The organism is Nonomuraea roseola (genome assembly GCF_039535395.1).
In the GTDB taxonomy this organism is placed as follows: Bacteria; Actinomycetota; Actinomycetes; order Streptosporangiales; family Streptosporangiaceae; genus Nonomuraea; species Nonomuraea roseola.
The window spans coordinates 3,855,310-3,909,967 of the sequence record NZ_BAAAXC010000015.1 but is presented as its reverse complement, the minus strand read 5'-3'; the positions used below and the strand labels follow the sequence as shown (position 1 = coordinate 3,909,967).

The 54,658-nt window shown below is 70.5% G+C and carries 57 protein-coding genes and 1 pseudogene (1 of these 58 cut by a window edge); 26 read left to right on the top strand and 32 right to left on the bottom strand.

What is annotated here, in order from left to right; translation table 11 throughout:
* Nucleotides 1-130: the 3' end of a TetR/AcrR family transcriptional regulator gene (locus ABFX55_RS42035; RefSeq protein ID WP_346129068.1), read on the top strand. It extends 458 nt beyond the left edge of the window; the window shows 130 of its 588 coding nt (coding positions 459-588); the start codon falls outside the window, past its left edge; it ends in the stop codon at nt 128-130.
* Nucleotides 131-270: 140 nt separating this feature from the next.
* Here the strand turns inward: ABFX55_RS42035 and ABFX55_RS42030 are convergent, their stop codons facing one another.
* The gene (locus tag ABFX55_RS42030; protein ID WP_346129066.1) at nt 271-819 is read right to left on the bottom strand and encodes a TetR/AcrR family transcriptional regulator; all 549 of its coding nucleotides are present in this window, start codon (nt 817-819) and stop codon (nt 271-273) included.
* Nucleotides 820-1,188: 369 nt separating this feature from the next.
* On the opposite strand from ABFX55_RS42030, the gene ABFX55_RS42025 reads away from it, so the two are divergent.
* Nucleotides 1,189-1,638 (top strand): DUF6463 family protein, encoded by a 450-nt coding sequence (locus tag ABFX55_RS42025; RefSeq protein ID WP_346129065.1) that lies wholly within the window; start codon nt 1,189-1,191, stop codon nt 1,636-1,638.
* A gap of 52 nt (nt 1,639-1,690) precedes the next feature.
* On the opposite strand, the gene ABFX55_RS42020 is transcribed toward ABFX55_RS42025, so the two are convergent.
* Nucleotides 1,691-2,245: a DUF4245 domain-containing protein gene (locus ABFX55_RS42020; protein WP_346129063.1), complete on the bottom strand. Its 555-nt coding sequence runs from the start codon at nt 2,243-2,245 to the stop codon at nt 1,691-1,693.
* 11 nt (nt 2,246-2,256) lie between these two features.
* Entirely contained in the window at nt 2,257-2,865 is a 609-nt protein-coding gene (locus tag ABFX55_RS42015) for a TetR/AcrR family transcriptional regulator (protein WP_346129062.1), read from the bottom strand.
* 82 nt (nt 2,866-2,947) lie between these two features.
* Here ABFX55_RS42015 and glpX point away from each other — a divergent pair, with 82 nt between their 5' ends.
* The gene (glpX, locus tag ABFX55_RS42010) at nt 2,948-3,979 is read left to right on the top strand and encodes a class II fructose-bisphosphatase (RefSeq protein WP_183655405.1); all 1,032 of its coding nucleotides are present in this window, start codon (nt 2,948-2,950) and stop codon (nt 3,977-3,979) included.
* A gap of 65 nt (nt 3,980-4,044) precedes the next feature.
* Here the strand turns inward: glpX and ABFX55_RS42005 are convergent, their stop codons facing one another.
* Complete coding sequence (locus tag ABFX55_RS42005) at nt 4,045-4,680, bottom strand: DUF1707 SHOCT-like domain-containing protein (protein WP_346129060.1); 636 nt, start codon at nt 4,678-4,680, stop codon at nt 4,045-4,047.
* Nucleotides 4,681-4,735: 55 nt separating this feature from the next.
* Here ABFX55_RS42005 and ABFX55_RS42000 point away from each other — a divergent pair, with 55 nt between their 5' ends.
* Entirely contained in the window at nt 4,736-5,641 is a 906-nt protein-coding gene (locus ABFX55_RS42000) for an ABC transporter ATP-binding protein (RefSeq protein WP_346129058.1), read from the top strand.
* Complete coding sequence (locus ABFX55_RS41995; protein ID WP_346129056.1) at nt 5,641-6,399, top strand: ABC transporter permease; 759 nt, start codon at nt 5,641-5,643, stop codon at nt 6,397-6,399. The genes ABFX55_RS42000 and ABFX55_RS41995 overlap by 1 nt, the downstream gene beginning before the upstream one ends.
* 155 nt (nt 6,400-6,554) lie before the next feature.
* On the opposite strand, the gene ABFX55_RS41990 is transcribed toward ABFX55_RS41995, so the two are convergent.
* Nucleotides 6,555-7,382 carry an aldo/keto reductase gene (locus ABFX55_RS41990; RefSeq protein WP_346129054.1) on the bottom strand — a complete coding sequence of 276 codons (828 nt, stop codon included), beginning with the start codon at nt 7,380-7,382 and terminating at the stop codon, nt 6,555-6,557.
* Nucleotides 7,383-7,502: 120 nt separating this feature from the next.
* On the opposite strand from ABFX55_RS41990, the gene ABFX55_RS41985 reads away from it, so the two are divergent.
* Nucleotides 7,503-8,177 (top strand): DUF998 domain-containing protein, encoded by a 675-nt coding sequence (locus ABFX55_RS41985; protein WP_346129053.1) that lies wholly within the window; start codon nt 7,503-7,505, stop codon nt 8,175-8,177.
* Nucleotides 8,178-8,181: 4 nt separating this feature from the next.
* Here the strand turns inward: ABFX55_RS41985 and ABFX55_RS41980 are convergent, their stop codons facing one another.
* A complete protein-coding gene (locus ABFX55_RS41980) occupies nt 8,182-8,775 on the bottom strand; it encodes a TetR/AcrR family transcriptional regulator (RefSeq protein ID WP_346129051.1) in 594 nt (197 codons plus the stop codon).
* 92 nt (nt 8,776-8,867) lie between these two features.
* On the opposite strand from ABFX55_RS41980, the gene ABFX55_RS41975 reads away from it, so the two are divergent.
* Nucleotides 8,868-10,028, top strand: a complete 1,161-nt coding sequence (locus ABFX55_RS41975; RefSeq protein ID WP_346129049.1) for an MFS transporter — start codon at nt 8,868-8,870, stop codon at nt 10,026-10,028.
* A gap of 9 nt (nt 10,029-10,037) precedes the next feature.
* Here the strand turns inward: ABFX55_RS41975 and ABFX55_RS41970 are convergent, their stop codons facing one another.
* The 8 genes from ABFX55_RS41970 to pdxR all read right to left on the bottom strand — a co-directional run bounded on the left by ABFX55_RS41970 (nt 10,038) and on the right by pdxR (nt 17,938).
* Nucleotides 10,038-10,271, bottom strand: a complete 234-nt coding sequence (locus tag ABFX55_RS41970; protein ID WP_346129047.1) for a hypothetical protein — start codon at nt 10,269-10,271, stop codon at nt 10,038-10,040.
* A 93-nt stretch (nt 10,272-10,364) separates the two neighbouring features.
* A complete protein-coding gene (gene iolD, locus ABFX55_RS41965; RefSeq protein ID WP_346129046.1) occupies nt 10,365-12,182 on the bottom strand; it encodes a 3D-(3,5/4)-trihydroxycyclohexane-1,2-dione acylhydrolase (decyclizing) in 1,818 nt (605 codons plus the stop codon).
* The gene (iolB, locus tag ABFX55_RS41960) at nt 12,182-12,997 is read right to left on the bottom strand and encodes a 5-deoxy-glucuronate isomerase (protein ID WP_346129044.1); all 816 of its coding nucleotides are present in this window, start codon (nt 12,995-12,997) and stop codon (nt 12,182-12,184) included. The genes iolD and iolB overlap by 1 nt, the downstream gene beginning before the upstream one ends.
* Nucleotides 12,994-13,857 carry a Cgl0159 family (beta/alpha)8-fold protein gene (locus ABFX55_RS41955; RefSeq protein ID WP_346129043.1) on the bottom strand — a complete coding sequence of 288 codons (864 nt, stop codon included), beginning with the start codon at nt 13,855-13,857 and terminating at the stop codon, nt 12,994-12,996. Before ABFX55_RS41955 ends, iolB begins: the two co-directional genes overlap by 4 nt.
* Nucleotides 13,850-14,776, bottom strand: a complete 927-nt coding sequence (iolC, locus tag ABFX55_RS41950; protein WP_346129042.1) for a 5-dehydro-2-deoxygluconokinase — start codon at nt 14,774-14,776, stop codon at nt 13,850-13,852. Before iolC ends, ABFX55_RS41955 begins: the two co-directional genes overlap by 8 nt.
* Nucleotides 14,773-15,624, bottom strand: coding sequence for a TIM barrel protein (locus ABFX55_RS41945; RefSeq protein ID WP_346129041.1), 852 nt, complete (start codon nt 15,622-15,624; stop codon nt 14,773-14,775). The genes iolC and ABFX55_RS41945 overlap by 4 nt, the downstream gene beginning before the upstream one ends.
* Nucleotides 15,621-16,559 (bottom strand): Gfo/Idh/MocA family protein, encoded by a 939-nt coding sequence (locus tag ABFX55_RS41940; RefSeq protein WP_346129039.1) that lies wholly within the window; start codon nt 16,557-16,559, stop codon nt 15,621-15,623. The genes ABFX55_RS41945 and ABFX55_RS41940 overlap by 4 nt, the downstream gene beginning before the upstream one ends.
* A gap of 38 nt (nt 16,560-16,597) precedes the next feature.
* Nucleotides 16,598-17,938, bottom strand: coding sequence for a MocR-like pyridoxine biosynthesis transcription factor PdxR (gene pdxR, locus ABFX55_RS41935; protein WP_346129038.1), 1,341 nt, complete (start codon nt 17,936-17,938; stop codon nt 16,598-16,600).
* Nucleotides 17,939-18,005: 67 nt separating this feature from the next.
* Between pdxR and ABFX55_RS41930 the strand changes: the two genes are divergently transcribed.
* Nucleotides 18,006-18,887, top strand: coding sequence for a DMT family transporter (locus tag ABFX55_RS41930; RefSeq protein ID WP_346129036.1), 882 nt, complete (start codon nt 18,006-18,008; stop codon nt 18,885-18,887).
* Nucleotides 18,888-18,950: 63 nt separating this feature from the next.
* Nucleotides 18,951-20,603 (top strand): fumarate hydratase, encoded by a 1,653-nt coding sequence (locus ABFX55_RS41925; protein ID WP_346129034.1) that lies wholly within the window; start codon nt 18,951-18,953, stop codon nt 20,601-20,603.
* Between the two features lie 586 nt (nt 20,604-21,189).
* Here the strand turns inward: ABFX55_RS41925 and ABFX55_RS41920 are convergent.
* Complete coding sequence (locus tag ABFX55_RS41920; RefSeq protein WP_183655360.1) at nt 21,190-21,378, bottom strand: DUF5999 family protein; 189 nt, start codon at nt 21,376-21,378, stop codon at nt 21,190-21,192.
* A gap of 614 nt (nt 21,379-21,992) precedes the next feature.
* Here ABFX55_RS41920 and ABFX55_RS41915 point away from each other — a divergent pair.
* From ABFX55_RS41915 to ABFX55_RS41880, 8 genes are all read left to right on the top strand, one after another.
* On the top strand, nt 21,993-23,084 hold the full coding sequence (locus tag ABFX55_RS41915; protein ID WP_183655357.1) for a serine/threonine-protein kinase: 1,092 nt from the start codon (nt 21,993-21,995) through the stop codon (nt 23,082-23,084).
* A 35-nt stretch (nt 23,085-23,119) separates the two neighbouring features.
* A complete protein-coding gene (locus ABFX55_RS41910) occupies nt 23,120-24,922 on the top strand; it encodes a serine/threonine-protein kinase (RefSeq protein WP_346129032.1) in 1,803 nt (600 codons plus the stop codon).
* Nucleotides 24,919-26,310 (top strand): class II fumarate hydratase, encoded by a 1,392-nt coding sequence (locus tag ABFX55_RS41905; protein WP_346129031.1) that lies wholly within the window; start codon nt 24,919-24,921, stop codon nt 26,308-26,310. Before ABFX55_RS41910 ends, ABFX55_RS41905 begins: the two co-directional genes overlap by 4 nt.
* Before the next feature lie 495 nt (nt 26,311-26,805).
* A complete protein-coding gene (locus tag ABFX55_RS41900) occupies nt 26,806-27,192 on the top strand; it encodes a hypothetical protein (RefSeq protein ID WP_183655349.1) in 387 nt (128 codons plus the stop codon).
* Between the two features lie 75 nt (nt 27,193-27,267).
* Complete coding sequence (locus ABFX55_RS41895; RefSeq protein ID WP_183655346.1) at nt 27,268-28,020, top strand: 3-hydroxybutyrate dehydrogenase; 753 nt, start codon at nt 27,268-27,270, stop codon at nt 28,018-28,020.
* Complete coding sequence (locus ABFX55_RS41890; protein WP_346129028.1) at nt 28,005-29,846, top strand: helix-turn-helix domain-containing protein; 1,842 nt, start codon at nt 28,005-28,007, stop codon at nt 29,844-29,846. The genes ABFX55_RS41895 and ABFX55_RS41890 overlap by 16 nt, the downstream gene beginning before the upstream one ends.
* Nucleotides 29,847-29,899: 53 nt before the next feature.
* Entirely contained in the window at nt 29,900-31,171 is a 1,272-nt protein-coding gene (locus ABFX55_RS41885; RefSeq protein WP_346129027.1) for an MFS transporter, read from the top strand.
* Entirely contained in the window at nt 31,168-32,166 is a 999-nt protein-coding gene (locus ABFX55_RS41880) for an alpha/beta fold hydrolase (RefSeq protein ID WP_346129025.1), read from the top strand. Before ABFX55_RS41885 ends, ABFX55_RS41880 begins: the two co-directional genes overlap by 4 nt.
* On the opposite strand, the gene ABFX55_RS41875 is transcribed toward ABFX55_RS41880, so the two are convergent.
* The gene (locus tag ABFX55_RS41875) at nt 32,151-34,139 is read right to left on the bottom strand and encodes a glycosyltransferase family 2 protein (RefSeq protein WP_346129023.1); all 1,989 of its coding nucleotides are present in this window, start codon (nt 34,137-34,139) and stop codon (nt 32,151-32,153) included. The two genes, ABFX55_RS41880 and ABFX55_RS41875, sit on opposite strands and share 16 nt — an antisense overlap.
* A gap of 61 nt (nt 34,140-34,200) precedes the next feature.
* Nucleotides 34,201-34,842 (bottom strand): aggregation-promoting factor C-terminal-like domain-containing protein, encoded by a 642-nt coding sequence (locus ABFX55_RS41870; RefSeq protein ID WP_346129021.1) that lies wholly within the window; start codon nt 34,840-34,842, stop codon nt 34,201-34,203.
* Between the two features lie 333 nt (nt 34,843-35,175).
* Here ABFX55_RS41870 and ABFX55_RS41865 point away from each other — a divergent pair, with 333 nt between their 5' ends.
* Genes ABFX55_RS41865 through ABFX55_RS41855 form a run of 3 tightly spaced genes read left to right on the top strand, consistent with a single transcriptional unit; the run spans nt 35,176 to nt 37,798 of the window.
* The gene (locus tag ABFX55_RS41865; protein WP_346129020.1) at nt 35,176-35,850 is read left to right on the top strand and encodes a response regulator; all 675 of its coding nucleotides are present in this window, start codon (nt 35,176-35,178) and stop codon (nt 35,848-35,850) included.
* Entirely contained in the window at nt 35,847-37,268 is a 1,422-nt protein-coding gene (locus ABFX55_RS41860; RefSeq protein ID WP_346129019.1) for an ATP-binding protein, read from the top strand. The genes ABFX55_RS41865 and ABFX55_RS41860 overlap by 4 nt, the downstream gene beginning before the upstream one ends.
* Nucleotides 37,265-37,798, top strand: a complete 534-nt coding sequence (locus ABFX55_RS41855; protein WP_346129017.1) for a hypothetical protein — start codon at nt 37,265-37,267, stop codon at nt 37,796-37,798. The genes ABFX55_RS41860 and ABFX55_RS41855 overlap by 4 nt, the downstream gene beginning before the upstream one ends.
* 6 nt (nt 37,799-37,804) lie before the next feature.
* Here the strand turns inward: ABFX55_RS41855 and phoH2 are convergent.
* The 4 genes and pseudogenes from phoH2 to ABFX55_RS41835 form a co-directional block, all read right to left on the bottom strand.
* A pseudogene (gene phoH2 / locus ABFX55_RS41850) lies at nt 37,805-39,119 on the bottom strand (RNA 5'-3' helicase PhoH2).
* Nucleotides 39,120-39,353: 234 nt separating this feature from the next.
* Complete coding sequence (locus ABFX55_RS41845; RefSeq protein ID WP_183655321.1) at nt 39,354-40,121, bottom strand: isoprenyl transferase; 768 nt, start codon at nt 40,119-40,121, stop codon at nt 39,354-39,356.
* 169 nt (nt 40,122-40,290) lie between these two features.
* Nucleotides 40,291-40,740, bottom strand: coding sequence for a hypothetical protein (locus ABFX55_RS41840; RefSeq protein ID WP_346129016.1), 450 nt, complete (start codon nt 40,738-40,740; stop codon nt 40,291-40,293).
* 18 nt (nt 40,741-40,758) lie between these two features.
* Nucleotides 40,759-41,592 carry an amidohydrolase family protein gene (locus ABFX55_RS41835; protein WP_346129014.1) on the bottom strand — a complete coding sequence of 278 codons (834 nt, stop codon included), beginning with the start codon at nt 41,590-41,592 and terminating at the stop codon, nt 40,759-40,761.
* Between the two features lie 144 nt (nt 41,593-41,736).
* Between ABFX55_RS41835 and ABFX55_RS41830 the strand changes: the two genes are divergently transcribed.
* Together ABFX55_RS41830 and ABFX55_RS41825 are read left to right on the top strand one after the other, a co-directional pair.
* A complete protein-coding gene (locus ABFX55_RS41830) occupies nt 41,737-42,837 on the top strand; it encodes a scabin-related ADP-ribosyltransferase (RefSeq protein WP_346129012.1) in 1,101 nt (366 codons plus the stop codon).
* Complete coding sequence (locus ABFX55_RS41825; protein WP_346129010.1) at nt 42,834-43,397, top strand: type VII secretion system-associated protein; 564 nt, start codon at nt 42,834-42,836, stop codon at nt 43,395-43,397. The genes ABFX55_RS41830 and ABFX55_RS41825 overlap by 4 nt, the downstream gene beginning before the upstream one ends.
* Nucleotides 43,398-43,491: 94 nt before the next feature.
* On the opposite strand, the gene ABFX55_RS41820 is transcribed toward ABFX55_RS41825, so the two are convergent.
* The 10 genes from ABFX55_RS41820 to ABFX55_RS41775 form a co-directional block, all read right to left on the bottom strand.
* A complete protein-coding gene (locus ABFX55_RS41820) occupies nt 43,492-43,833 on the bottom strand; it encodes a hypothetical protein (RefSeq protein WP_346129008.1) in 342 nt (113 codons plus the stop codon).
* The gene (locus tag ABFX55_RS41815; RefSeq protein WP_346131405.1) at nt 43,830-44,234 is read right to left on the bottom strand and encodes a YbaB/EbfC family nucleoid-associated protein; all 405 of its coding nucleotides are present in this window, start codon (nt 44,232-44,234) and stop codon (nt 43,830-43,832) included. The genes ABFX55_RS41820 and ABFX55_RS41815 overlap by 4 nt, the downstream gene beginning before the upstream one ends.
* A 54-nt stretch (nt 44,235-44,288) precedes the next feature.
* On the bottom strand, nt 44,289-44,831 hold the full coding sequence (locus ABFX55_RS50165; RefSeq protein ID WP_487047407.1) for an SCO6045 C-terminal-like domain-containing protein: 543 nt from the start codon (nt 44,829-44,831) through the stop codon (nt 44,289-44,291).
* A complete protein-coding gene (locus ABFX55_RS41805; protein ID WP_346129005.1) occupies nt 44,828-45,661 on the bottom strand; it encodes an MbnB/TglH/ChrH family RiPP precursor modification enzyme in 834 nt (277 codons plus the stop codon). Before ABFX55_RS41805 ends, ABFX55_RS50165 begins: the two co-directional genes overlap by 4 nt.
* A gap of 4 nt (nt 45,662-45,665) precedes the next feature.
* Nucleotides 45,666-46,643, bottom strand: a complete 978-nt coding sequence (locus tag ABFX55_RS41800) for a TIGR04222 domain-containing membrane protein (RefSeq protein ID WP_346129004.1) — start codon at nt 46,641-46,643, stop codon at nt 45,666-45,668.
* A gap of 174 nt (nt 46,644-46,817) precedes the next feature.
* A complete protein-coding gene (locus tag ABFX55_RS41795; protein WP_346129002.1) occupies nt 46,818-48,608 on the bottom strand; it encodes a phosphoenolpyruvate carboxykinase (GTP) in 1,791 nt (596 codons plus the stop codon).
* Nucleotides 48,609-48,798: 190 nt separating this feature from the next.
* Nucleotides 48,799-49,365, bottom strand: coding sequence for a hypothetical protein (locus tag ABFX55_RS41790; protein ID WP_346129001.1), 567 nt, complete (start codon nt 49,363-49,365; stop codon nt 48,799-48,801).
* A gap of 62 nt (nt 49,366-49,427) precedes the next feature.
* Nucleotides 49,428-50,684 (bottom strand): C40 family peptidase, encoded by a 1,257-nt coding sequence (locus tag ABFX55_RS41785; protein ID WP_346128999.1) that lies wholly within the window; start codon nt 50,682-50,684, stop codon nt 49,428-49,430.
* An 11-nt stretch (nt 50,685-50,695) separates the two neighbouring features.
* Nucleotides 50,696-51,196 carry a transcription elongation factor GreA gene (greA, locus tag ABFX55_RS41780; protein WP_183655289.1) on the bottom strand — a complete coding sequence of 167 codons (501 nt, stop codon included), beginning with the start codon at nt 51,194-51,196 and terminating at the stop codon, nt 50,696-50,698.
* 100 nt (nt 51,197-51,296) lie between these two features.
* Nucleotides 51,297-51,713 carry a DUF4307 domain-containing protein gene (locus ABFX55_RS41775; protein WP_346128997.1) on the bottom strand — a complete coding sequence of 139 codons (417 nt, stop codon included), beginning with the start codon at nt 51,711-51,713 and terminating at the stop codon, nt 51,297-51,299.
* A 135-nt stretch (nt 51,714-51,848) separates the two neighbouring features.
* On the opposite strand from ABFX55_RS41775, the gene mca reads away from it, so the two are divergent.
* The 3 genes from mca to ABFX55_RS41760 are packed head-to-tail and all read left to right on the top strand — an operon-like array spanning nt 51,849 to nt 53,173.
* Complete coding sequence (mca, locus tag ABFX55_RS41770) at nt 51,849-52,733, top strand: mycothiol conjugate amidase Mca (RefSeq protein WP_346128995.1); 885 nt, start codon at nt 51,849-51,851, stop codon at nt 52,731-52,733.
* A gap of 33 nt (nt 52,734-52,766) precedes the next feature.
* Nucleotides 52,767-52,898 carry a hypothetical protein gene (locus ABFX55_RS41765; protein ID WP_281388192.1) on the top strand — a complete coding sequence of 44 codons (132 nt, stop codon included), beginning with the start codon at nt 52,767-52,769 and terminating at the stop codon, nt 52,896-52,898.
* Nucleotides 52,895-53,173 carry a GNAT family N-acetyltransferase gene (locus ABFX55_RS41760; RefSeq protein WP_346128993.1) on the top strand — a complete coding sequence of 93 codons (279 nt, stop codon included), beginning with the start codon at nt 52,895-52,897 and terminating at the stop codon, nt 53,171-53,173. The genes ABFX55_RS41765 and ABFX55_RS41760 overlap by 4 nt, the downstream gene beginning before the upstream one ends.
* A gap of 93 nt (nt 53,174-53,266) precedes the next feature.
* Here the strand turns inward: ABFX55_RS41760 and ABFX55_RS41755 are convergent, their stop codons facing one another.
* On the bottom strand, nt 53,267-54,412 hold the full coding sequence (locus ABFX55_RS41755) for a hypothetical protein (RefSeq protein ID WP_346128991.1): 1,146 nt from the start codon (nt 54,410-54,412) through the stop codon (nt 53,267-53,269).
* Nucleotides 54,413-54,506: 94 nt separating this feature from the next.
* Here ABFX55_RS41755 and ABFX55_RS41750 point away from each other — a divergent pair.
* Nucleotides 54,507-54,658: DUF255 domain-containing protein (locus ABFX55_RS41750; RefSeq protein WP_346131403.1), on the top strand; the 152-nt coding region annotated here is incomplete at its 3' end.

The following is a 54,658-nucleotide window of genomic DNA, read 5'->3' as shown; positions in this document are numbered from 1 at the left end:
CGCCCGCTTCCTCGCCGACGCCCTGCTCGCGCCGCTGAGCGCCTGCCTGATCGGGCACCAGCAGGCCGAGCGCGGCATGAGCGCCGATCAGATCAAATCGGGCCTGGACGACCTGCTGCGCCTGCTGTGATCCTCACGTGGCCGGCCGCGCGCGGCTTCGAGCCCGGGAACGACGCTCGCCGGGGGCGCACGACGGAGCCGCCGAGCCGGTCCGGGCGGGCGACCACGAGGGTCCGCCTGGCTTTTAGCGATAGGGCGCGAATCGGGCGTTCAGCGCGGCGGGCGCAAGAGGTGCTCTCCGGCCAGGTGGACGGCCTCGCGCCTGGTGTACCCAGGGTGGTCCACGACGATGAAGTGGCGGCCGATCGCCAGCGCGAACGCCAGAGTGCTACGCGCCTCGATCTCGTCGGGGTCGGTGATGAAGGTGCCGAACATCCTGCGCAGGAACTCCATGCGCTCGTTGTCGATACGCCGCAGGCGCTCCGCCACGGACTGGTCGTGGCGGGCCCAGGCCCGGACCGCGAGATCGATCCGGTGGAAGTCCTCTGAGAAGCTCAGCTGACCGACGCGCCTGATCCTCTCGACGGCGTCGCCGCCCTCAGCGTCGACCTGGGCGATGATCTCCCTGGTGCAGCGGCGTTCCCACTCGTCGAGCATCTCGGCGAGCAACGCGGGACGGCCGTTGAAGTATCCGTAGAACCCGCCCTTCGTCACGCCGAGCTTGGCGGCGAGCGTCTCGATGCGGACGGCGTCGGGTCCTCCCTGGGCGAGGGCTTCGAGGCCCTCCTCGATCCAGCGAGCTCGTGTCGTGCGGGCCACAGCAGGAATCGGGCCACCTCCATTGCTGGGCGATTCATTTGTACGTTACCGTACACATGAAATGTACGACACCGTATAAATCGGAGAGGCCGAACCGTGCCGGGACTCGCAGAGCCACCCACACCGAGCGGCCGTGGCGCATCCACGAACCCACGAGTGACTTCGCGGTCGGGGATGCGTGGCCGTTCCGCACTCCGGGAGCCGCGCCTGACGACGTCCCGACGACACTCGCAGCGACGCCGATCGCCGGAGCACCGCGAAGCGGCCTTTCCGATACCTCATCGTCCACCCGGCCCCGACCCGGCGCTGGGAACGAGCCTGACGCCACCGCAACCATGCGGAGGCGGAGTACGAAGAAGGGAAGTCACGATGAAGTCCAGAAAGCGGCTGCTCCGCGGGGCGAGCGGGATCATGCTCGTGCTGGGAGTGGGGCACCTGTCCTTGCTGGCGCTCACCGCCTGGGAGAGCGTCACCGGCTGGGTGGATCGGGGGGTGTGGGCAGCAGTCCCGCTCATGCTCGCGGACGGGGACGAGACGGTGGAGTCCTTCCGAAACAGCGTCACCTTCTGGGCCGGTCCTGGGAGCTTCGCCGTGCCCCTGATTCTCCTGGGTTGCCTGACATGGCACCTCGCGGGACGCGGGGTGACCGTGCCCGCCGGGATCGGCTGGGGCCTCGCGGCGTGGTGTCTGCTGGGCGGCGTCCTCCTCGTGCCGAGCCCGTACTTCGCCGGGGTCATCTCCGGGGCGCTCATCATCGTGGCGGCGCGGAAGGACGATCGGTCAGGAGCGGCCCGAGAGCGGGAGATGGACGTGGCGTGATGCGCGCCGCCGCCCTGCTCGACCAGCAGGAGGACGCGCCGGCGGCCGGATCTCAGCTCGTGGGCTTGGGCTGCGGCTTCAGGGCGGTGGCCAGCGCGGTGAGCTCGGGCCAGTCGGCCGTGCCCGTGACCATCAGCGTGGCGTCGGGAAGGAAGCGGACCAGCGTGCGCTGGTTCTTGTCCTCGCGGAAGCGCTTCTCCCAGCTCTCTCCCGCGATCTGCACGGTTCCGATGGCCTTGTCGGTGTTGGCGATGCGGCTGGCGAAGGCGGGGGCGGGCTTCTCCGACCCCTGGACGATCATCGCGTGGTGGCGCTCGCCCTCGGCGTCGGGAGCCGTGGCGTAGCCGACCGACAGGACCGACGAGCCGTCGGCGCCCTTGGCGATCCTGTTGCTGTTGGGGATCCAGTCGGCGGGATCCTTGGCGGGCGCCCGCACCTCGTGCGGCACCGACCTGTTGTAGTTGGCCACGGTGATCGTGTAGTCGAGGCGCGGGACGTGCTGCCCCTCCCTGCCCGTGGGCGCGGACACCACAATGATCACGGCGAGGCCCATGCAGACCAGCAGGGCGAACGCGTAGCCGTAGAAACCTTGAGTGAACCGTCGCACGAACGCCGAGGTTACCCGGTGGGGGCGCCGCCCGCCGAAGTGACCGGCTGAATCCGGCCGATGATGGCCAGCACGTCGTCGGCGAGACGGCGCGCGGCGCTCTCGTCCTCCGACAGCACGACCTCGGAGACGGCGGCGGCCAGCGCGCCCGTGATGACCACGACCAGGGCGTCGTCGCCCTCGAACAGGGTCGCGTTGAGCTTGGCCCAGGTGCGCAGCCTGTCGCGCATGATGACCTCGAACCCGGGAGGGCCGTCGCCGCGCAGGAACAGCGCGGCCAGTTCGCGCTCCTCCAGCGACCCCTCGAGGTAGGCGCGGGCCGCGGCGACGAACACGCGCATCGGGTCGTTCTCGCCCGAGGCGCGCAGCTCGCGCGCCGCCTGCTTGGTTCGCTGCGACTGCCGGGTCTGGAACTCCTCGAACAGCGCCAGGTAGAGGTCGGCCTTGCCGGAGAAGTGGTGGTAGAGGCTGCCGACGCTGGCCCTCGCCTTCGCGACGACGTCGGTGACGCCCGACTCGGCGAAGCCCTTCTCCACGAACACCTCGCGAGCCGCGTCGAGCAGGGCCGCGCGGGTGGCGGCGCCCCGCCCTGTCGCCAGGCGTTCCACATCGCTGCTCATGGCAGGCACATTATCCTCCGCTGACCGGGCATGGAGGGGCAACTACGATCGAGTCAGTTGTCCCACGAGGAGGCCCATCACCATGTCCGAGACGTCCGTTCCTCCTGCCCTCGCCACCGGCGAGCACGCACCCGATCGTAACTTGGCGTTGGAGCTGGTCAGGGTCACAGAGGCGGCCGCGATGGCGGCGGCCCGCTGGGTCGGCCGTGGCGACAAGAACGGCGCCGACGGAGCCGCCGTCAACGCGATGCGCCAGCTCATCAGCACGGTGTCGATGAACGGCGTGGTGGTGATCGGCGAGGGCGAGAAGGACCACGCGCCGATGCTCTTCAACGGCGAGCGCGTCGGCGACGGCAGCGGCGCCGACTGCGACGTGGCCGTCGACCCGATCGACGGCACCAGGCTGACCGCGCTCGGCATGCCCGACGCCATCTCGGTGATCGCGGTGAGCTCCAGGGGGTCGATGTACGACCCCTCGGCGGTCTTCTACATGGAGAAGCTGGTCACGGGCCCCGAGGCCGCGGGCGTCGTGGACATCAACGCGCCCGTCGCCACGAACATCCAGGCGGTGGCGCGGGCGAAGGGCGCCTCTCCCTCCGACGTCACCGTGGTCATCCTCGACAGGCCCAGGCACGACCAGATCGTCAAGGAGGTCAGGGAGACGGGGGCGCGGATCAAGTTCATCCCCGACGGCGACGTGGCCGGAGCGATCATGGCCGCCCGCGCGGGCACCGGCGTCGACCTCATGCTCGGCATCGGCGGCACCCCCGAGGGCGTCATCGCGGCCTGCGCGATCAAGTGCCTCGGCGGCATCATCCAGGGCAAGCTCTGGCCGCAGGACGACGCCGAGCGGCGCAGGGCGCTCGACGCCGGCCACGACCTCGACAGGGTGCTGACCACCAACGACCTGGTGACCTCCGACGACGTGTTCTTCGCCGCCACGGGCATCACGCAGGGCGAGCTGATGAGCGGCGTGCGCTTCCGCGGCGGGGTGGCGGTGACGCACTCGCTGGTGATGCGCGGCCGTTCGGGAACGATCCGCAAGGTGGAGAGCGAGCACCAGCTGGGCAAGCTGCGCGCGTACAGCGCGATCAACTTCGACACCGCGGGCTGAGCCGCCCCCGACCGCCTGGCTGGGGTCTCTCCTGAACCCCAGCCATCGGCCCCTCCGGGCTGGGTTCAGCGGCGGCGCTTGCGCTTCGGGGGCTCCTTGACCTTGACCTCGCCGAGGAAGTTGGAGGTCCGCACCTCGATCACCGGGCAGTCGGGATCGTCCTGAGGCCTGGTCAGCCGCACGGTCTTGTCCTTCGACACCCGGATCACCTCCACCCCCTCCGGGACGTGGATCTCCAGCCCGCCGAACATGAGCGTCGCGTTGATCACCACGCGCCGGTTCTGCATGATCGCGTCACGCAGGTCGAGCTTGGTCGTGCCGAACATCGCCGTCACGGGCAGCTCGGCGGGCACCACCCAGCGCCCCTCGCGCTGCTCCTTCTTGAAGATCGCCGACACGGGTCTGCCGTCCAGCCTGAACGGCTGCTCGTCGGCGGGCAGCAGGTCGGCGGTCAGCCGGGCCAGCTCCCCCAGCGTGCGGGCGCTGTAGAGCGCCGTGAGCCGCTCCTCGAACTCGTCCATGGCGAGCCGCCCGTCGGCGGCCGCCTCGTTGAGCACCTCGGCCACCCGATCCCTGTCGGCATCGGAGGCACGCAGTTCGTGTGGCTGGGGACCGTCGGTCGCAGGCCGCCGCGCCAAGGCGAACTCCTCGGCCAGCCGCTCACCGACCTCCTGGATGCGGGGAAGCCAACGCTCGTTCACACCTTGACGATAACCGCTTGAGATTCTGTCGGTGGCGATGCCTATCGTGGCCTCTATGCACGCGATCGTGTTGCACGGCGTGACCAAGCGTTATCCCGACGTCACAGCGGTCGACGGGCTCGACCTCGAGGTGCCCGAGGGCATCTGCCTCGGCCTGCTCGGTCCCAACGGAGCCGGCAAGTCCACGACGATGCGCCTGCTCACCGCCCAGTCGCTGGCCGACGAGGGCGAGATCAGAGTCATGGGGTTGCGCCTGCCCCAGGAGTCCAAGCAGGCGAGGGCGCTGATGGGGGTGGTCCCCCAGCTCGACAACCTCGACGAGGAGCTCACCGCCAGGGAGAACCTCGAGGTGTTCGCCCACCTCTACCGCGTCCCCCGCCAGGAGCGCAGGGCCGCCGTCGACAGGGCGCTGGCGCTGGCCCAGCTCACCGACAGGGCCGCCACCCGCACGGTCAACCTGTCGGGCGGCATGCGCAGGCGGCTGCTCATCGCCAGGGGCCTGGTCCACCAGCCCCGCCTGGTGCTGCTCGACGAGCCGACCGTGGGTCTCGATCCGCAGGTGCGCCAGGAGCTGTGGTCGCTGATCGTACGGCTGCGCGAAGAGGGCGTCACGACGCTGATGTCCACCCACTACATCGAGGAGGCCGAGCGGCTGGCCGACGACTGCGCGCTGATGTCCCACGGCCGCATCGTGGCCAGGGGCTCGCCCGAAGAGCTGGTCAAGGAGCACGCGGGCGCCGAGGTCGCCGAGCACTACGCCTCGCAGGAGCGCCAGGCCGAGATCGCCGCGCTGGCGGCCGCGGCGGGGGTGCCCACCCGCAGGACCGGCCCGTCGATCTCGCTGCTGAGGTCCGAGCAGCTGCCCAGGTCGCTGGAGGAGGCGCTGGGCCCACCCACCGTACGGCGTCCCGCCACTCTCGAGGACGTCTTCGTCGTGCTCACCGGAGAGGCGGTCGAGTGATGGAGTTCGCCCCCGTGCGGGCCGTCTGGCGACGCGAGCTGGCCCTCTACCGCCGCTACTGGGCCTCCACCTCCTTCGCCGCCATGACGGAGCCGACCATCTACCTGCTGGCCTTCGGCTACGGCTTCGGCTCCGTGGTCGGCGCGCTCTACGGCTACGACTACAAGGACTTCGTCGCCACCGGTGTCGTCGCCACGGCGGTGCTGTTCATCGGGGCGTTCGGCGGCATGTTCAACACCTTCATCCGCCGCACCTTCCAGCACACCTACGACGCGATGCTGGCCGCGCCCGTCGACGTCCGCGAGCTGGTGACCGCGGAGGCCTCCTGGCTGGCGGTCAAGGCCGGGGTCTACGGCTGCGCGCCGATGCTGGTCGGCGTCGCCTTCGGGCTGGAGCCGAGCTGGGGCATGCTGCTCGTGCCGTTCATCGGCTTCCTGACCGGGCTGGTGTTCGCGCTGTTCGGGGTGTGGGTGTCGGCGATCGTGCCGTCCATCAACACCTTCGACTACGTCATCACGGGGGCGCTGACCCCGATGTTCATGGTGGCGGGCACGTTCTTCCCCGTGACGCAGCTGCCCGCGTGGGTGGCGGCCGCCGCTCAGGTCAACCCGCTCTACCACTGCGTCGAGCTGGTGCGAGGGGCGGTGTTCGGCCGGTTGGGCCTCGACGACCTGGGGCATCTGGGCGTGCTGGCCGCCTACGCCGTGCTCATGTGGGCGCTGGCGGTCTGGAAGATGCGCGCCAGGCTGATCGACTGACACCCCGAGTCGGAGGGACGAGGGAGCTGGCGACCGGGAACCCGAACGCCGACAACCCCAAGACACGAACCGGACGGCGTGGGAGGCCCGAGGGGGCGTGGGGAGCCGGAAGTTCCCGAGATCTCCGCGCCCTTAGGAGGGGTCGGGGGTGCTGGTCAGGTGAGGGTGGACAGGCGGTCGTACTGGGCGTCGGTCAACGTGACCGTCAGTGCGCCGACGTTCTCCTCCAGGTGCGCCACCGAGGTCGTCCCTGGGATCGGCACCATCGTCGGCGACCTGCGCAACAGCCACGCCAGCGCCACCTGCGCGGGCGTGGCGCCCACCTCCGAGGCCACCTCGGCCAGCGGCCCTTCGGCCCTCGCGTGGTCGCCCGTGGCGATCGGGAAGAACGGCACGAAGGCGATGCCCTCCTTCTCCGCGTGGTCCACGACGTCCTCGTGCTCGCGAGTGGCCAGGTTGTACAGGTTCTGCACCGCGGCGATGGGGGCGAGACGGGACGCCTCCTCCAGCTGGCCGACGGTCACCTCCGACAGCCCGATGTGCCGGATCTTGCCCTCCTTCCGCAGCTCCTCGAGCGCCCCGATCTGGTCGGCGAGGGGCACCTGAGGGTCCACCCTGTGCAGGAAGAACAGGTCGATCCGGTCCAGCCGCAACCGGCGCAGGCTCAGCTCGGCCTGCTGCTTGAGGTACTCGGGACGGCCAAGGGGCACCCACTCCGCAGGGCTCGGCCTGGTCACGCCCGCCTTGGTGGCGATCACCAGATCGTCGGCATAGGGGTGCAACGCCTCGGCGATCAGCTCCTCGTTGGCGCCAAGGGAGTAGGCGTCGGAGGTGTCCACGAAGTTCACGCCCACTTCGACGGCGCGGCGAAGCACCGCGAGGGCGCCCTCGCGGTCGGCAGGGCCGTGCCAGATGTCGGAGTCGGCCAGTCGCATGGCTCCGAAGCCGATGCGCCGTACGGGAAGGTCTCCGCCGATGTTCATGCTGTCTCCTCAGAAGTCCTTGAACTCTCATGGAAAGCTAGCAGAGATTCATGAGAGTTCAAGAACAAGGAATCCCGGGCGTTGATCGGCCGTTGACCCGACAGACGGAAGGGAGCCCCGATGCACGGACCCGCGCGAGCAGGACTGGCCGCCGTGGCGGTGGGCGCAGGCGTCATCGCCGCGCTGGATCTCGCCTACCTGGGCGAGATCAACCCACTGCGCCGTACGATCAGCGAGCACGGGCTCGGCGACCAGGGCTGGATCTTCGCGCTGGGCGTCGCGCTCCTCGCGGTGGGATCACTGTCGATCGGGGTGTCGCTGCTGCGCAGGCGGCTGGCCGGGATCGTGGGCGCGATCGCGCTGGCGGGATGGAGCCTCGGCCTGCTGGTGGTGGCGTGGTTCCCCAAGCACGACTGGTCGGTGGGGCCCAGCCTGAGCGGCAGCATCCACAGGGTCGGCAGCTTCGTCGCGTTCCTGTGCCTGCCGCTGGCCGCGCTGCTGATCGCCAGGACGTGGAGACGGCACCCGCGTTCGGCGCTGGCCGCGTTCCTCCTGGGGGTGGCCTCGCTGCTGTGGGTGGCGGGCATCGCCACGATGGTGTGGATCGGCGAGAGCTCGGGGCTGGCGTGGTGGCAGGTCATGCCGCTCGGGCTCGTCGAGCGGGGACTGGCGATCACCGAGGTGGGCGCGCTGATGGCGCTCGGCCTCTGGGGAGCCTCCCGGATCACCGCCGACGCCCCCGAGCCGCTGACCGCCGGCCGTCCAGCCACGCTGAAGGCCTCCGCCGAGCGGTGAGGGGCTACGGGCGGAGGGAAGCGATCAGGTCCTCGACGTAGGCCCTGAAGATGGTGGCCATGTCGACGTGGTCCTGGTCGATCAGCCACTGCGTCTGCAGGCCGTCCATCATCGCGATCAGCCGGTCGGCGTGCGCCTCGGCGTCGAGGTCGGCGCGGAACTCCCCCGCGTCGGCGCCGCGCCGCAGCGCCCCGGCCACCGCGTGCCGTAGCCGCCGGTAGCGGGCGCGCGCCCACGCGTGACCCGGATGATCGGCGGTGACCGCCTCGCCGCTGATCACCGAGAACAGCTGCACCAGCCCAGGCACGCGTGCGTTGTAGTCGACCACGTCGGCCAGCGTGCGCAGCGCGGCCACGCCGGTCATCGACTCGAAGTCGAACCTGCGCGCGTCGACCTCGTCGCGATACTCGAGGACGGCGACGAGCAGGCGCTCCTTGCTGGTGAAGTGGTGGAGCAGCCCGGGCTGGGTCAGCTCGGCCCTCTCGGCGATCCTGGCGAGGGAGGCGCCCCTGTAGCCGTGCTCGGCGAACTCCTGAAGGGCGATGGCAAGGATCCGCTCGCGTCTCGCTTCTCCCGACGCATATCCCCTTCGTCGCACCTGAACACCCTAACAACCGCCTCTAGCGGAGAACGACGACCTGGTACTAACCTGACGCAGCCTCATGTTTCCCCCCGAGCAGGGAGGTCGACGTGCGTAACCGCCAGGCCAGAACGGCCACCTTCGCGGTCTTCGCCGTGCAGGGCCTGAGTTTCGCGACTCTCCTCACCCAGGTCGCAGCCCTGCAGAACAAGCACGGCCTCACCGAAGGCGACCTCACCCTCCTGCTGCTGGTGGTGCCGGTGCTGGCCGGAGCCGGCAGCGTGGGAGCGGGCGCGCTCGCCGCGCGCAGGGGCAGCAGGTGGCTGCTGCGCATCGCCCAGCCCGCCGTCGCGGTCGCGGTGGTGGCCGCGGGTCTCGCCGCCGACGTGCCGCAACTGGTGGCCGCGCTGGTCGTCTTCGGGCTGGCGGTGGGCGCCGTCGACGCGGGCATGAACATGCAGGGCGTCGCCGTCGAGCGCAGGTACGGCAGGGCCGTGCTCAACGGCTTCCACGCGGCGTGGAGCGCGACGAGCCTGGCAGGGGCGCTGTGGGTGTCGCTGGCCTACGGGCTCGGCCTCTCCCTGCCGGTCATGATGGCGATCCCGATGGCGCTCGCCGTCGCCGGTTCGCTGGCGGCCGCGCCGTACCTCTGCACGGTCGAGGAGGAGAAGGCCGAGACCACGGTCGCGGCGGCCTCCGGGCACCTCCCGTGGGGGCCGATCATCCCGCTCTGCCTGGCGATGGGCTTCCTGTACGTCGGAGACGCGGCGGTGTCCAACTTCCACGGCGTCTTCATGGAGAACATCCTCTTCGCGGGCGGGAGCGTCGCGCCGCTGGCCTACGGCGCCTACCAGGCGGCCACCCTCGTCGTACGGCTCGGCGGCGACCTCGCGGTCAGGCGCTACGGAGCCGCCTCGATCGTGCGCGCGGGAGGGGCGATCGCGACACTCGGATTCGCGGGCGTCGTGCTGGCTCCTTCGCAGCCGCTGGCGATCGTGGCGTTCGGGCTGACGGGGATGGGGCTCGCGGTGGTCGCTCCGCAGTCGTTCTCGGCGGCTGGGCGGCTGGACCCCGCGGGAACGGGGGTGGCCATCGCGCGGGTCAACCTGTTCAACTACGTCGGCTTCATCGTGGGGGCGGCGCTGGTGGGCGGGCTGGCCGAGGCGACCGACATGCGGGTGGCGTTCGCGGCGCCGCTGGTGCTCTCGGCGGCGATCGTCGTGCTCGCCCGGGGCTTCGAACCGCGGAGCGCACCCCAGCCCAAGGTCTGAGCCCGCCGGTCAGTCGCTGCTGCTGCTGCCGCCGCCACCACCGCTGTCGGAGGAGCCACTGTCGGAGGAGCCCCCGTCGTGGCTGTCGTCCGAGGACGACGCCTCGCCGGAGAACATGGAGCCCCGGTGACGCGCTCCGCTCCCCGAGGACGAAGCTCCGCCGACCAGCGCCAGGACGGCCCCGATGACGAAGATCATGAACACGGCCGCGAACCCCACTGCCACCATCGTGTCGAACGTCATCGCACCCTCTTCTCACCGGCCGCGTGGATCTTCAGCGTAGCCAGCGCCTCGCCGCGGGCCCATGGCCGTACGGCAGGACGCGGGCCGAGGAGGTCACAGATAGGGGCGCTGGTCGCGTTTGGCCTCCTGGTAGCGGTCGTGGATCTCGCCGGGTTCCTGGGCGACGGGCACGTCCCACCAGGCTCCCGACGAAGGCGCCGAACCGCCGGGCACCGTCTCCACGTAGACCACCGTCGTCCTGACCGCCTCGCGCGCCTTCGCCAGCGCCGCGCGAAGCGACTCCCTGTCATCGGCGGTGAGCACGTCGGCCCCCAGCGACGCCGCGTTCGCCGCCAGGTCGACCGGCACGTAGACCCCGTCCAGCTCCCCCGAGGCCCCCCTCAGCCGGTAGGCGGTGCCGAGCCGCTGCGCGCCCACAGACTCCGACAGGTTGCCGATGGAGGCGAAACCGTGGTTGTCCACCAGGACGATCACCAGCTTCACCCCCTCCTGGACGGAGGTGGCGATCTCCTGGGCCAGCATCAGGTATGAGCCGTCGCCGACCAGGACGAAGACCTCGCGCGCCGGAGCCGCCAGCTTGACGCCGAGGCCACCCGCGATCTCGTAGCCCATGCACGAGTAGCCGTACTCGACGTGGTAGCCCTTCGCGTCGGTGACCCTCCACAGCCTGTGGAGATCTCCCGGCATGGAGCCCGCCGCGTTCACCACCACGTCGGCCGGGTGCATGACCTCCCGCAGGTCCTCCAGCACCGCCTCCTGGGTGAGCGAGGGCCCGGCGCGGAACGACCACCACGACTGCGCCAGCGAGGCGGCACGGGAGGTCCATGAGGACGGCGCCCGCCAGCCCTCGGGGCGCAGCGCCTCCAGAGCGGCGCGGGCGTCGGCGACGAGCATGACGGCGCCGTTCTTGGCCGCGTCGAAGGCGGTCACGTTGATGTTCAGGAAGCGCGCCTGGCCGAACAGCGTCCTTGAGGCCGTGGTGAAGTCGCTGTACCTGGTGCCGATGCCGATCACCAGGTCGGCCGAGCGGGCCAGCTCGTTGGCGGCGGCCGTACCGGTGTGGCCGACGGCGCCCACGGACAGCGGCGAGTCCCACGGCAGCGCGCCCTTGCCCGCCTGGGTCTCGGCCACGGGGACGCCGTACTCGGTGGCGAAGGCGCGCAGCGCCTCCCACGCCTCGCTGTAGATCACTCCGCCGCCCGCCACGATGAGCGGACGCTCGGAGGCGCGGATCAGGTCGAGCGCGCGTTGGAGCGCGGCGGGCTCGGGGACGGGCCTGGCGACGTGCCACACCCTGCGGTCGAAGAGCTCGGAGGGCCAGTCGAAGGACTCCGCCTGCACGTCCTGGGGCAGCGCCAGCGTCACCGCGCCGGTCTCGGCCGGGTCGGTGAGCACCCGCATCGCCTGCATGAGCGCGGACGGCAGCTGCTCGGGCCTGTTGATCCTGTCGAAGTAGCGCGAGACGGGCCTGAAGGCGTCGTTCACGCTGACGTCGAGCGAGCGGGGATCCTCCAGCTCCTGCAGCACGGGGTTGGCCACGCGCGTGGCGAAGATGTCTCCGGGCAGCAGCAGCACGGGGATGCGGTTGATCGTGGCGAGGGCGGCGCCGGTGACCATGTTCGTCGCCCCCGGCCCGATCGAGCTCGTGCACGCGAAGGTCGACAGGCGGTTGCGCATCCTGGCGAACCCCACCGCCGTGTGCACCATGGCCTGCTCGTTGCGGGCCAGATAGTACGGCAGCGCCGACGAGGTGCCCGCTCCCTGCGCGGCCAGCGCCTGCCCGATTCCCGCGACGTTCCCGTGCCCGAAGATCCCGAAGCAGCCCTCGACGAGCCGGTGTTCGGCACCGTCGCGCGAGGAGTACTGCCGGGACAGGAAGCGCACCAGCGCCTGGGCGACCGTGAGCCTCATCAGACCCTCCCGAAGGGCAGCCTGTCGTCGATCTGTTGCTGCTCCCACGTCCCGCGGATCCACGCGTGCCTGGGATCGTCGCAGAAGGCCATCGACCGCTCCTGCGCAGGGCCCGCCAGCACGTTCAGGTAGTAGAGGTCGTAGCCGGGAGGCGCCATGGAGGGTCCGTGGTAGCCGCGCGGCACCAGCACCACGTCACCTGACGACACCTCGGCCATCACCTCGTGCCCTCCGTAGACCCGCTGGTAGCCGGGGCCGCCCTCGAAGTAGTAGATCTCCTCGAGCACCGCCTCGTGGGCGGAGGCGGTGTCGTGCTTGTGCGGAGGGTAGGACGACCAGTTCCCTCCGGGGGTGAGCACCTCGACCGAGACGAGCTTGTCGCAGTCGAAGGCGTCGGGCGCGCAGAAGTTGTTGACCTGCCTGGAGGCCTGGCCCGCCCCTCGGATCTCGACGGGGACCTTCTCCGCGGGTCCGTACCTGACGGGGAAGCGGCGGGTGGCCAGCGCGGACGGCAGAGCGAAACGGCCCTCACCCGTCACCGTCACCTCGGTGTCGATCGGCAGGTAGCAGAAGTCGGTGACGTCCGAGAAGACCGACGAACGGCCGCGCAGCGACAGCCGTTCACCGTCGGCCTCGACGAGGCACGAGCCGGACAGCGGGAGCACCAGCATCTCCGACGAGCCGGTGTGGAAGGTGACGGTCTCCCCCGAGAGGTTCAGGGTCCGCAGCCCGCAGTAGGTCCACCCCGCGGCCTCCGGGGTGATCTCCAGTGCCCACGGCGAACGGGCGGTGGTGCCTGCCGGGACGAACGTCATGAGACCTCCAGCATCGCTACTGCGGTGTCGACGGCCGCGGCCACGTCGTCGTCGGGCGGGTAGAGCAGCGCGCGGCCGACCACGAGCCCGCGCACCCCCGGCAGCCTGAGCGCCTTGCGCCACGCGGCGTAGGCCAGGTCGGGGGCGTCGCCCGGGTCTCCGCCGAGCAGCAGCGCGGGCAGCGTGGTCGCCTGCATGACGCGCTCCATGTCCTCGACGACGGGGATCTTCAGCCAGGTATGGGCCGAGGTGGTGCCGAGCCCCTGACCGACGCTGATCGCCCTGATCACGCCGTCGGGCGTCAGGTCGTGGCCGGAGCGCCGCGACCAGAACGGCTCGACCATGGCGACCAGTCCCTCCCCTGCCAGCTCGCTGACCGCCCGAGCGCAGGCGGACAGCGTGGCCGCGGTGCCCGGCTCGTCCAGGGCGATCCTGCACAGCATCTTGCCCCCGTCGAGCCGCATCCGCACGATGGAGGCCGTGTCGTAGGCGGTGAATCTGTCGTCGAACTCGAAGACCGCGCCCTGGATGCCGCCGCGGTTCATCGAGCCGATGACCACCTTGTCGTCGAGGGCGCCGAGAAGCAGCAGGTCCTCGACGACGTCGGGGGTGGCGAGCAGGCCGTCCACGCCTGGTCTGGCGAGCGCGGTCGTCAGCCGGTCGAGCAGCTCGATCCTGCTGCCCATCGCCAGCGGGCGCCCGCCGACGCCCAGCGCGCCGCGCGCGGGGTGGTCGGCCGCGATGATCATGAGCTGGTCGCGCTCGGCCAGCAGCGGCCTGCGCCTGCGCGCGGCCGCCGCCTCGGCGATCCGCTCGGGGTGCCTGGCCCTGATCTCCTGGACCTGCCGGTAGTCACCCACGAGCGAGCACCTCCTCGACTGTGGGCATCGCGGGCGCGCAGGCCAGCCGTCCCGCCACGATCGCGCCCGCCGTGTTGGCGAAGCGCAGCGTCCGCTCCAGCGGCCATCCGGCCAGCAGCCCGTGACAGAGCGCGCCGCCGAAGGCGTCGCCCGCCCCGAGCCCGTTGACCACCTCGACCTCGACGGGCGGTACCGCGATCGTCTCCGTCGCGGTCATGCCCAGCACCCCCTCGCCGCCCTGCTTCACCACCGCCAGCTCGACCCCCGCCTCCAGCAGCGCCTTCCCCGCCGCGTACGGCTCGCGGGTGCCGGTGGCCACCTCGACCTCGTCGAGGTTGCCCACGGCGACGGTGACGTGCCCGAGCGCCTTGCGGACCTGGTGCATGGCGTCCTGCGCCGAGCCCCAGAACACCGGCCGGTAGTCGAGGTCGAGCACCGTGTGGGGCCTTCGCTCCCTGGCCCGCCACGCGGCGAAGTGGGCGGTGCGCGACGGCTCCTCCGACAGCCCCGTGACGGTCGCCCAGAACAGCCTGGCCCGCCTGATCTCGGAGACCGGCAGCTCGTCGGGACGGATCACCAGGTCGGGCGCCTTGGGGAAGCGGTAGAAGTACAGCGGGAAGTCGTCAGGCGGCCTGATCTCGCAGAACGTCACAGGGGTCGGCAGCCCCTCGACAGAGGTGACGAAGGAGTCGTCCACCCCGTAGGAGCGCAGCGCGTCGTGGACGAACGCACCGAACGGGTCGGCCCCCGTCCTGGTGATCACCGCCGAGCGCTCGCCGAGCCTCGCCGCCGCCACGGCGACGTTGGTCGGGCTGCCGCCCAGGTACTTGCCGAACGTCTCGACCTCGCGCAGCGACACCCCGACCTGGAGGGGATAGACGTCCACCCCGACCCGCCCCATCGTCAGGACGTCGATCATGCGAGTCCTTCCAGGAAGGCGACGCTCTGCCTGACATCGTCCACGGCGTCGTCCTCGGCGGAGGTGAGCACCGTGTCCTGCTCCATGACGTACCAGCCGGAGTAGCCGCTCTGGCCGAGTGTCGTCACGATCCCGGCGACGTCCACGTCTCCCTGGCCCAGCGGGCGGTAGATGCCCTGGCGGACCGCCTCGGTGTAGGTGAGGCCGCCGTCCCTGACCTTCGCCGCCAGCCCCTGGTCGACGTCCTTCAGGTGCACGTGCGCGACCCTGCCGGGATCCCTGCGCACCAGCTCCAGCGGGTCGGTGCCGCCGATCAGCAGGTGCCCCGTGTCCAGGCAGAGAGGGACGGCCGAGCCCTCCATCACGCGCTCGACCTCCTCCCGCGTCTCGACCATGGTCCCGACGTGCGGGTGCAGGGTGATCGCCGGGCCGCGGCCCTTGGCGGCGGCGAGGATCCTCCTCAGGTTGTCCAGCAGCGTCTTCCAGCCCGTGGCGTCGAGCTGCGGCCTCCTGTCGTAGCCGTCGGCGCCGCTGTCGGCGGCCAGCACCAGCACGTCGACGTCGCCCTCCGCGAAGTCGCGCATGCGGGCCCGCACCCCGGGCAGCGGGTCGTGCCGGGGTTCGTGCAGCACGACGGGGACGAAGCCGCCGACGGCCCGCAGGCCGTACTCCTCGAGCAGGGCCTTCCTGCGCGTCGGCGAGTGCGGCAGGAAGCCGTCGGGGCCGAGCTCGGTGGCGGTCAGGCCCACCGAGCGCATCTCCGACAGCACCCGCTCGCGATCCAGCTGGTGGCCCCAGCCGGGCACCTCGCACACCCCCCAGGAGATCGGCGCGCCCGCGATCCTCATCGGCTGACCTCCTCGACGGCGACGGGCCTGCCCTCGCGGCGCGACCGCTCCGCGGCCTCGGCGACGTAGAGGGCGGCGAGCGCGTCCTCGATCGTGCACGGGCTGGTGTCGCTGCGCAGGAAGCCGTCGATCTCGGCCACGTAGGCGGCCCTGAATCTGGAGACGAAGTCCGGCCACGGTTCTCCTGGCGGCTGCAGGCCCTCCGCGCTGGTCAGCGGGGTGCGCGGGTCGAGACCAACGACCTGGGTGCGGCGGGTGCCGGCCAGCTCCATCCTGACGTCGTAGCCCGCGCCGTTGTACCTGGAGCCCTGGAGGGTCACGAGCGTGCCGTCGTCGAGGGTCAGAAGTGCCGCGCTGGTGTCCACGTCGCCCGCCTCCCTGAAGAAGTCGGCGCCTCTGTTGGCACCCGTGGCGTAGACGGTCGCCACCTCTCGTCCGGTTACCCAGCGCAGGATGTCGAAATCGTGGATGTGGCAGTCGCGGTAGATGCCGCCCGACATGGGGATGTACCCGGCCGGCGGCGGCGCCGGATCGGCACTGAGCAGGTGCACGCGGTGCAGCTCGCCCAGCTCGCCGGCGCGCAGGGCCTTCGCGGCGGCCCCGTAGCCGGGGTCGAAGCGGCGCTGGAAGCCGATCTGGACGCGGTTGCCCTCGCTCGCCTTCAGCACCTTGATCGTCTCTTCGACCGTCGGCGCGACCGGCTTCTCGCAGAAGACCGGGATCCCGCGGCGGCAGGCCTTGATCAACAGGTCGGCGTGCGTGCTGGTGGGGGTGGCGATGACCAGGGCGTCAGCCTCGAAGGGATCGCCCTGCCTGCCATGCGGTGAGCTGCGTACGGGGTCCCACACGATCAGATCGTCCACCAGCGGGTGCGCGGCGAGGGTTTCGGCATGAAACGCTCCGATCCTTCCCAGACCGAGCAGACCGACACGCATGACGCCTCCAAGGGGGTCGGGGATCCCTTTCTAACCTTCTATCCCTTTCTTTGTCCAGACATACTGACCTTCATGCGTGCGATCACGTCATCGGCGTGGTGGGCGGGCACCCGGGCGAATCCCATGACGATCGCGGGCGGCCCCTCGGTGAAGCGCATCTGGCCCACTTCCTCGGCCGACAGCCCCGCCGCCTGAGCGGCGGCGGCCACCTCTTTCTCGTCCCAGTCCTCCGGCAGGTCGAGGTAGATGTGCAGGCCCGCCTCGATCCCGCGCACGACCAGCTCGGGCAGGTGCTCGGCCAGCGCCCTCACCAGGGCGTCGCGGCGCTTCTTGTACTCCCTGCGCATCCTGCGCAGGTTGCGGTCGTACCCGCCGGTGCGCAGGAGGTGGGCCAGGGCGTACTGCTCGATGACGGGCGAGCCGAGGTCGAGCTCGCCGCGCGCCCGCCGTACGGCCTCGGCCAGGTCGGGAGGGGCGGCGATCCAGCCGAGCCTGAGGCCGGGGGCCAGCGACTTGCTGACGCTGCCGGACAGGATCACCCTGTCGGGCGCGAGGCCCTGCAGGCAGCCGACGGGGTCGCGGTCGAACCTGAACTCGGCGTCGTAGTCGTCCTCCAGCACCACGCCGCCCCACTCCATCAGCGCGGCCCTGCGCGCGGGCGACAGCACGACGCCCGTCGGGTACTGATGGGCGGGGGTGAGGAGCACCGCGCCGACCCCGCGCAGGCGCTCGACCCTCAGCCCCTCCTCGTCCACCGGGATCGGCACCAGCTCGGCGCCCGTGCGCCTGAGCAGCGGGACCTGGCGGTGACTGGTGGGGTCCTCGACCGCGAGCTTCGGGCTCCTCAGGACGTGCAGGATCAGGCTGAGCCCCTGGGCCACACCGCCGACGATCACCAGGTTGTCGGCGCTGACGTCGGCGGCGCGCACGCGCTTGAGATAGCTCGCCAGCTCCTCGCGCAGCTCGGGCACGCCCCCGGGGTCGCCGTAGTCGAAGGCGTCGCTCGGCACCGTGGTCAGCACGTGCCTGACCGCGGCCATCCAGCGCTCGCGGGGGAAGCCGCCGAGGTCGGGCGAGGTGGGACGGTGACCGTAGTAGGGCGCCCGCTCCCGCACCCGCGCGGGCTCCCTGCGGGCGGTCGCGGCGACCACGGTGCCCGCCCCGACCCTCGCCAGGAGGAAGCCCTCGGCGACCAGCTGCTCGTAGGCTTCGACGACCACACCCCTGGACACGCTGAGATCCCTGGCCAGCTCGCGGCTGGCCGGCAGGCGCGTCCCTGCCTCCAGCCTGCCCTGCCTGATGGCCTCCCTGAGCTCGGTCGCCACCTGCCCCGCGATCGCCCCCTTGCCCCTGTCGATGGGGATATGGAGATCGGCCAATTGGTCCTCACTTTTGCCGCGTCATTGGACTGTATGGGCGAACCATTCCATTCCTAGCATGCCTTACATGAGAAACGGTGTCATCGGAGCTGCCTCCGCCATGTTCCTCGTCGGCACCCTCGCGGGGGTGTCGGGAGTGATCCAGAACTATCCGGTGTACGGCGGGCAGGCCGTCCGCTACCTCGCGGCGGCGGCCATCCTGCTGGCGGCCACGCGAGTGATGGGCCTGCGCTTCGTCAGGTTGACGGCCCGCGAGACGCTGCTGCTGCTCGCGCTCGCGCTCCTGGGCCTGGTCATCTTCAACGTGTGCGTGATCGAGGCGACCCGCGAGTCGGGGCCCGCGCTGCCAGGCACCATCCTCGGGACGGTCCCCCTCGTGCTGGCCATGGTCAGCGGACGGCCCGCGCCCCGGCTGGTGATCGGCGCCGGCATCGTGGTCGCGGGCGCGGTGCTGGCCACAGGGCTCGGCAGCGGCAACCTTCCAGGGCTGCTGTGGTCGCTGGGCGCGCTCGTCGGAGAGGTCAGCTTCTCCCTGCTGGCGATCCCGTTGCTGCCCAAGCTTGGCGCGCTGCGCGTGTCGGCCTACTCGACGGCTCTGGCCGTGCCCATGCTGGCCGTCGTCGGATTCTTCATGGAGGGCACGGCCATGCTGCGCGTGCCCACCGTCGCCGAGGGCCTCGGCTTCGTCTACCTGACCGTGGTCGTGACGGTCATCGCCTTCTTCCTCTGGTACTCCTCGCTGCCCAAGCTCGGCCCCGGCACGGCGGGCCTGTTCGCGGGGCTGATCCCGGTCGGCGCCATCGTCACTGGGCTGGCCCTGGGCATCGCGGTGCCGTCCGCGCCCGACCTGCTCGGAGCTGGACTGGTCATCCTCGGCATCGTCGTCGGCCTCACCGCCGACCGTGGCGCCGCGATCGCCGTTCCCGAACCCGCGGCCGGCCGCTCCTGACGGTGCGGTCCTGCGGAGGCGCGGCACGCCGTACCCTCTAGGGGACCGAAAGGATCGAGGGACATGCCCGAGTTCGACTACACCGACCTGCTTCCGCTTGGCGCCGACGACACCGAGTATCGGCTGATCACCAGCGAGGGGGTGCGGAAGGTCGAAGCTGCGGGACGCAGCTTCCTGGAGGTCGACCCGGAGGCGTTGCGGCTGCTCACCGAGACCGCCGTCCACGACATCTCGCACTTCCTTCGCGCCTCCCACCTGGCGCAGCTCAGGAAGATCGTCGATGACCCCGAGTCGAGCGGCAACGACAGGTTCGTGGCGCTCGACCTGCTCAAGAACGCCTCGATCTCGGCGGGCGGCGTGCTGCCCATGTGCCAGGACACCGGCACGGCCATCGTCATGGGCAAGCGCGGACGCCACGTGCTGACCGACGGCGCCGACGCCGAGCACATCTCGCGCGGCGTCTACGACGCCTACACCAGGCTCAACCTGCGCTACTCGCAGATGGCTCCGCTCACCATGTGGGAGGAGAAGAACACGGGCAACAACCTGCCCGCCCAGATCGAGCTGTACGCCGAGGACCCCCACGGCCACCCCGACGAGTACAAGCTGCTGTTCATGGCCAAAGGCGGAGGGTCGGCCAACAAGTCGTTCCTCTACCAGGAGACCAAGGCGGTGCTCAACGAGAAGCGCATGCTGGCCTTCCTCGAGGAGAAGATCCGCTCGCTGGGCACCGCGGCGTGCCCGCCGTACCACCTGGCGGTGGTGATCGGCGGCACCAGCGCCGAGTACGCGCTGAAGACCGCCAAGTACGCCTCGGCCCGCTACCTCGACTCGATCCCGACCGAGGGCTCGCCGTCCGGGCACGGCTTCCGCGACCTGGAGCTGGAGCAGAAGGTCTTCGAGCTGACCCAGAAGCTCGGCATCGGGGCGCAGTTCGGCGGCAAGTACTTCTGCCACGACGTGCGCGTCATCCGCCTGCCCAGGCACGGCGCCTCCTGCCCCGTGGCCATCGCGGTCTCCTGCTCGGCCGACAGGCAGGCGCTGGCCAAGATCACGCCTGAGGGCGTGTTCCTGGAGAAGCTGGAGACCGACCCCGCGCGCTTCCTGCCGGAGACCACGGACGAGCACCTGTCCGACGACGTGGTGCAGATCGACCTCAACCGCCCGATGGCCGACATCCTCGCCGAGTTGACGAAGTACCCGGTCAAGACGCGCCTCTCGCTCACCGGCCCGCTCGTCGTCGCCCGCGACATCGCCCACGCGAAGATCGCCGAGCTGCTCGACAACGGCGGCGAGATGCCCGCCTACCTGAAGGACCACGCGGTCTACTACGCCGGACCGGCGAAGACGCCCACGGGGTACGCGTCGGGCTCGTTCGGGCCGACGACGGCGGGGCGCATGGACTCCTATGTCGAGCGCTTCCAGGCCGAGGGCGGGTCCATGGTGATGCTCGCCAAGGGCAACAGGTCCAAGCAGGTCACGGAGGCCTGCAGGCAGTACGGCGGGTTCTACCTCGGCTCGATCGGCGGGCCCGCGGCGCGCCTCGCCCAGGACTGCATCAAGAAGGTGGAGGTCCTGGAGTATCCCGAGTTGGGGATGGAGGCGGTGTGGAAGATCGAGGTGGAGGACTTCCCCGCGTTCATCGTGGTCGATGACAAGGGCGAAGACTTCTTCACCGACACGACGGGCCCCGTCCTGTCCATCGGCCGCCGCTGACGTCCTCGCCGTCACGCCCCGGCCGTGCGAACGGCCGGGAGGGGCGAGCGCGCCCAGAAGGGCGACGGGCGTCTCCCACCCGTGGGGAGCGGCGCGGAACAGGGGCTCCCGCGCCGCGAAGGGCGCTCTGAGACGCGATCTCCGCGTGGCAGCCGCGGGAGTCGCCCGGCCGCACAGAGGGAGCCGAGGGTCAGGCTCGCCGGGCTGGGGGCGGCAGCGGGCCGCGTGAAGGCAGCCGTGTACGCGGGTGGATGGTGTTCAGGGGTGTCGGGAGGGCCGATCACCGAGGTGTGGTCGGTCTCGGGCGACCGCACCTTCTACGGTGACTCTGGGCCTTGCCGGTCTGCTGACGACCCGGGCCCTGCCTCTGTACTGCGAGGGGGGTGGGACCCTGCCGGTCTGTCGGCGACTCCTGCGTCAGGCGCCCGTACGTGGGGGTGGATCGGACTCTCCGCCGTGGTCCTGCGGGACTGCCGGCGACGCGGGTCGCGTCGGTGCGTGGGGTCTGTGCTCCGCTGGGGCCTCGTCGCCCCGGTGGGTATCCGGAGCGTGTGGATCCAGCGGCGGCTCGGGGTTCGCGGGCGCCTCAGGCCGCGACCAGACCTCTGTGCGGGGCCACGACGGAGCCGTCGGGCAGCAGCAGGCCGGTGTCCTCGAACAGGACCACGCCGTTGCACAGCAGGCTCCAGCCCTGGTCGGGGTGGGACGCGATCACATGCGAGGCCTCACGGTCCGCGGCGTTCGCGGTGGGACAAGCGGGTCGATGACTGCACATCTTGCACCTCTCAGATGCTGCTCCTGGTTTGTTCTGTTGGTAGGGCTGCGTTCGCCCTGACGGTGTCCGGAGGTCCGGCTCGTGCTCTGCGCCGGCCTGCTGGGCCCCGCCTGATCGTGCCGGCGGATCTCTTTCCCATCCCAACGAGACTGGCGACGCTCTTGGTTCCTGTGAACCTTCTACCTTCATCATGACGACCGGCGCCGACAGTTTCGATGCATTTTGTGGCACTGGGGTTCACGTTTTCAGCATGCCTTGAGGTCCTGACGAACGGCTTGCAAACGGCTGACGCGGCGCGTAGCGGAGATCAGCCGTAGTCCTGCCTCGGCTGGGGCGTGCCGGCCTGCGAGGCGCCGGGCGGGCGCGCGATGGCGGAGCGGGTGCACGACCGCCACGCCGCTTCTGGTGTTCGACGCCTGGGAACATACTTAGCACCTGCGGTACCGCGACGTCCGCCCGGAACGGCGTGGAAAGGCTTTGGACCCTTGTGAACTGGGACGATGTCGCCAAGCGATTTGCTGACGTGACGAGTCAGGCTGGTTGACCGAAGTTCGCAACTTTTTATCGGCCCGGCCTCTACTGGTCGGTTTCAGCAAATAGGTAAGCTGCCTGCCATGCGTGCGCCGTCCGGTTACCTCCTTGCCGCGCGCTATCGGCTCATGGAGCCGGTCGGCCGCGGCGGCATGGGCACGGTTTGGCGAGCGCACGACGAGTTGCTGGACCGTCACGTTGCGGTGAAGGAAGTGCGGCTGCCGACCGTCCTCGACGAGGAGCTCAGGGCCGAGTTGTGCGCCCGCACCGAGCGCGAGGGCAGGGCCACGGCGATGGTCGCCCACCCCTCGGTGATCACCGTCTTCGACGTCGTCACCGAGGACGAGCGGCCCTGGATCGTGATGGAGCTGCTCCAGGCCAGGTCGCTGGAGCAGCTCATCCAGGACGAGGGCCCGCTGCCGCCGCGCAGGGTCGCCGAGATCGGCAGGCAGGTGCTGGGCGCGCTGCGCGCCGTCCACGCCAAGGGCATCCTGCATCGCGACGTCAAGCCCAGCAACGTGCTCGTCACCGAGGACCGCGCCGTCCTCACCGACTTCGGCCTGGCCGCCATGGAGGGCGACGCCTCCATCACGCAGGCGGGCATCGTGCTCGGCTCGGCCGGCTACATCGCGCCCGAGCGGGTGCTCGGCTCGAAGGCCAGCCCCGCGGGCGACCTGTGGTCGCTCGGCGCGACCCTCTACACCGCCGTCGAGGGCAGGGGCCTGCACGGCAGGCGCACGGCGGCGGCCGCGCTGGCCGCGCTCACCAGCGGCGAGCCGATCCCCATGGTCAAGGCGGGACCGCTGGCCCCCGTGCTCGACGCGCTGCTGCGGATCGACCCCGCCACCCGCCTCGACTCGGTGCGCGCCTCGCTGATGCTGGCCAGGGTCGCGGCCGGCGGTTCGGCCGAGGAGCCGCTGACGACCAGGGGCAGGATCGCGCGCCCAGGTCCCGCGCGCCGGCCCACGCATCGCGGTCTGCACCGGGCGGAGACCACCGCGCCGACCCCCGTCGTTCCCATGCCGCGCACCCACCGCAAGCCGGGTGAGGGAGTGCATCGGAAGGTCATGGAGCAGCGCCCTGCGCCGTCCGGTTACGCCCGGTTTGTAGCCAAAGTGATAAAGTTGTTCCTCCCTAGGCGCTTTTGGCCCCGCGAACTTCGCAAGCGCGGGTAAAGCGTTATCCAAGCGAGAATAGATATCTTCTTCTCATGCCGGAACAGCAGAAGCGCCTGCTCGCGGAGCGCTATGAGCTGATCACACCGATCGGCCGGGGGACCATGGGGACCGTTTGGCGGGCCCACGACCGCGCCCTCGGTCGCGAGGTCGCGATCAAGGAGATCCGCCAGGATCCCGGGCTCACCGAGGAGCAGCGTGCCGAACTGCGCGAGCGCATGGTCCGTGAGGGCCGCACCGCCGCGCGGATCAGCCATCCCTCCGTGGCCTCGATCCACGACGTGCTCATCCAGGACAACAGTCCGTGGATCATCATGGAGCTCGTCGAGGCCCGCTCCATGGAGCAGGTGATCGAGGAGGAGGGCCCGCTGCCGCCCCGTCTCGTGGCCGAGATCGGCGTCGACCTGCTGGGCGCGCTGCGTGCCGCCCACGCGCAGGGCGTCACGCACCGCGACGTCAAGCCGGGCAACGTGCTGATCACCGAGAACGGCCGGGTCGTCCTGACCGACTTCGGCATCGCCAAGTCGGAGGGCGACACCAGGCTCACCAAGACCGGCATGGTGATCGGCTCCCCCGGCTACACCGCGCCCGAGCGGGCCCGCGGCGAGTACACCGGCCCCGAGTCCGACATCTGGTCGCTCGGCGCGACGCTGTACTTCGCGGTGGAGGGCAGGCCCGCCTACGAGCGCGCGACGGTGGCCGAGACGCTGGCCGCCCTCATGACCGAGAACGCCGACGCTCCCACGCAGGCCGGGCCGCTCCGTCCGGTGCTGGAGGGCATGCTCCACAAGGACCACCGCCAGCGGCTCACCGCGGCCACGACCGAGACCATGTTGCGGATGGTGGCCGACACGCCCACCAGCGACATCCCCAAGGTCATGGAGGACTTCGACCCCGACAGGACGATGACTGTGCAGCGCCCCAAGCCCTCCGAGCAGGACGACCAGAGCGCCATCGTCACCTCGCGACTGTCGATCCCCTCCACGGGCCTGCCCGGCAAGCCCGTCTACCCGCCGCCCGCCGCCGCGAGCGGCCCCGGTACGGCCGGCGCGGGCCGGCCAGACGGTCCCGGAGCGCCTGGCCGGCCGGGGCACCCCCAGGGGTCAGGCGCCTTCGGAGGCCCTCCTTCGGGCGCCGGAGCCTTCTCAGGCCCTCCCGCCCAGGGCGGCGCGGGCGCGTTCGGAGCGCCCGCGGGCCCCGGCGGGCCAGGCGCCTTCGCGGGGCCCGCCAACGCCGACACCCGCCCGAGCGGCCCCGACCAGCGGCCGAGCGGCCCCCACCAGCGTCCTGGTCCCGGCGGACCCGGCGGCCCCCACGGGCAGTCCGGGCCCCCCACGCCGTCGGGCCCCCCAGCCGGGCCTCCAGGCAGGCCATGGCGGGCCCTCCGGCCACCCGGGCCCCGGCGGGCCCGGCGGTCCCGGGCAGGGCGGCTCCGGGCACGGCGGACCCGGGCACGGCGGACCGGGGGGTCAGGCGGGAGCCGGGCGTTCCGGGTACGCGGGCCCTCAGGGAGCGCCCCCGTACAACGGCGGTCCTGGAGCGCCGGGCGACACCGTGGCGCACCGCGCGCCCGGCGGACCCGGCACCCCCGTGCCCGCCGCTCCGCCGCGCGGCTACGGGAGCGACCATCCCGACAGGCAGCCAGGCCTCGGCACCGACCTGTTCGCGATCGCGGGACAGTCCGCCCAGGAGAAGGAGGGCAACCGCGCGGGAGTCCTCATCCTCATCGGCGTCGCCATCGTCGCCCTTGCCGTGATCGCGATTCTGGTCATCTCCGCCGTCTCGGGCTGACCCCGACGCCTCGCGCTCGATCCGGATCGCACAGACTTGGGACATGAGTGAGTTTCGGATCGAGCACGACTCCATGGGCGAGGTGCGCGTCCCCTCGGACGCCAGGTGGCGCGCGCAGACCCAGCGGGCCGTGGAGAACTTCCCCATCTCGGGACGGCGCCTGGAGCCCGCCCACATCGCCGCGCTCGGCCTGATCAAGGCGGTCGCGGCCGAGGTGAACGCCGAGCTCGGCGTGCTCGACAAGGACGTGGCGGAGGCCATCGCCCAGGCGGCGGCCGACGTGGCGGAGAACGAGTACGACGAGCACTTCCCCATCGACGTGTTCCAGACCGGCTCGGGCACCTCCTCGAACATGAACGCCAACGAGGTCGTCGCCACGCTCGCGCAGGAGCGGCTCGGCCGTCCCGTGCACCCGAACGACCACGTCAACGCCTCGCAGTCGTCCAACGACGTCTTCCCCACCTCCATCCACGTCGCGGCCGCCACCGAGGTCGTCTTCCACCTGGTGCCCTCGCTCCAGCACCTGGCCATCGCGCTGAGGGTCAAGGCGACGGAGTTCGCGCAGACGGTGAAGTCCGGCAGGACCCACCTCATGGACGCCACCCCCGTGACGCTCGGCCAGGAGTTCGGCGGCTACGCCTCGCAGGTCGAGCACGGCGTCAACCGCGTCAACTCGGCCCTTCGCCACGTCGTCGAGCTCCCGCTGGGCGGCACCGCCGTGGGCACCGGCATCAACACCCCTCCCGGCTTCGCCGCGAAGGCCATCGAGAAGCTCAGCGAGGCGACGGGCATCAGGTTCGTCGAGGCCGAGGACCACTTCGAGGCCCAGAGCGCGCAGGACGCGATCGTCGAGCTGTCGGGTCAGCTCAAGGTCGTCGCGGTCTCCCTCAACAAGATCGCCAACGACCTGCGGTGGATGGGCTCGGGCCCCAGGGCCGGACTCGGCGAGATCAACCTGCCCGACCTGCAGCCGGGTTCATCGATCATGCCGGGCAAGGTCAACCCGGTGATCCCCGAGGCAACGGCCATGGTCGCGGCCCAGGTCATCGGCAACGACGCCGCGATCACCTTCGCGGGCGCCTCCGGCACCTTCGAGCTGAACGTCATGCTCCCCGTCATCGCCAGGAACATCCTGGAGTCGATCCGCCTGCTGGCCAACGTCTCCCGGCTGCTCGCCGACCGCTGCGTCTCGGGGATCACCGCCAACACCGAGCGGCTGAGGGAGTACGCCGAGTCCTCCCCGTCGATCGTCACGCCGCTCAACCGTCACGTCGGCTACGAGGAGGCCGCCAAGATCGCCAAGCAGGCGCTGGCCGAGCGCAAGACGATCCGCCAGGTGGTGATCGAGCGCGGTCACGTCGCCAACGGCACCCTCACCGAGAGCGAGCTGGACGCGGCTCTCGACGTCCTGTCCATGACGCGCCCCTCCCAGTAGCCGCTCGCAGTAGCCGTTCCCTGGGGTGACCGATCCCCGCCCGCCGTCTCGCCGGGATCGGTTACCCCAAGTTCGATAACGATTCGCCAACGTAGTCATCCGATTGCGCAAAGTGGTCGTCAGAGGAAGGCGTCGGCAACCGCCGATCCCGTCTGACGAAAGGGTGACCGATAGCGTGCGAATGGTTCCCTCGGCCGGCAACAACAGCATTGCGTTTGCGCGGAACGCGTCGGCACCGTCGGCGGGCGGGGTATTCATCGGCCGTGGATCGACCGGCGCGCCGGTGTGGCAGGCCACGCTCAGGCGGGGTCCCGAAGGAGACGGTGTGGACATCCCGGACGGCACAGGACGGCACAGGACGGCGCAGCGCGGCCCGCCTCCGGCTCCATGAGGTTTCGCGAGTCGAAGACATCCCCATGGAGTTTCGAGAGGAGGTGTGACGCCGCCCCGCCACCCCGAGGCGGGCAGGGCGTCACGTACCAGATGAGGATCCTGATGCTTCGCCTGTTCCAAGCCATGCGCAATGCCAGGACCAAGGACCTGACCCGGCACCTGGCAGCCACGCCCCTTGAACACATCTACGCCCGTTTCGGCCGCGACATCCTGGCCCAGGCTGCCCAGGACCGCGCGCTGTCCGACGCGATCGCCAAGGAGGTCGCGGAGATCGACAGGTCGATCGAGGAGGAGGGCGTCGATCCCACCCCCGTCGAGCTGCGCTCCTTCCTCATGGGGTACGGCCAGGGCGTCATCGACTCCGCGGTGATCAGGCCCGATCTGGTCGCCCAGGACACCAGCTGCGGCAGCGTGTACCCGAGCTCGGTGGTCAAGCTGGGCGCGCTGAGCCAGAAGGCCTTCGCGGGCGGCCTCATCAAGATGTCCTGAGACACACATGAGCCCGGAGAGGTATGTGGCCGGGCTCCATGTGCCGTGCGAGGAGAAGCGGCTAGGGTCCGAGACATGACGGAGGAGCTGGCCGGGCGGACCGCCCTGGTGACGGGGGCGGGAAGCGGGATCGGCAGGGCGTGCGCCGTCAGGCTGGCCTCGGCGGGCGCCAGGGTGCTGGTCGTCGACAGGTCGGGTGAGGCCGCCGAGCGCGTGGCGAAGGAGACGGGAGGGGTCGCGGTCACCGCCGACCTCTCGCGCGAAGGCTTCCTCGGCGAGCTGCCCCACGAGCCTGTCGACATCCTGGTGAACAACGCGGGCTTCCAGCACGTCGCGCCGATCGAGGAGTTCCCTCCCGAGGTCTTCGCCACGATGCTCAAGGTCATGCTGGAGGCGCCCTTCCTGCTGGCCAGGCACCTGCTGCCGGGGATGTACGCCAGGGGCTGGGGCCGCGTGGTCAACATCTCCTCCGTCCACGGGCTCAGGGCCTCGCCGTACAAGTCGGCCTATGTCACGGCCAAGCACGGCCTGGAGGGGCTGTCGAAGGTGATCGCGCTCGAAGGCGCCGCCAAGGGCGTGACCTCCACGTGCGTGAACCCCGGCTACGTGCGCACCGAGCTGGTCGAGAGGCAGATCGCCGCCCAGGCCGTCTCGCACGGCATCCCCGAGAGCGAGGTCGTCGAGCAGGTCATGCTCCAGCCTGCGGCGCTCAAGCGGCTGATCGAGCCAGAGGAGGTGGCCGAGCTGGTCGCCTACCTGTGCGGGCCCAACGGCTCCTTCATCACCGGCGTCTCCCTTCCCGTGGACGGTGGATGGACGGCTCGCTAGCCTTCCTCGACCTGCTGGCCAGAGAGGCCTCGGCGGTCGAGTTCGAGGGCCCGATACTCAAGGCCAGGGCCGAGGGCGCCAGTCCTCAGGTGCTCGAGGAGCTCGAAGAGGCCAAGCTGAGGGCGCTCAAGGTCCGCGCGCTGCTGCGGCGCAGGGCCAGGCGCGAGGCCGAGCTGAGCGCGCTCTACGACACCGCGGGCGACCTGGCGGGGCTGCGCGACCTCGACGCCGTGCTCGAGGCCATCGTCCACAGGGCGAGGCAGCTGCTGGGCACCGACACGGCCTACATGACGCTTCACGACCCCGACAGGGGCGACACCTACATGCGGGTCACCGACGGCTCGATCTCGGCCGCCTTCCGCGTGCTCAGACTGGCGATGGGCGCGGGCCTCGGCGGCCTGGTGGCGCAGACGGCGACGCCGTACTCCACCGCCGACTACTTCGCCGACGCCCGCTTCAGGCACACCGCCGAGATCGACCACGCGGTCAAGGAGGAGGGCCTGGTCGCCATCCTCGGCGTGCCGCTGCGCCTGGGCCGCAGGGTGATCGGCGTGCTCATGGCCGCCAACCGCAGCGCCAGGCCGTTCGCGCAGGAGGAGGTCTCGCTGCTGGCCAGCCTCGCCGCCCACGCGGCGGTCGCGATCGACAACGCGAGGCTGCTGCAGGAGACGCGCAACGCCCTCGACGAGCTCTCCCACGCGCACAGGATCGCCAGGGAGCACAGCGACGCCGTGGAGCGGGCCGCGCTGGCCCACGACAGGATGACGGGGCTGGTGCTGCGCGGCGGCGGCATCGAGGACGTGGCGGCGGTGGTCACCGAGGTGCTCGGCGGCACGCTCGCCGTCCTCGACGAGACGGGACGGCCGCTGGTCGGCGAGGTGGAGGACGGCGTCCTCGAGCAGGCGGTGCCCGGCCGTACGGTCAGGAGGGGCAACCTCATGATCAGCGCCAGCGCGCCGCTGTGCACGCTGGTCCTGAGGAGCGACGACGCCGACGAGCGCATCCTGGAGCGGGCGGCGCTGGTCTGCGCGCTGTTGCTGCTGTTCCGCAGAAGCGTCGCGGAGGCGGAGGGCAGGGTGCGCGGCGAGCTGCTCGACGACCTCATCTCCCGCGCCGCAGAGGACCCGCGCGGTCTCACCGACCGCGCCCGCAGGCTCGGCGTCGACCTGTCGGCGCCGCACGTGCTGGTCGTGGCCAGACACGAGGGCCAGCGCGAGCGGGCCGCGTTCTGGGCCTCCTCCCACGCGGCGATCTCCAGGGGCCTGGCGGCCGCGCGCGGCCAGGAGGTGGTGCTCCTGGTGCCGGGCGGCGACCCCGGCGCCGCCGCCCAGCGGGTCGCCAGCGAGCTGAGCGCATCCCTGGGCTCGGCCGCGACCGCCGGAGCCTCAGGACCCATCACCGAGCCCACGCACGTCCCGAGAGCTCACAGGGAGGCGCTGCGCTGCGCCGAGTCGCTCATGGCCCTCGGCAGGGCGGGCGACGGCGCCAGCGCGGCCGAGCTGGGCTTCGTCGGCCTGCTGATCGGCGAGGGCCGCGACGTCGGCGCCTTCGTCTCGGCCGCGCTCGGCCCGGTCATCGACTACGACGAGCGCAGGGGCACCGCGCTGCTGAGCACGCTCGCCGCCTACTTCGCCCAGGGCGGCTCGCCCTCGCGCACCGCCGAGGTCATGCACATCCACGTCAACACCGTCACGCAGCGCCTCGACAGGGTCGGAAGGTTGCTCGGCGACGGCTGGCAGGAGCCCGAGCGCGCGCTGGAGATCCAGCTCGCCCTCCGTCTTCGCCACATATCCACGGCAGGGACTGTGGGGCCGACGCCCATATAAGTGACGCCGGTCACTCTTTACCGTGGGCGAAACCCCCCAGAAAAGGCGAAGCTATGAGCATCAAAAAGATCGTGGCCGCGAGCCTGATCGGCACCACCATCGAGTGGTACGACTTCTTCCTGTACGGCTCGGCGGCGGCGCTCGTCTTCAACGTCCTGTTCTTCCCCGACTCCGACCCGCTGACCGGCACGCTCCTCGCGTTCCTCACCTACGCCGTCGGCTTCGTGGCCCGCCCGCTCGGCGGCCTGGTCTTCGGCCACTTCGGCGACCGCCTCGGCCGCAAGACGCTGCTGGTCATCAGCCTGCTCATGATGGGCGTGGCGACCTTCCTCATCGGCTGCCTGCCCACGCACGCGGCCATCGGCGGCGCGGCTCCGCTGCTGCTGACCGCGCTCCGCCTGGTGCAGGGCTTCGCGCTGGGCGGCGAGTGGGGCGGCGCGGTGCTCATCGTCTCCGAGCACGGCGACGCGGGCAGGCGCGGCTTCTGGGCCTCATGGCCGCAGGCCGGCGCCCCCGGCGGCAACCTGCTGGCCACCGGCGTGCTCGCGCTGCTGGCCGCCTTCCAGTCCGACGAGGCGTTCCTGTCGTGGGGCTGGCGCGTGCCGTTCCTGCTGTCGGGCGTGCTCGTGATGGTCGGCCTGTGGATCAGGCTCTCCATCAGCGAGTCGCCGGTCTTCCAGCAGGCTCCCCCGCTGGAGGACAAGACGCCGATCGCGGGCGTGATCAGGCACCACTGGCGCGACGTGCTGGTCGCGATCGGCGCCCGCATGGCCGAGAACATCTCCTTCTACCTGATCACCGTCTTCGTCATCACCTACGGCACGACCGTCGTGAAGCTGGACAAGGCGACCATCCTGAACGCCGTCCTTATCGCCTCGGCGATCCACTTCATCACGATCCCGCTGTGGGGCGCGCTGTCCGACCGGGTCGGCCGTCGCCCCGTCTACCTGGCGGGCGCAGCGGGCATCGGAGTGTGGATCTTCGCCTTCTTCCCGCTGATCAACACCGGCGGCTTCCTGGCCATCACCCTGGCCATCACCGTCGGCCTGCTCTTCCACGGCATGATGTACGGCCCGCAGGCCGCCTTCTTCTCCGAGCTGTTCGGCACGCGGATGCGCTACACGGGCGTGTCGATCGGCGCCCAGCTGTCGGCGATCGTGGCCGGAGCGCTCGCGCCCGTCATCGCCGTCAGGCTCCTGCAGCAGTTCGGCAGCTGGGTCCCGATCGCCGTCTACCTGGCGGTCGCCGCCGTGCTGACCCTGGTGGCGGTCTATGCCGCCCGCGAGACCCAGGGCCGCGACCTCGCGGAGAAGATCAAGGTATGAAGGTCGCCACCTCGCGACTGACGCAGAACGTGCTGGAGGGGCCGAGCGCCGAGGGCGAGCCCGTGCTGTTCGTCCACGGCAACGTCTCCTCCGCCGCGTTCTGGCGCGACACGCTCGCCGCCATGCCCGAGGGCTACCGCGCGCTCGCGGCCGACCTGCGCGGCTTCGGCGACAGCGACCCCGCCCCCGTGGACGCCACCCGCGGCCTTCGTGACTTCTCCGACGACCTGACCGAGCTCGTCGAGGCCATGGAGCTCGGCCCCGTCCACCTGGTCGGCTGGAGCATGGGCGGCGGCGTCGTGATGCAGCTCCTGCGCGACCGTCCCGCCCTGGTCCGCTCGCTCACGCTGGTCAACCCTGTCTCCCCGTACGGCTACAGCGGCACAGAGGGCCCCGACGGCCTCCTCACCCACGCCGACGGCACCGGAGCGGGCGCGGGCGCCGCCAACCCCGACTTCGTGGCCAGGCTGGCGAAGGGCGACATGTCGGACGAGGCGCCCACCTCGCCGCGCACCGTCTTCCGCACCTCGTACGTCGCGGGGCCCGTCGCCGACGAGGACTTCTACGTCGCCTCGATGCTGACCACCAGGGTCGGCGAGGACAACTACCCCGGCGACGCCGTCACCTCCGAGGCGTGGCCCGGCGTCAGACCAGGCGCCAGGGGCGTGCTCAACGCCCTCGCCCCGACCCACTTCCGCCTGGACGACCTGCACAGCGTCGAGCCCCGCCCGCCGATCCTGTGGATCAGGGGCGCCGACGACGTGATCGTCTCCGACGCCTCGCCGTTCGACCTGGCCCAGCTCGGACTGCTCGGCGTCGTGCCTGGCTCGCCCGGCACCCCCGCCCAGCCCATGGTCACTCAGACCAGGGCGGCGCTGGAGCGCTACGGCGACTACCGCGAGGTCGTGCTCGCCGTGTGCGGGCACAGCCCGCATCTCGAACACCCCGAGGAGTTCCGCAGGCTGCTGGTCGAGCACCTTCAGTCGCGCAGGTAGCGGTGCGTGCCCGCACGTACCAGCCGGACGGCGTACCGGGCTCCTGGCACGCGCCGGGCCAGCCTGCGCAGCGCCGTGTCGCGGCCCAGCGGGTTGTACTCGGGGTCGACCGCGGTGGCGGGCCTGACCTCGACCCTGCCTCGGCGCATCTCCAGGGCGAAGCGCAGGCCGGTCTCCCTGTCCTCCTCGCGCAGCGAGGTCAGCCAGGCGCCCGGCCCCACGTGCTCCGGGCCTGGCATGAACCGCTTGACGGGCACCTTGGCGACCAGCTGCCCTGCCGCCTTGCCCGGCAGTCCCGGCTCGACCAGGGCGGGCACGCTGACCTCGCGCGCCTTGCGTGAGGTGTCGCGCAGCACCAGCTCCATGGCGGGACCTCCGCTCGGCGGCACGTACGGCACCGGCACCACCACGAAGACGTGTCCTTCGCGCTTGGTGACGGTCGCGGCGGACGAGACGAGGGCGATCGACTCCGAGAAGCTCCTGGGCTCGATGCACAGCCCCAGCTCGCCCGAGTCGCTCCAGCACGGCACGACCAGACGCCTTCTCGGGCGCTCGGCCAGCACACCCAGACAGGTGAGGGGGCCGTCGGACCTGCTGATCCTGGAGGAGGCCCGATGCGCTCCGCCGTACATCCTGACGTGGATCTCCCACTGTCCGGAGGGCAGCGGCTCGCCGACGGCCCCGGTGGCGACGTCGACGCGCGCCCTGCCGTGGACCTGGACGCGCACCCTGCCTCGCTCGTGGATGCGCACGGCCTCGCTGGTCACGGGGACGAAGTAGACGTCTCCTGTGTCCTGGTGCCTGAGGTAGACGTCGATGCGGGCGCGCGCGACCGCGTCCGTGACGTCGGTGACCTCGTCGGGCAGCAGGGTGTGGTCGACCGAGCCAGGAGGCCGCCAGTGGAGCCTGTCGCCGTCCTCGCGGAAGCGGGCGGGCTCGCCCGCGTGCGTGTAGATCTCCACCGCCAGGCCGAGCTCCAGCACACCGCCCACCCAGCTCACCTCGCTCAGGTCGGTCCTGAGGACGCTGCGGCGCGAGTCGGCGCCGAAGCTGATGAGCTGGTCCAGCCGGCCCGCCCTGAGCAGGACGGCCATCGCGCGCAGATGGACGGGCAGGTAGCGGTCGAGCCGCTCGGGGAAGCGCTCCTGCGTCAGTGTCCTGAAGGTGGTGAAGAACAGCCCTCTGTCCACCGAGGACCTGGCGAACCTGGTGCTCCTGAACAGGCGTAGCACGGTCGAGCGGAACCAATGGGCGTACATCTTGTCGCGCTGGCGGCCGGCCTCCGTGCCCGCGTCGATGACGTCGAGCAGCGCGCGCAGTTCGGCGGCCACCACCAAGGGATCGTCGTCAGGCCTCTCCTCCGGCTCCCCCATGTGGCAGCAGACCTCGTCGGCCAGCACCGTGACCACCTTGGCGGCCAGGTAGGCGCGTACCGAGAAGGTCTGCTCGGCCACCTTCCCGCCGGGGACGGCGAAGCCGATCATGTGCTCCTCGAGAAAGGCCTTCCTGCAGAGCTTGTGCGGGGTGAGCAGCGTGAGCAGCTTGTCGCGCAACACGTCGGCGCGCGCCCTGTTGACCTCGAAGGCCGCGATCGGCCGGCCACCGTCGCGCACGAGCCTGCCGATCAGCACGTCGGAGTCGCATTCCACGGCCCGCTCGTACATGAGCTTCAGGGCCCCGCGCTCGAGCCTGTCGCGCTGGTCGAGCAGGTAGACGTAGTCGCCCGTGGCGCTGGCGACGCCCACGTTGCGACCGCGCATCACCGAGCCGGTATGGGGCAGGTGCAGGACCCGGACATTGGGCCTGGCCGAGGCGACCGTGTCGAGCCGTTCCGCGATCCCGTCCGTGGAGCCGTCGTCCACGAAGATCACTTCATAGTCGTCCGGTGGCAGCGTCTGTTCCAGGACGGAACGGATGCAGGCGTCGGCGGTGTTGCCGGGATTGTGAACATTCACGATCACACTGACCTTCACACGGCCAAGCGTGAGCCGCCATCCCCTCGACCGCGAGTGGACTTGCCCATCGCAGAGGGTGTCAGTACCAGCCCCTTGCCATGGAATGGCTCCACGCACCACAGGGCGTGCCATAACGGCCCTTGATGTAACCCAATCCCCACTTGATCTGGGTGGCCGCGTTGGTCTGCCAGTCGGCGCCGGCGCTGGCCATCTTGCTGCCCGGCAGCGACTGCGGGATGCCGTAGGCGCCTGAGTAGCGGTTCATGGCCCGCTCGTTCCAGCCGCTCTCCTTGTGCCAGAGCTTCTCCAGGCAGCCCCACTGGTCGTCGCCGAAGCCGAACCCGCCGAGCATGCCCTTGGCCAGCGCCTTGTTGCTGCCCGGCGAGGGGGTGCTGCCAGGGGGGAAGTTGGCGGCCGGAATGCCGTCGCCGCCGGGGCCCTGGGCGACGACCTTGATGGGGTTGAGCTTCGGCTTGTTCTTGCGGCTGTCGGCCAGCTGGTCCTTGCGCATGGCGTCGACGGCCGCGGCCTTGAGGACGTCGGCACCCGGGTCCTCGGCGAAGGGATCGCCGCCGAACAGGCCGCTCATCTCCTCCATCGTGAGGCCGGGCTTGGGCGGGGCCGTCGCGTTCTGGTACGCGGTGTAGGCCACGAAGCCGCCGCCGCCGAAGACGACCACGATGGCGAGGCCGGCGATCAGGACGCGCTTCGGGGTCAGCACGGAGGAACGGGCCGACCGGCGCCGACCATGGGGCACCTCGGGCGCGGGGCGCTCACTCAACTGCGGACCTGGGCTCACGACCTATGAGCTTGCCCTGTCTTAGGGGGTGGTTGGCAACCGAAACGTGGCATTAAGTTGGCGTTCCCTTGACCAACCAGGCGTTTTCAAATTGTGTGATTTTGGTCACACGCGATAGGGGTCCGCCCCTCGTGCCCCCGTCCCGAAGGGTGGACCTTCCCCAGGCTGTCGAAGGTTCTTTGTGGTCTTGTGCGCGAGATGTCACAGTTTCATGACACGGAACGGATTTTCCCAGGTTGGAAGAATAATGTGCCCGTGGCAGGAATCCTCCTGGTCGAAGACGACCCCTCCGTGCGGACGGCACTCGAGCTGGCACTGACCCGCCAGGGGCACTCCGTCACCTCCTACGCGACCGGCGAGGAGGCTCTCGACCACGTGAGGTCGCGACGGCCCGAGATCGCCATCCTCGACGTCATGCTGCCGGGCATCGACGGGGTCGAGGTGTGCAGGCGCATCCGCAGGCTCGACCAGCTGCCCGTCATCCTGCTCACCGCCAGGGGCGACGACCTCGACGTGGTCGTCGGACTCGAGGCGGGCGCCGACGACTACGTCGTCAAGCCGGTCGAGCCCAGGGTGCTCGACGCGCGCATCAGGGCGATCCTGCGCAGGGCGGAGTCGGCCACCTCCGACCGCATCTCCTTCGGCGACCTGGTCATCGACAGGGGCGCGCTCAAGGTGAGCCTGGCGGGCAAGGAGATCCACCTCACCCCCACCGAGCTGCGGCTGCTGCTGGAGCTGGTCCGCCACCCCGGGCAGGTGCTCAACCGGCGCTACCTGCTGCGTGTGGTCTGGGACCACACCCACGTGGCCGACTCCCGCCTCGTCGACGCCTGTGTGCAGCGGGTGCGGGCCAAGATCGAACCCCTGCCGGCCGAACCGGTGTTCATCCACACCGTGCGCGGCTTCGGCTACCGGTTCAGCCCACCGTGATCGCTTTCCTCACCGGCCTGCGCGGCCGGCTGGTCATCACCTTCACCGTCGTCGCCGTGACGGCCTCCGCGCTGGTCGCGGGCATCGGCTTCGAGCTGGCCAAGGGCGCGCTGATCGAGAGGACGACGAAGACCGCGGTCGACGACCTCACCAAGGACCTCGAGCGCATCGACTTCGCCGTCGGCGAGCTGCGCCCAGGCGAGGTGCCGCCGAGCAGCGAGGAGCTCACCAACCTCGCCAACGCGCTCGCGGGGCCCGACCGGCACACCCTGCTGGAGTACCAGGACCAGTACTACCGCGACGACGAGGGACTCTTCGGCGGCGGCGACGTCACGGGTGAGCTGCGGGGACAGGCCCGCAGCAGGCTGGCGAGCCAGCGCAGGATGATCGACGGCGAGCTGTGGCTCGTCCTCGGCACGCAGGTCTACCGCGCGGGCACCGACGACGTCGCCCAGCCGACCGGGCTGCTGGTCTTCGAGTTCGTCTCGCTCAGCGAGGAGGAGCGCACGCTGGCCAACCTCAGGGAGGCCTTCGCCCAGGCGGGCGGCATCACGCTGCTGATCGCGCTGACGGTCGCCCTGGTGTCGGCCAGGCACGTGCTGCTCCCTGTGGGCAGGCTCAGCGCCGCGGCGCAGGCGCTCGGAAGAGGCAGGCTCGACACGCGCCTGCCCGTGCGCGGCAAGGACGAGCTGGCCGAGCTGACCGCCCACTTCAACGACGCCGCGGCCGCCCTGGAGCTCAGCGTGTCGGAGCTGCGCGCGCTGGAGGCGATGTCGCGCAGGTTCGTCGCCGACGTCTCGCACGAGCTGCGCACGCCGCTGACCGCGATGACCGCCGTGGCCGACATGCTCTCCGAGGAGGCCGAGCGGCTGCCTGAGCAACCCGCCAAGGCCGTACGGCTGGTGCTGTCGGAGGTGGGCAGGCTCAGGGAGCTGGTCGAGCACCTGATCGAGGTGAGCAGGTTCGACGCGGGCACCGCGACGCTGGCGCTGGAGTCCGTCGACGTGGCCGACGCCATCTGCGACAGCCTCGAGGTGCGCGGCTGGAGCGACGACGTCAGGGTCCAGACGCCCGCGGGCGTGGTCGCCAACCTTGATCCGCGCAGGTTCGACGTCATCGTGGCCAACCTGGTCGGCAACGCGCTCAAGCACGGCGGCCAGCCGGTCCTGATCACCGCCCGGAGTACGCCCAACGGACTGGAGGTGAAGGTGCGAGACCACGGCGAGGGCATCCCGCCCGAGGCGCTGCCGCACGTCTTCGACCGCTTCTTCAAGGTGGGCACGGGGCGGGTCAGGAGCCAGGGCAGCGGCCTCGGGCTCTCGATCGCGCGGGCCAACGCCCAACTGCACGGCGGCACGATCTCGGTCCGCCCCCAGCAGCCTGGCACCCTGTTCACGGTCTGGCTGCCGCACACATGAGACGGGCGCTCCCTCTACTGACCTGCCTGGCGTTGCTCACCGGCTGCGGCATCAGCCCGACAGCCGTCTCCTCGCTCGGCTCGCCGCCCGTGATCAGCACCGAGCCCATCTTCTCCCAGGTCTACCTGATCAAGAAGGGACGGCTGGTGCAGCAGCGCGTCAGGGTCCCTGGCAAGACCGCCGAAGACCTCATGCGCACGCTCATGGACCTGGCCAGCCACCCTGTGGAGTCGGGCCAGGACACCGACCTGTACGGCATGCGCTACCAGGACGCCGAGGCCGAGCCCGTCGGCAGGCAGCAGCGCCTGGACCCCTCCGAGACCAGGAGCCTCGTCCTCTACGTCACCCTGCAGGGCGAGCGGGAGCTCAGCCGCGTGGCGCTGGCCCAGATCGTCTGCACCGCGCGGCTGCGCACCGACATCTCCAAGGTGCAGGTCAACATCGCCAGGACCGTCGCACCCTCGACGACGAGCGGCAGGCGCACCTGCAAGGAGTTCCACGATCTGGCTCCCGCAGGCGCGCCCTCCTAGCGGCCGCTACATCGTGATGTCCTCCAGCATCTCGGTCACCAGCGCGGCGATCGGCGAGCGCTCGGACCTGGTCAGCGTGACGTGGGCGAACAGCGGGTGCCCCTTGAGCTTCTCCACCACCGCGACCACGCCGTCGTGCCTGCCGAGCCCTGAGGTTGTCGCGCTGGGCGATGTCGTGGGTGAGCACGACCCTGGAGTTGGCCCCGATGCGGCTCAGCACCGTCAGCAGCACCCCGCGCTCCAGCGACTGCGCCTCGTCCACGATCACGAAGGCGTCGTGCAGCGAGCGGCCGCGGATGTGGGTGAGCGGCAGGACCTCCAGCATGCCCCTGTCGAGGACCTCCTCGATCACCTCGGGCGTGGTGACCGCGCCCAGGGTGTCGTAGACGGCCTGCGCCCACGGGCCCATCTTCTCGCCCTCACTGCCGGGCAGGTAGCCGAGCTCCTGGCCGCCGACCGCGTAGAGCGGGCGGAAGACCACCACCTTGCGGTGCTGGCGGCGCTCCAGGACGGCCTCCAGGCCCGCGCAGAGCGCCAGCGCGGACTTGCCGGTGCCCGCCCTGCCGCCGAGGGAGACGATGCCCACCTCGGGGTCCATGAGGAGGTCGAGGGCGATGCGCTGTTCGGCGGAGCGGCCGTGCAGGCCGAACGCCTCCCTGTCGCCTCTGACCAGCCGTACGGACTTGTCCGGCAGCACCCTGCCGAGCGCCGAGCCCCTGCTCGACAGCAGCCGCAGGCCGGTGTGGGTGGGCAGCTCTCGCGCCTCCTCCAGGTCGGCGGTCCCCTTGTCGAAGAGCGTCTCGACGTCCTCGGTGGTGACCTGGATCTCCGCCATGCCGGTCCAGCCCGACTCCACGACCAGTTCGGCGCGGTACTCCTCCGCCGACAGGCCGATCGAGGCCGCCTTGACCCGCATGGGCAGATCCTTGGATACCAGCACCACGTCCTTGCCCTCGGCGGCCAGTGTGCGCGCCACGGTGAGGATGCGGGTGTCGTTGTCGCCCAGCCTGAACCCGACCGGCAGGATCGAGGGGTCGCTGTGGTTCAGCTCGACCCTGATCGTGCCCTCGCCCGTGGGCATCGGCTCGTCGAGCCTGCCGTACTTGACGCGCAGGTCGTCGAGGTAGCGCAGCGCCTTGCGTGCGAAGTAGCCGAGCTCGGGATGGTGCCGCTTGGCCTCCAACTCCGTGATCACGACGATCGGAAGGACGATCTCATGCTCGGCGAAGCGGGTCATCGCCGCCGGGTCGGCGAGCAGGACCGAGGTGTCCAGCACGTAGATGCGCTTGGTGTTGGGCTTGTTGCTCGAGGACACTGCCACACGTTCTCCCCCGGGCGCCCGGTGGAGCGGGCACCCTGCAGACGAGGCGGGAATTCGGACCGGACCCGCACCCCCGAAGGGCGCCGGGGTCCGGCCCCCCTCGGCAGATCTATGCGCAAAGGCGGGCCCTCTCCGGAGCGACCGGCCCGTGGCCGGCCACTTCCAACGTTAGGTCCTGAATACCCGCCCCCGAAGAGGCCAAGCGTGTGTTCACGCGCTGTTCGTGAACTCGTCTCAGGAACCGTAACGCCGGTGTCTCGCGGCGTAGTCGCGCAGCGCCCGCAGGAAGTCGACTCTGCGGAAGTCAGGCCAGTAGGCCTCGCAGAAGTAGAACTCGGAGTGGGCGCTCTGCCAGAGCATGAATCCTGACAGCCGTTGCTCACCGGAGGTCCTGATGAGCAGGTCGGGATCGGGCTGGCCGCGAGTGTAGAGATGCTCCGCGATGTGCTCCACATCGAGAACCTCGACCAGGTCCTCGATGCTCGCCCCCTTGCTGGCGTGCTCCTGAAGGAGTGAGCGCACCGCATCGGCAATCTCACGTCTTCCTCCATACCCAACCGCAACGTTCACAATCAGCCCTGGACGGTGTGATGTGACTTCTTTTGCGTTTTTCAGGACATTCGCCGTCCTGTCCGGCAGAAGGTCGAGCGCGCCGACCGGGCTGATGCGCCAGCCCTCGGCCACGAGTTCCTGTGTGACGTCCTCGATGATCTTCAGAAGCTGCTCGAGCTCCTCCTTCGGCCTGTTGAGGTTGTCGCTGGAGAGCATCCAGACGGTGACGACCTCCACGCCCGCCTCGCGGCACCACGTGAGCAGCTCGGAAATCTTGTCGGCGCCTTTGCGGTGCCCCTTGCTGACGTCGCGCATGCCCATCGCGCGCGCCCAACGGCGGTTGCCGTCGATGATGACCCCGACGTGCCGGGGGAAGTTGTCGCTGTCGGCTGACAGCTTGGCCTCCAAGCGGCGCTCGTAGAGCCGGTAGACCAGATCGCGCAGGCCCACGGAGTCCCTCCCCAGCGGTGCTGTGCCTTTGTGGTCGTCTCACGACCTAACAGGCAATTATCACCGCCTTTGGAGGCTGCCCGCCCCCTCAATCGGATTACGGCCGAGCTCCACGGGCTTCAGAGCCCCTTCCGCCTCCTCTACCAGGGACTCCACGAAGGCGGCCAACTCACCGGAGGTGAGGACCGCGCGCATCCCGATGCCGGAGGGTCCCCATGCCTCCATGATACGCCCTTCTGGTCACCCGCCACTCGCCCCTGCCGTCCTGGGCGGGCACCCAGACAGGGATGGTCCTCAGCTGGCAGCGGAGCTCGCCCCCTCCGACGACATCGGACCTGGTGCGGTAGCGGAAGGCGAACAGCTCGCCGTCGGGCTCGTTCGCGGGGAACCTGTCGTCGGGGTCCGGCCACAGCCGGGCCTGCCCCCGCCCCGACCTGGCCGCCCCGACCCCGCGGGCCAGGCGCGCCAGGAACCACCCGCACCGCTCACCCACGACGCCGTACGGCGTGCCGTCGCGATGGAGCGCCAGGGTGACCTCGTACGGCATGCCGGCACTGTCCGTGCAGGCGATGGGCGTGACGGTCAGATACGAGCCGTCGACGCAACGTAGTCCCCCCATGCCCAGAGCGTTTCCGCCCTAAATCTTGCTAAACCCATAAAAACGGGCAGCATTGCCACCGAGCACCTTGCTGCGATCCGTGGCACCAAGAAGTGCGCTGTAAACCGTGAAGACGGTCTGGTAGTCGGCCGCCAGCAGCAGAACCGGCCAGTCGCTGCCGAACATCAGCCGGTCGGCGCCGAACACCTCGACCGCGTGCTCGACGTAGGGACGCAGGTCCTCCACCGTCCAGTGCTCATGGTCCGCCTCGGTGACCAGTCCCGACACCTTGGCGTGGACGTTGGGCAGCTCGGCCGCGGCCCGCAGCCCCGCGGCCCACGGCTCCAGCTCACCGGCGGCGATCCTGGGCTTGGACAGGTGGTCGACGACCACCTGGAGCGAGGGATGGCGCTCGGCGATGGTCACCACGTGCTCCAGATGCCTGGGCAGGAGCGACACCACGTCGAACGGCACGCCCGCCTCCGCGAGCAGTCCCAGCCCTTCCAGCACGGAGTCCCTGACCAGCCAGTCAGGGTCAGGCTCGGTGTGGATGAGGTGACGCACCCCCACAAACTTCGGATGTCTCCGGTAGCGGTCGAGGGCGTGCGCGGCTTCGTCCGGCCGGTCGAGCGGCACCCAGCCGACGACACCGGCGATGAAGTCGTGGGCCTCGGCGTGGGCCAGCATCGCGTCGGTCTCCCAGAAGGAGTCGTCCGCCTGGACCACCACGGTCCTGTCGACGCCCGCGGCGGCCAGCTCGGGAGCCAGGTCCTCGGGGCCGAACGTCCTGTAGAGCGCAGGAAGGTCGGGCGTGGGCCAGGTGTAGTCGCCGGTCTCGAGGTTCCAGAAGTGTTGGTGCGCGTCGACAATCACGCCGCAAACCTAGGATCTCTACCCGGGACGGGGCAAGCCGTCCCGGCGTCCGCCCCCGCGGGACGCCCGGCGGAAAGGATCGCCCCCTCACCCCGTTCCTGCGCGAATCCCCCTACAGTGATCGCCTCGGATGTGTGATCACGTGTGGACACCCGCAGCGAGGAGGACGTCATGGGGCTGCAGCCGCCGCCCGAGCTCGCCATGCTGGCCAACATCGTCTTCTCGTGGCCGCTGGTCGACGAGGTCCTGCTGCACGAGGCCGGGTCCCGGTGGATCTCCTTCGCGGTGACGGCGGCGCGCGTCTCCGCGACCGCCACCACGCACGCCGCCAGGACCGTCACCCGCAACGACGGCGAGGGGGTCAGGGCGTTCGGCGGGGACTGGCAGGACACCTCGGACCGTTCCGGCGACGCGATCTCCGCCGCGCTGCTCATCGGCGGCGCGCTGCAGCTCTCAGCCATGATCGTGCTCGCCATGAAGGTGGCGCTGCTCCTCGTCCTTTTGCGGGTCGCCCTGAACCTGGCGCGGCTGGCCGCGGCCTCGGGACCCACGGCGGGCGCCTCGCTCGCCGCCGTCCCCGCGGTCGTGGGCGGCGGCAGGACCGCCTCGCGGGAGATCGTCCGTAAGCAGGTCGACCTGATGGAACGCAGCGCCCTGCGTCTGTTCCAGCGCGCCTCAGGGCTGCTGCGCAAACCGCCCGACAAGGTGGGGGCCGCCGCGATCCCGCCAGGCAAGCGCCCGCCGACCCCCGTGCGCGACCCCGACAACTATCTCGAGGCCGCGGCCGACAAGAGCGTGGACGTCAAGAGCATCACGCCGTATCCCATCTGGCGCCGTGATCGCGAGCCGCTCTACCGGGCCTCGGACCGGTCTCCTGACACGATCTTCGAGCAGGGCCTCCATCCGCGCGACCCGTCGATGACCAACCTGTCCGACTACGTGCTCAAAAGCAGGCCTTCCGCCTTCGTCGGAACCAGCACCCGCACGGACATCGACAACGCGTTCCCTCGCGGCCACGTCTACGAGGTCGACGCCCCCGGCGGGATCGACGTCCAGGAGACCTTACGGGGCGCCACCCACCTGTCCCACGAGCGCGAGATCGCCTTCCCCGGAGGCGTGCACCGAAGGTACATCTCCGGCGCCTGGCCGCGGGGAGCACCCAGGACGCCTGAGCACTTCATCCCCAACCCGCACTACGACCCCTACCCCGGCCATCCGGGGTTGTCGTCAGGAGGATCGTCGTGAACGCCACCCCGCCGCGCCCGCCACCGGTCACCGACGATCTGCGGCGGCAGGCGCGGCAGAGCCCTGGCACCTGGCTGTACGCGGTCGATCCGTTCTTCGACCCCAACGGCGAGGTCCCGCCCTACGGAGTCGTCGGCGCCTGGCAGGTCGACGAGCGCGGCGAGATCAGCGGCGAGTTCCGCCACAACCCCGGCTACCGTCCCTCGCCGGTGGCGCTGGACCATCCCGAGCCGACCGACCCGTTCGACCGCGCCGCGCAACTGGCCTCGACCGGCTACGCCGACGGCCGCGACCTCGTCCCGCTGCTGCTGGAGGCGGAGGTGATCGTGGCCGCGGGCCCCGGCGGCGGGGTGCCGGTGTTCGACACGGGCGAGGGCAGGGCGGCGTTCGCCTACACGGCCATGGCCCACCTGCCGGACGCCCTGCCGGACGGCGCCACGGACTGGCAGCGCCTGCGCGGTCGTGACCTCGTGGCGCTCCTGCCGCAGGACACCGGCGTCGCCGTCAACCTCGAGGGACCCGCGGGCGTCCTCCTGGCTGCCGACGAGCTTCGCCGCTGACCGGCACCAGGGCCGGTTTCCCCCTGGCCGACCCGCACCGGCGGGCTTGCCCTGCCGACCGGCTCCTGACGGGCTTCCCACCGGGAGCCGGTCGTCACAGCCGCTCGATGGCCCGCCTGAGCCGTACGGCGTCCTCACCGCTGCGCTGCTCCGCGTGCCGGTAGTTCGCCTCCATGACACGCACGTCGTCCCCCGAGGTCACCTGCCGCTCCCCCAGCGCCTCGAACACCTCCAGCGCCTTCCTGGTGACCGCGAGGTAGCCGGCCTTGACCATGCTCTCGACATCCTCGCCCCAGGGATCGCCCTCACCCTCGAGATGGGCGCGCAACGCCCCCACCGCCTCCAGCCAGGTCGTGCCGGTCTCGCCCAGCCCCGCGCCGGTGCCGCGCAGGTCAGCACGGGAGATGTCCATCCCCTCGCCGAGATTTTCGCTCACCGCTCCTCCAGCCGCCGCACGACCAGCTCGACCCCGTCGGCGAACTCGTCCAGCTGCCGCATCACGTCGGCGTGCACGCCGCCCAGCGTCTCGGCGAGCGCCCGCGGATCGGACGGCCCGGACGCCTCCAGCCCCGGCATGCCCGCCCGCAGGTCGTCCAGCGCCGCGTTGACCGCCACGAGGATCTCGCGTGCGAGGTCCTCCGACGCCATCCGCATGACGCGTGGGTCGAGGCGCAGCTCACGCAGCCGCCCGTCCTGCCCTGCCACCACGCGCACCTGGCCGTCCGCCGCCTCGCCGTCGCCCCGGAGGGCGATGTCCTCGCGCGGCTCCGCCGTCCGGCCGAGCGCCTGGACGACCTCTGCCAGCATCTCGCCGATGCGCTGCCCGTTCTCGTGCATGGTCACCTTTATCTCACCTCGCCCCCTCGCCCCCTCGCCCCCTCGCACCCCACCTCAGCGTGAGCGCAGCCGGCGAGGGAGCAGCCGCCGCCACGCGCGCGACGGAGGCTCGGTGGAGGACTGCGGGGACGGCTCGGCCAGGCGGCCCCTGGCCCGCAGCCAGGCGGCGAAGTCGTCGGCGTCGGCCCGGTAGCCGGGTGGAGGGGCCGAGCGGGCCCCGGCGTAGGCGGCGAACTCGGTGGCCAGATCCTTACCCGCCGCGGCTGCCGCGTCGGGGCGGAGTCTGGCCACGATCGCGCGCCGCTTGGCGAGCAGGCTGCGGGCCTGGGCGGCCAGCCGTGCCGGGTCGAAGCCAGGGGGCGGCTCGGCGCCGTTCACCAGCGCGGCGACGACCCGCGCCTGTGCCTGCTCGAGCCGTTCCCTGATCTGCCCGTCGCCGCCCTGGCCCTCTCCCGCCTGGCCCTCCCTCGATTGGCTCTCTCGCCCCTGGCTCTCTGGCGCTCCGCTCCCTGGCGCCCGGCTCCCTGGCGCCCGGCTCCCTGGCGCCCGGCTCCCTGGCGCCCGGCTTCCTGGCGCCCGGCTTCCTGGAGGGCTCATGGGCGGTCGGCGGTGGTCATGGCGGCGCGGATCCTGCCGAGCTCCCCCGCCAGGGCCGCGTCGCTCGGGTAGGCGTCGTCCCACTCCAGCAGGACGCCCGGGGGTTCGACGCGGGCGCACAGCTCCGACAGCAGCTCGAGAACCGCCTCCGGCACGCTCTCCTGATGCGTGTCGTGCCAGATGCCGTCGTGCAGGTGACCGCCCGCGACGTGCACGTAGGCCAGCGAGGCGAGCGGGAGCGCGTCCAGCGCCCCGACCGCCGACAGGCCGAGGTTCACCTGGTTGGTGTAGAGGTTGGCGACGTCCACGAGCAGCTGGACTCCGGTCCTGTCGACGAGTTCGGCGAGGAACTGGGCCTCGGTCAGCTCGTCCTCGGGCCAGCCGAAGATCGCCGCCACGTTCTCCAGCGCCAGGGGGACGGGAAGGGCGTCCTGGGCGCGTCTGATGTTGTCCGCGACCACCTCGAGCATCTCCCTGGTGCGCGGCACGGGCAGCAGGTGGCCCGCCTCCATCCCGCCCGCCCTGACGAACGCCAGGTGCTCGCTGACCAGCGGCGAGTCCAGCTCCTGCGCGCAGGAGGCCAGGTGCGCCAGGCGCGCGGGATCGGGAGGGGCCGCGTCGCCGAGACCGAGGCCGACACCGTGCGGGATCACCGGCACGCCCCTGCCCCGTAGCACCCGCAGCGACTCGGGCAGCCGTCCTGGCCTGATGTTCTCGGCGACGACCTCGACGAAGTCGACGTCGGGAAGGCGTTCGACGGTCAGGTCGATCTCGGGACGCCAGCCGAGGCCCACCCCCAGCTTCCCGCTCTCGGGCGAAGGCCGCTGCACCCGGTCACCCGCCGCCGCAGCCGCCGCCGCACCCACCGCCGCCGCCGCAGCCAGAACCGCCTCCTCCGCCGCCCGACGAGCAGGAGGAGGACGAGCCGAAGTCGGCGCCGCCGTAACTGCTGTCCGATCCCGAGCCGCCGCCGCAGGAACCTCCCGCGCAGGCGCCTGAGGAGGTCGCGTGGGTCTCGTCCTCGTCGCTCTGCAGTTCCTGCTGCATGGTGGGGTCGCCGAGCTCACCCAGGCCGTACAGGGCGACGGGCACGGCCATCGCGAAGGCCATCTGGGGCGCGTACGGCATCGCGGCACCCCGCACGTGCGTCTGCTGCGCCCTGAGCAGCTCGGCCTGGCCCGCGGTGCTGAGGACGTTGGCGAGGGCGCGGCGGTGCTTGCGGGCCGCCGCCAGCCCGCTGATCGCGAGGATGGTGGAGATGATCACCGTGCCGACTCCCAGCGGCCACGCGGGCATCGCGCCCGTGAACATCAGGACCGCCGCGACCGGCACAAGGGCGCCCGACAGGTAGGCGAGCGCCGAGAGCCGGTTCAGGCGCGACCTGACCGGCACCAGCGAACCGTCCGGCACGAGCAGGCCGACGCTCGTGAGGTGATGGCGCAGGTCCTCCATCACGGGCCCGGTCCCGACGTCGTGGCGGACCACACCGGCCGAGACGCCGCCCGGCCTGGCCCTGACCACGTCGAGGACGGCCCGCTCGACGGGATCGGGCGAGGAGGCCGACGCGACGTGGTGGAGCGTGCCGCCGCGCGACACCCGCAGCGCGCCCGCCTTGGCCATGATCGCGATGGCGGTGTTCACCACCCGCCGGGGGCCTCCCGCGAGGTAGGCCAGCTCGTAGTGGCCGAGTTCGCCGGGGGACGCGTTGGCCGCGACCGAGCGGACCCTGCGGTGCTCACGCTTGAGGGCCGAGGAAGCGCCGCTGACGGCGGCGATCAGGACCAGCGAGACGACGATGAGGAGGAGATCCATGTACTGCCTCCCTGAGGGGAAGGAGGACGATGCCCCGTGTACCAAGTAGACGCTCGGCGCCAGGGGGAAGTTTCCCCCACAGGGGACCTTCTCAGGAAGTTCACCTTCTCGGGAAGCCCGCCTTCTCAGGAAGACCGGCCATGCCGGAGACGCGCACCCGGCATGGCCGTCAGGTCACAGCCGGTCGAGCAGCGCGTTGTACTCGCTCCACAGCTCCTTGGGCAGGTGGTCGCCGAACTTCTCGAAGTGGGCGGGGATCAACGCCGCCTCCTCACGCCAGACCTCGCGGTCGACGGTGAGCAGCGTGCGCAGGTCCTCCTCCGGCAGGTCGAGGCCGTCGGTGTCGAGCGTCCTCGGCAGCAGCCCGATCGGCGTGGGCACGGCCTCGGCCTCGCCGTTCAGGCGCTCGACGATCCACTTGAGCACGCGGCTGTTCTCGCCGAAGCCCGGCCAGATGAAGCGGCCCGCGTCGTCCTTGCGGAACCAGTTGACGTAGTAGATGCGCGGCGGCTTGGCGCCTTCGCGCCTGCCCATCGCCAGCCAGTGTCCGAAGTAGTCGCCCATGTTGTAGCCGCAGAAGGGCAGCATGGCGAACGGGTCGTAGCGCAGCTCGCCGACCTTGCCCTCGGCGGCGGCGGTCTTCTCGGAGGCGACGTTGGCTCCGAGGAAGACGCCGTGCTGCCAGCTCAGCGACTCCGTGACCAGCGGAACCGCGGTGGCGCGGCGCCCGCCGAACAGGATGGCCGAGATGGGCACGCCCTTGGGGTCCTGCCATTCCGGCGCGATGGTCGGCGCCTGGGAGGCGGGGGTGGTGAAGCGGGCGTTCGGGTGCGCGGCGGGCTCGTCGGAGCCTGGCGTCCACGAACGGCCCTTCCAGTCGGTGAGGTGCGCGGGCGGCTCGTCGGTGAGACCCTCCCACCACACGTCGCCGTCGTCGGTGAGGGCGACGTTGGTGAAGATGCTGTTGCCCCAGAGCGTCTTGACCGCGTTGGCGTTGGTGGTCTCGCCGGTGCCCGGCGCGACACCGAAGAAGCCGGCCTCCGGGTTGATGGCGTAGAGCCTGCCGTCCGCGCCGTAGCGCATCCAGGCGATGTCGTCGCCGATCGTCTCGACCTTCCAGCCGGGAATGGTCGGCTGCAGCATGGCGAGGTTGGTCTTGCCGCAGGCGCTCGGGAAGGCGGCGGCGACGTAGCGCGTCTCGCCCTCGGGCGGCGTCAGCTTCAGGATGAGCATGTGCTCGGCCAGCCAGCCCTCGTCGCGCGCCATCACGCTGGCGATGCGCAGCGCGTAGCACTTCTTGCCCAGCAGCGCGTTGCCGCCGTAGCCCGAGCCGTACGACCAGATCTCACGGGTCTCGGGGAAGTGGCTGATGTACTTGGTGGAGCTGCACGGCCACGGCACGTCCTGCCGGCCCTCGGCCAGGGGCGCGCCGACGGAGTGGACCGCCTTGACGAAGTCACCGCGTCGCTCGATGAGGCGCAGCGCCTCCTCCCCCATACGCGTCATGATCCGCATGGACACGGCGACGTACGGCGAGTCGGTGATCTCGACGCCGAGCTGGGAGATCTCCCCGCCCAGCGGACCCATGCAGAACGGCACGACGTACATCGTGCGTCCGCGCATGCAGCCCTTGAACAGCTCGCCGAAGGTCTGGCGCATCTCGGCGGGCGCGATCCAGTTGTTCGTCGGGCCCGCGTCCTCCTCGCGCTCGGAGCAGATGAACGTGCGGTCCTCGACCCTCGCGACGTCGCTCGGGTCGGACTTGGCGTAGAAGCTGTTGGGCCGCTTCGCCAGGCGGGTGAAGGTGCCCTGGTCGACGAGCAGGTTCGTCAGGCGCGTCCATTCGGCCTCTGAGCCGTCGCACCACTCGATCCGCGCGGGTTGCGTCAGGGCGGCGATCTCGTTCACCCAGTCGACCAATTTCTGGTTGGTCGTCGGGGTGGGTACTTCCACGGAAAGGGACACGGCGGTGGCTCCTCCACTCTTTTCTGGGCCACGTCATCATTAACGACTAATGCCGACAAAGGCGAATTGGAGTAGACCTTTGCGCAGGCTGTGGCCTTGATGGAGGGGGTCCCTACCCACCGAGAAGCGATTTAAAGAATGCAATTGGTCCAGACCAGAATGAAAGGTCTACACCAATTCGGCGATTGGTTCAGTCCATTCCCCTGGGACCCGCTGCCCGCACCCTGTCGACGTGCTGCAAAGCGTCGCGCAACTCGGCCAGCCAGGTGTCGGTGTGCTTGCCGACCAGCCGTACGCACCAGGCGAGAGCGTCGCTGCGGCTACGGGCCACACCCGCGGCCACCAAAGTGTCGAGGACCTGTCGCTCGGGCTGCCGCAGGCGGGTCATGACGGGGACCGACAGTGTGGTGAACATCACCGTCTCGCCGCCGCACGTGACGCCCCACGAGACCTTCCTGCGGAACTTCCGCTCGGCCTCGGAGGCGATCTCGATGCGCTGCTCCCTGGTCTCCTCACGGAAGCGCCCGATCATGCCTTCGATCATGGCGGCGCGTTCGACGTCCGACTCGGCGCGTTCATGGTCGCGCCCCTCGCCCTCTTCTCCCGAGCCCCTGCGCCCGGCCGGCTCGGGGAGCACCCCTACGACCGCGATCTCCTCGCGGTCGAGGACGACGGTGAGCGGGCCCTCGAACCAGCTCTCGGGGAGGCGCCCTGTGAACCATCCGCGGAGCTGGGTGACTGCTTCGTCAGTATCCATGTAATGAGAATTACACATCAACGAGACAAGAGCCAGCCCCGATCGTCCTGCTGGAGATCCGTCTAGCGGACGCGCGCGGCCACGGCCGGGCTGACCCGCACGATGCCCGCCAGATTGCGCGTGCTGAGCGGGGAGATCTTCACCACGTCACCCGTGCGGGGCGCCTGGAGCACCTTGCCGTTGCCCCAGTAGATCGCCACATGGGAGATGTAGCCAGGGTTGGTGGGATCGCTCCGCCAGAAGACCAGGTCGCCCGGCTGCACCTGCGACAGCGGCACCTGCGGCCCCGTCACCCACTGCTGGTGGGTGACGCGCGGCATGCGCACCCCCGCCCGGGCGAAGGCCCACTGCACCAGCCCCGAGCAGTCGAAGGTGTCGGGCCCCTCGGCGCCCCACACGTACGGCCTGCCCAGCTTGCCGGCCGCGGCCTGCAGCGCCGTGGTCAGCTGGGGGACCGTCATGAACGAGCCCGAGCTCCACTGCGCGACCTTCTTCGGCGCGGCCAGCACCGGATTGATCGCCGCGACCTGCGTGCCCTTCGGCAGCACCCGCAGCAGCGCCCTCCGCAGGGCGGCGGTGTCGACCTTGGGGGCGCTCACCACGATCGCGTTGTTCTGCGGGAAGCCGAGCGAGCGGGCCTTGTCCCTGGAGAGCACCGCGTCGACCGCGCCCATGCCCATGGTCGCGTAGGCGCCGATCCTGAGCTGACCGCCGGGTCCTGGAACGCTACGGCCGAGCGTGAGCCCTCCGTCGTTGCCGAGCACGAACGAGACCGCGACGTCGCCGCCGGCCACGTTGGCCCACAGGCCGTCGGACGAGGCGGTCACCTTGGGGGTGTAGGACCTGAAGCTGGAGGGATCGACGCCGAGCGTCTGCACGCGCTTGCCGTCGATCGTGACCGAGGCGGCGTCGGCGAGTTCGACCGCCCTGATGCCCTTGATCTTGACGACCTTCTCCATCGTGGCGCGCCGCAGCGGCTTGCGCGTCACCACGAACACGCTCGGCTCGTGGAGCTTGTCGAGCGGCCGCACCGGCGGCGCGATCTCGCTCCTGGCCGCGAGGTTCTCCTGCGGCGCGAGCTTCCTGGCCGTCACGGTGTTCGTGTCGGCGCCCGGGTCGTCGGACGAGAACTCCCCGAGTAACGCCAGGTCCGCGGCGATCACCAGGGCCAGCGTCACGGAGATGTAGGGGATGAGCCTGCTGCGCAGCGCCCTCCTGCGCCCGCGCTTGCGGCCGCCGTTCACGAGGAAGGAGAGGTCCTGCCTGATGCCGCCTGGCGCATGCGGAAAATCCGCCGGGCCAGGGGCCCGGCGGATCATCTCTTCGGGAGTCAGTTGCCGATGTACGGCACGGCCTCGAGGATCTCGACCGTGTTCTGACGGCCGTTGGGCATGGCGTAGGTCGCCTTCTCCCCGATCTTCTTGCCGTTGATGGCGGCACCGAGAGGGGACTTGGGCGAGTAGACGTCGATCGGCGCGCCGGTCTCCTCGCGGGAGGCCAGCAGGAAGGTGACCTCGTCGTCGTCACCCTCGAAGCGGATCGTGACGGTCATGCCGGGGCCGACCACGCCCTCGGTCTTGGGGGCTTCGCCGACCTTGGCGCTGTCAAGGAGCTGACGGAGGTGGAAGATGCGGGCTTCCATCTTGCCCTGCTCATCCTTGGCCGCGTGGTAGCCGCCGTTCTCCTTCAGGTCGCCCTCCTCGCGAGCGGCCTCGATCTTCTTGGCGATGTCAACGCGACCCGGGCCAGAGAGGTAGTCGTACTCCTCCTTGAGGCGGTCATACGCCTCCTGAGTCAGCCAGGTGACGTTCTCATCGCGAGAGTCGGCCACGGGTTCTCCTTGCTTCCTTAGGGGGCCCTGAGTTCACTTGGGTTGGCGAATTGCGAAAGACTAACAACCTTACCGCTTGAGCGCTTCCCCAAATGTCTCACTATACGAGATAGCAGGCCTGGATGTGGACTGACGAGGCCTGGGCACTGGTGTCCAGGCGCTCCTTCAGTCGGATATACCCCTCACCAGCGGGAATCTTTACTTCCTTGCTGCCGACTTCTACATGGTTGGCGTCGGTGGCCCTCAGCCTGCACACCACGCCCTTGCCGGCGGGCCTGGAGATCTCGAAGGTGATACCCGCGGAGTCGGGTCTGCTCGCGTCGAAGGCGACGACCTGCTGCGGAACCGTGGCCTGTCCTGTGGCGGTCCACATCACGTAGCCCCAGCCGCCCGCCACGATCGCCACCAGGATCGCGATCACGACGTGGACGACGAACCTGCCCTGCCGTTCGGGACGGTCGCTGAAGTCGTCCGGTGTGCCGAGAACGGGCCCGTTCTCGACATCTCTGGTGGCCATGACGGAATCTCCCTGCACTCCCCGGTGTTGTCCGAGACAATTGTCGCCTGTCGGGGGTCCGCCCCCGCGACCGCCCAAGAGAAGTAAACCTCTTGTGGCGAGTGAACCGGTCCGAACTGAGGAGACAGCGAGCCAGTGAGCGCACCGCTGAGGCTGATGGCCGTCCATGCACACCCGGATGACGAGTCGAGCAAGGGCGCCGCGACGATGGCCCGTTACGTCGCGGAGGGCGTCGAGGTCCTGGTCTGCACCCTCACGGGCGGTGAACGGGGCTCCGTGCTCAACCCGAAGATGGACCGGCCCGAGATCGTCGAGAACATCGGCGAGGTGCGGCGCAAGGAAATGGATCGCGCGCGCGAGATCCTGGGTGTCCAGCAGCGCTTCCTCGGCTTCGTCGACTCGGGGCTGCCGGAGAGCGAGGAGGAGGAGCTGCCCGAGGGCTGCTTCGCCCTGCAGCCGCTCGAGATCGCCTCGGCGCCGCTCGTGGCGGCCGTGCGTGAGTTCAGGCCGCACGTCATCCTCACCTACGACGACGACGGCGGCTACCCGCACCCCGACCACATCATGACCAACAGGGTCTCGGTCGAGGCCTTCGACGCCGCGGGCGACCCCGACCGCTACCCGGGCACAGGCGACCCCTGGCAGCCGCTGAAGCTCTACTACCAGATGGGCTTCACCAAGGAGCGGTTCGAGGCGCTGCACGAGGCGATGAACGAGCGCGGCATGGGCTCGCCCTACGCCGACTGGATCGCCAGATGGGAGGACAGGCCGCAGAAGTGGCCCGTCACCACCAAGGTGCCGTGCGGCGACTACTTCGCCACCCGCGACGAGGCGCTGATGGCGCACGCCACGCAGGTCGACCCCGACGGGTTCTGGTTCGTGTGCCCGAGGGATCTGCAGCAGGAGATCTGGCCGACCGAGGACTACCACCTGGCCAGGTCGCTCGTCGACACCGAGCTTCCCGAGGACGACCTGTTCGCGGGCATACACGCCGAGGAGACCGCGGCCGCCTGCAAGTAAGCTGGAGCCGTGACGTACTTCGCCATAGGTGACGTGAGCCCTGGAATCCTGGGCTTCACCGTCGTGGCCCTCATGGGATTCGCGCTGTTCCTTCTCATCAAGTCGATGAACAAGCAGATCTCCAAGATCGAGGTTCCCCACGAGGCCGACCTGGACAAGAAGTGAAAATTCTGGATAACTCGGCGGAAAGCCGGTTCGAGATCCATGTCGATGGACAGCTCGCCGGGTTCGCCGAGTACAAGCTCCTGCCCTCCACGATCGTCTTCACCCACACCGAGGTGAAGCCCGAGTTCGAGGGGCAGGGGCTGGCCGGACAGCTGGTGGCCCACGCCCTCGGCGCCAGCAGGGACACCGGGCTGAAGGTGCGCCCGCTGTGTCCCTACGTGGCCAGGTACATCAGCCGTCACCCCGAGTACAAGGACCTGCTCGAGGAAGAGTGACCGTCCGTCAGGCCTCCACGCCGGTGACGTCACGCGTCCCGGTCTGCGTGACCGTTCTCGGAGAGCCCTCAGAGCGGACGCCGCGGTAGTTGTTCAGTCGCCGGGCGACCAGGCTCGCTCCAGCGCCTGCGGCAGGCCCCACCAGCCCAGCGGGGTGAGCACGTCGTCCTCGTCGACGATGCCGAGGTAGGCCCACAGCGCGGCCACGTGCGTGAAGAGGGTCTCGGTGGTGTCGAGGTCGTCGGGGTCGTCCATGTCGACCGTGATGTCCTCGGACTCGGCGATGAGCCTGGCGATGCGCTCGGGCGAGGCGAGCACGCCGGGGCCCAGCCTGGCCAGCGCCGCCACCGCTGCCAGCCAGTCGGCGTGGTGGATGGCGCACAGGGCGGCGAGGACCGCCTCCTCGTGGCTGAGCTCCTCGTCGAGCTCGTCGTCCTCCTCGCCGCCGTCGTCGTCGAGGTCGGAGATGGGGCCCGCGATGCCCGCGACGACGGCCAGCCACAGCTCACGGTCGTCGTCGGGGATGAGGCCGCCCTCGAACCCCGCGCAGGCCCGCAGCACGTTGCCCGGGTAGCCGGGGAAGGCGAGCATCTCGCGCAGCCTCGCGGCGGCCAGTCGCAGGTCGGCGTCGGGCAGTTCAGGTCGTTGGGGCAGCTCGGAGAGGATCCGCCGCAGCTCGGCGAGCGCGTAGGCCTCCTCTTCGTCCCATGCGGCGAACAGCTCCTCGTCCTGCTCGTCGCCCACCACCGCGCTCGGCACCCTGCCGTCGGGCAGCGGCGTGTTGAGCCAGCGCTCCTGCAGCTCCTCGTAGGCGGTGCGGGCCGCCGTGTCGCCCCTGGCCAGGAGGTCGGGGTCGATCTCGCCCGCCTGGATGCGCTCCTCCAGGTAGGTGACGAACCTGGCGTGCATCTCCTCGGCGACGGGGCCTCGCTCGTCCTCCTCCGGCCAGACGAAGTAGCTGGGCGTGAGCAGGATCGGCTCGCTGCCCGTCGCCTCCAGCCAGCGCTGCACCTCGCCGACGGTGGCCTTGCCCGACTCGATCGCGCTGAGCGTGCTCCTCGCGGTCTCCCAGAAGGTGACCGACAGCGGGTTGCCCACGGCCAGCATGGCTCTGCGCAGGTCGGGCATGGCCACGAGGGCCACGCCCGAGGGTACGGCCAGCAGCGCGCGCGCCACGTCCCTGCGGGTCAGTCCGGTGGCGGGGCGCCCCGCGTGAGCGCTCACGAAGTCAAGGTCCACGTTCGGTAACCTACGCCCCGACGTGCCCATGAGTCGAAGAAGCAGCCCTTCGCGCGGCCTCCGGCCCCCGTCTCGCGCGTGAGAGGCTGGAGACATGAACAGGCTGCAGCACGCCACCAGCCCCTACCTCCAGCAGCACGCCGCCAACCCGGTCGACTGGTTCGAGTGGGGCGAGGAGGCGTTCGAGGAGGCCAGGCGGCGCGACGTGCCGCTGCTGATCTCGGTGGGCTACTCGGCCTGCCACTG

Excerpts from the sequence above, each read along its gene's own strand:
- glpX (WP_183655405.1), top strand. The coding sequence starts at position 2,948 with ATGTCCGAGACGTCCGTTCCTCCTGCCCTCGCCACCGGCGAGCACGCA.
- ABFX55_RS50165 (WP_487047407.1), bottom strand. The coding sequence starts at position 44,831 with ATGAGCCCTCCAGGAAGCCGGGCGCCAGGAAGCCGGGCGCCAGGGAGC.
- ABFX55_RS41920 (WP_183655360.1), bottom strand. The coding sequence starts at position 21,378 with ATGTGCAGTCATCGACCCGCTTGTCCCACCGCGAACGCCGCGGACCGT.
- ABFX55_RS41910 (WP_346129032.1), top strand. The coding sequence starts at position 23,120 with ATGCCGGAACAGCAGAAGCGCCTGCTCGCGGAGCGCTATGAGCTGATC.
- ABFX55_RS41775 (WP_346128997.1), bottom strand. The coding sequence starts at position 51,713 with ATGGCCACCAGAGATGTCGAGAACGGGCCCGTTCTCGGCACACCGGAC.
- ABFX55_RS41790 (WP_346129001.1), bottom strand. The coding sequence starts at position 49,365 with ATGGATACTGACGAAGCAGTCACCCAGCTCCGCGGATGGTTCACAGGG.
- ABFX55_RS41885 (WP_346129027.1), top strand. The coding sequence starts at position 29,900 with ATGAGCATCAAAAAGATCGTGGCCGCGAGCCTGATCGGCACCACCATC.
- ABFX55_RS41785 (WP_346128999.1), bottom strand. The coding sequence starts at position 50,684 with ATGATCCGCCGGGCCCCTGGCCCGGCGGATTTTCCGCATGCGCCAGGC.
- ABFX55_RS41930 (WP_346129036.1), top strand. The coding sequence starts at position 18,006 with ATGAGAAACGGTGTCATCGGAGCTGCCTCCGCCATGTTCCTCGTCGGC.
- ABFX55_RS41925 (WP_346129034.1), top strand. The coding sequence starts at position 18,951 with ATGCCCGAGTTCGACTACACCGACCTGCTTCCGCTTGGCGCCGACGAC.
- ABFX55_RS41855 (WP_346129017.1), top strand. The coding sequence starts at position 37,265 with ATGAGACGGGCGCTCCCTCTACTGACCTGCCTGGCGTTGCTCACCGGC.
- ABFX55_RS42025 (WP_346129065.1), top strand. The coding sequence starts at position 1,189 with ATGAAGTCCAGAAAGCGGCTGCTCCGCGGGGCGAGCGGGATCATGCTC.
- ABFX55_RS41970 (WP_346129047.1), bottom strand. The coding sequence starts at position 10,271 with ATGACGTTCGACACGATGGTGGCAGTGGGGTTCGCGGCCGTGTTCATG.
- ABFX55_RS42015 (WP_346129062.1), bottom strand. The coding sequence starts at position 2,865 with ATGAGCAGCGATGTGGAACGCCTGGCGACAGGGCGGGGCGCCGCCACC.
- ABFX55_RS41840 (WP_346129016.1), bottom strand. The coding sequence starts at position 40,740 with ATGGGGGGACTACGTTGCGTCGACGGCTCGTATCTGACCGTCACGCCC.
- ABFX55_RS41800 (WP_346129004.1), bottom strand. The coding sequence starts at position 46,643 with ATGGATCTCCTCCTCATCGTCGTCTCGCTGGTCCTGATCGCCGCCGTC.
- iolD (WP_346129046.1), bottom strand. The coding sequence starts at position 12,182 with ATGAGGCTCACGGTCGCCCAGGCGCTGGTGCGCTTCCTGTCCCGGCAG.
- ABFX55_RS41995 (WP_346129056.1), top strand. The coding sequence starts at position 5,641 with ATGGAGTTCGCCCCCGTGCGGGCCGTCTGGCGACGCGAGCTGGCCCTC.
- ABFX55_RS41890 (WP_346129028.1), top strand. The coding sequence starts at position 28,005 with ATGGACGGCTCGCTAGCCTTCCTCGACCTGCTGGCCAGAGAGGCCTCG.
- ABFX55_RS41815 (WP_346131405.1), bottom strand. The coding sequence starts at position 44,234 with ATGCACGAGAACGGGCAGCGCATCGGCGAGATGCTGGCAGAGGTCGTC.
- ABFX55_RS41945 (WP_346129041.1), bottom strand. The coding sequence starts at position 15,624 with ATGAGGATCGCGGGCGCGCCGATCTCCTGGGGGGTGTGCGAGGTGCCC.
- iolC (WP_346129042.1), bottom strand. The coding sequence starts at position 14,776 with ATGATCGACGTCCTGACGATGGGGCGGGTCGGGGTGGACGTCTATCCC.
- ABFX55_RS41880 (WP_346129025.1), top strand. The coding sequence starts at position 31,168 with ATGAAGGTCGCCACCTCGCGACTGACGCAGAACGTGCTGGAGGGGCCG.
- ABFX55_RS41915 (WP_183655357.1), top strand. The coding sequence starts at position 21,993 with ATGCGTGCGCCGTCCGGTTACCTCCTTGCCGCGCGCTATCGGCTCATG.
- ABFX55_RS41900 (WP_183655349.1), top strand. The coding sequence starts at position 26,806 with ATGCTTCGCCTGTTCCAAGCCATGCGCAATGCCAGGACCAAGGACCTG.
- ABFX55_RS41905 (WP_346129031.1), top strand. The coding sequence starts at position 24,919 with ATGAGTGAGTTTCGGATCGAGCACGACTCCATGGGCGAGGTGCGCGTC.
- ABFX55_RS41990 (WP_346129054.1), bottom strand. The coding sequence starts at position 7,382 with ATGAACATCGGCGGAGACCTTCCCGTACGGCGCATCGGCTTCGGAGCC.
- ABFX55_RS41895 (WP_183655346.1), top strand. The coding sequence starts at position 27,268 with ATGACGGAGGAGCTGGCCGGGCGGACCGCCCTGGTGACGGGGGCGGGA.
- ABFX55_RS41940 (WP_346129039.1), bottom strand. The coding sequence starts at position 16,559 with ATGCGTGTCGGTCTGCTCGGTCTGGGAAGGATCGGAGCGTTTCATGCC.
- iolB (WP_346129044.1), bottom strand. The coding sequence starts at position 12,997 with ATGACGTTCGTCCCGGCAGGCACCACCGCCCGTTCGCCGTGGGCACTG.
- ABFX55_RS41985 (WP_346129053.1), top strand. The coding sequence starts at position 7,503 with ATGCACGGACCCGCGCGAGCAGGACTGGCCGCCGTGGCGGTGGGCGCA.
- ABFX55_RS42000 (WP_346129058.1), top strand. The coding sequence starts at position 4,736 with ATGCACGCGATCGTGTTGCACGGCGTGACCAAGCGTTATCCCGACGTC.